We start from the raw sequence: 56,246 nt of genomic DNA, 5'->3' as shown, positions 1-56,246 counted from the left end.
TATGCGCTGGCCCGCTCGGCGGTGGGCAGCCCCTGCACCACCGCGCCCGCATCCAGCCCGACGAACCGGTAGAACGGGCCCAGCTCTTGCGCATCGCGTTCGGCCAGGTAGTCGTTCACCGTGATGACGTGCACCGGCCGTCCGGACAGTGCCGCCGTGGCCGCGGCCAGCGCAGCGGTCAGTGTCTTGCCTTCGCCGGTGGCCATTTCGACCAGGCGGCCGTGCAGCAGGCCCCAGGCCCCCATGAGCTGCGTGTCGAAATGGCGCCGACCCAGCACACGCCCGCTGGCCTCGCGCAGCAGCGCAAAGGCCTCACCGGTGCGCTCAGGGGTGAAGCCCTCGCGCCGCAAGCCCGGGCGCAAGCGGTCGATGCGTGCGCGCAGGGCCGCGTCGTCCAGGCTCGCCACCCCGGGGTTGTGATCGCGCACCACCTCCAGCAGCGGCTGGTAGCGCCGGCGTGCCCGCAAGGCGCGCTGCTGCCAGGGCCGCAGCGTGGCCGAGAACAGCATCCGGGCCAACCGGTCGGTCCAGCCGGTCTCCTCCTGGCTGCGCTCGGCAAAAGGGCGCAGCACCAGATCGGGGTGGTTCAGGGCGCGAGACATCGCCCTACACCTGGAACTGTGTGAGGAACACGCGGCGGATGCTGCGGTACCACTGCATGCCCAGCGGTTCGCGCTGGTGTTCGAAACGCACATGCACGCGTTGACCGAACAACGTGGCCGCCGACCCGCTGGGTATCTCCACGTCGAACTGGAACAGGCGCTCCAGCGTCTTCGTGCCCCGCGGGTCCTGCGGATCGGTGGCGATGCGCCCGCCGCCGCTGACGGCCAGTGCGCGGCTGGGCAACAACGATTCACCCGCCGGCACCTCGCGCACCACGCGCCCCTCGATGATCTGGGCGAGGTGGTCCGAGAGGCGGACCTGCACCCGGTCGGTGCTCAGGCGCACCACGTCGATCTCGGCCTGGGTGATCACCACGCGGGCCAGGGTGGTCTGTTGCACCCGGGCCGGGTCGATCACATAACCCAGCACCTCGCCCTGGCGCAGGTAGCGCCCCGGCAGATCACCGCTCTGGGGCAATTGAAAAACGCCGGGCGCACCGGCCAGCGCCACCAGGCGCCCGGCATGTTCGCGTGCCAGTCGAAGTCCGGTCTGTTCGGACTGCCGCTTCTGCCGCACGATGTCGGCTTCGGCCGGCTCGCTGAACATGAGAGAGGCCAGCTCGATGTCCAGTTCTTCGACCCGCGCCTGCAGCCGCTGCAGTTCGGCCTGAAGTGCCGGGTCCTCCAGCCGCACCAGCGCGTCACCGGGCTGCACGGTGCTGCCGGGCGCGGCGAGCACCGCCGTCACAAAACCGTTGCGACCGGCGCGCACCAGCGATTCGTCGGGCAGCCACACCACACCTTCGGCCTGTGTGCGAAAGGGCATGGGGACCACCAGCACCAGCACCAGCAGCGTGGCCAGCGCACCACCCACCAGGGCGATGCTGCGCGCCCGCTGGCGCGCCAGCCGCCCGCTGGTGAACAGGTGGCGCAGGCCCTTGAACACGGGCAACAGCGCCATCGTCGCCACCGCCCACAGCGCCAGCAGCACGCCGATGAAGAAGAACTGTGTGGCCACGAAGAGGGCAATGGCCACTGTGACGAAGAGGCGGTAGAGGGTGGACGCGAAGCCGTAAAACAGGAACCAGAGCCGCTCAGCCGTCGTGTGCGCGGGTGAGTCGCCATCTGTCACGCCCAAGAGGTGGCGTTCCAGCAGGTAGCTCCAGTACTTCAGCGAGCGCTGCGCCAGATTGGGCATCTCGATGAGGTCCACGAGGATGTAGTAGGCGTCGTAGCGCAGCAGCGGGTTGCCGTTGAAGATCACCGTGGACATGCCGGCCACCAGCATCACGTTGAACAGCAGCGCGCGCACCAGGCCGGGCTCGGCCATGAGCCAGAGGTAGAAGGCCAGCGCGGCCACGAACAGTTCCACCAACATGCCAGCCGCACCCACGACCGCGCGCTGGGTCTTGTCGCGGAAGACGGTGGCGGCCGAGGCCTCCACATAAGGCACGGGCATCAGCACCAGGAACATCAGGCCCATGTCGTGCACCTCGCCTCCGCCGGCCTTGGTGGCGTAGGCGTGGCCGAGTTCGTGCAAGGCCTTGAGTGCCGGGAACACCAGCCACAGCAGCAGCAGGTTGTCCACGGCCAGCACACGGTCGCTCAGGTTTTCGGTGAGTTCGCCCCAGTGGGCCGGCACCATCAGCAGCGCTGGCAACACCACCACCATCCACAGCAGTGCACCCCAGCGGCACCAGACACGGCGCGCCAGCCACTGGGTGCGGTTGAGAAAGGTCTCCGGATCCCACAGCGGCAGGCGCAATGCCATGGGATTGGTCCACGAGCGGCGGCGCCTGGTGCTCACCTCGCGTTCGCCACGCTCGAACAACTCGGCGGTGTCGGGGGTCACGTCGGTCTGCAGGAGGTCGGTGCCGTGCAGCTGCCCCAGCAGCTGGATGACCTCGTCCTGCGTGGGTGCGTCGTCGCCCAGGTGGCGGTTGGCGATCGCCCACAACTCGTCCACGGTGCGCTCGCCGTTCATGGCCGCGATCAGCAGCCGGGCGGCCGGCGTGAAGCGGTGCACGCGCCCGGTGGCCGGGTCCTGCAACAGGTACCAGACCTCGCCACGGTAGCGGTGGCGGTACAGCCTGGCCTGTGTGCGCAGGCGTGGCCGCAGCGCCGACACCCGGTGCCACGAACTGCTGGTGACCGGTCCGCCGCTCATGGCAGCCAGTTCCAGAACGCCAGGCGCAGCCAGTCCACGAAGCGGTGGGTCCAGATCCAGAGCAGGCGGCGCTCGCCCACCCGCACCTTGCCCACGCCCTCCATGCCCGGGCGCAGCCGCTCGGAGGCCTGATGAACCTGGGCCTCGACCCGGAAGTGGTTGCGGCCATCCTCGGCGGTGGTCACCGGCGTGATCTGCTTGACCGAGAAGGCCAACGTCTGGCCGGGCAGGCCCGAAAGCGCCAGCTCACCGGTTTGTCCGGGTTGCAGGTGCGAGATGTCTCGCTCGTCCACCTGCAGGATCACGCGGTAGGCGTCCAGTGGCGCGATCTCGAACAGGACCTTGCCCTGGTCGACCGGCGTGCCCAGCAGCTGGTGCAGATCGCCTGTCACCACCACGCCATCGAACGGGGCCTGCAGGCTGGCGCGCGCCAGGCGCGACTCCACCAGCGAAAGCTGGGCCTGGGCCTGTTCGATCTGGGCACCCGCCAGCATCATGCTGGTGCGATCCTGGGCGGCCATCGCCTGGCGCTGCTTGCCTTGCAGTTGCTGCAGCTCGGCGGCCCAGCGGGCCTGCTCCAGTTGCAGGTCGCGATCGTCCAGTCGGGCAAGCACCTGGCCTTGGCGCACCGTGTCGCCCGCGCGCACCAGGCTTTCGATCACGTAGCCGTTGAACGGGGCCACGGCAGCGCGTTGCACCGCGCCTTCGACCACGGTGCGGGCCGAGACGCGGTGGTCTGCGTTGAACAGACCCAAGACCAGCAGCAGGCCCACCACCACCAGACCGATCAGCTTGGCGCCCGGGTGGCCCGGGCCGAACATCACCACACCCGCGTGGCGCAGGTGGTCGGCGGTGCGCCGCCACTGGCTGCGCTCATTGGCCTGCTTGAGCGCCAGCACGGGTCCGAGCGCCAGCCCCAGTGCCTTGCAGGTTTCGAGCGTCGCGGGGGCGAAGGGCTGGGCACGTTCAAAGCTCAACACGCCGATGGCCAGGCCCTGGTCGACCAGCGGCACCGAGCAGATGGCGGTCGACCCCGTTTCGCGCGCGAGTTCGGCATGGGCCAGCGCACCGAGTTCATCGCCATCAGGGGGTGGGTGGACCAGTGCGGTGTCCAGGTCGAGCACTTCGTCCATCGCATCGGACAGCAGGCGCACCAGGTTGCTGCGGGCATCGAAGGTGGCCGTGTTGGAGAGCGCCTGCACCCGGATCTCGCCGTCGTTGTCCAGGCCCACGCTCACGCGCTCGCAGCCCAGACGCTGGGCCAGATCGTTGACCGTCGCCACGCAAGACACACCGAGTCCCGGATCCTGCACCGCGGTGGCCAGGGCCTCGGCCAGCAGGCCCAGGCGCTGCATGTGTTCCAGCTCAAGCGCATGGTGGCGCTGGCGGAACTGGTCCACCAGCCACGCCGTGCCCCAGTGCGCCAGGCGCAGGTCCCGTTGCAGCTCGGCCTCGGCACCCGGGGCAAGGTGCACCACCACGGCACCGTGCAGCTCACCGTCGATGTCGATCGGGTAGGCCATGTGCACCGGCTGATCGCGCCCGGGCGGCTCGGTGCCATCGGCGCCCACCAGCACGCCACGGCGCTCCTGCAGTGCGCGCGTGGCTGCCGGAGCAAGGTACTGCATCGGATGGCTGGCGTCCGGCCAGACCGCCGCCGCCACATAGCTGCCGCCCGCGCTGCTGTCGGCTTCGTCGCGCAGCAGCAGCAGGGCGCCGCGGGCCTGCGCCATCTGGGCACACAGGATGCTCAGCCAGCTGGCGTGGAACTCCGTGACGGTCGCGGGCGCCGTGAACTGGGCCCATGCCACCGATTCGGCCCGTGCCGGATCGCTCTGGACCAGCGAATGAATGGAGGCGGTGCTCGACATGGCTGGCCTGGATGGGCAGGGTCGGCGGTCACCGACCCCAACGCCCCGCGCTGGAGGCGGGGAAGGATGTCAGTCGGTCAGGCGGCGGCCTGCTGGGGTGCTTTTGCCGGTGGGGTCTCGTCTTCCTTGCCTCCGGCAATCACGGTCAGGCGCTCGCGCATGCCCGCGAAATTTCGGATGGACTCCAGGTGCAGGTAGATCAGCTCCAGCTCGTCGGTCTGCACCAGCTCGCTGAGCTTGTCGCCTGAGAGCGCTTTGAGCTTCTTGCGGTCCACCGCCATGAACCCCGTGAGCGCCAGTTTTTCCCCGCCAGGCAGATGGATGGACGCCTGCATGGCTTCAAACAGGTCCAAATCCTTGAGCTTCTGGCAGAAGGCCTGCGTGCGCTGAAACTGAGCCTGGTAGTTCTGCAGAAACTTCAGCACGTTGTCCACGTAAGGGGTGGCCTTGCCCGCTTCATCGAACAGTCGCTGTCCGCGGTCGTCCTGATTGCAGCCTTTGTAGCCCTCGTCGATGCACAGCGTGAGGGTTTTTCCCTGTTCGTCGCTGGAGAAGATGAACGGGTAGCGGCGGATGAAGGCCGGGATGTACTTTGCATCCCAGTTGCCGGCGGAATTCAGGTAGACGTTCTGGTTGCCGCGCATGCCCAGGATGACCACGGGCATGATGCCCTGGTCGTTGCCGGCAAAGACGATGGCGTATTCGCTGGCTGCCGGCGGAAACTCCACCGCCATGAGCGGAACGGAGTTCACCTTGGCGCTGAAAGCGTAGTCGCCTGAAGGCTCGACGGACCATTGGGCGTGACGCCGTGCCGACACAGGAAACGCGTTTTCATAGATCAGCATTTGTGTGCTCATGGGACCTCTTTCCTGGCATTTGGCGGTCGATCGATGCAGCCTCCATCGGGCTTGCCGTTCGGGTCATGCTATGACCGGGCAACATAGAAATGACCTAGAAATAACAAACGCTATTGCCCCCTGAATGGGCATGCAAACCCGGGGTGTCAAGGTTCTTCTCTGGGGAAGCCGCGTCGCAGGAGCCGTGTCCAGCGGACGCCCGTGGCGTGCGCTGTGAGTGAATTTCCAGCTTTCCCCTCCCATTTTTTGGCCACGACCGTGAAGGTCGCTGCTGTTGGTTCGCTCAGGCGGGTGGTGCCACCAGTGCAGGGGGCATGCATCCCTCATCCGTCAACGCGCGCACCAACCCGCGCAGCAACATGTTGTCGCTGAACCCGATGCTGTACTGCTGCGCATCCGGTTTCATGGGCTGTAGCCGACCGCCATCCACCAGCTTGCGGATCTGGTCGGTGCGCTGGTTGGCGTGGTGGTCGGGCATGGCGGCTTTCAGATCGCCTGAATGGTCTGTGCCTGCCTTCATGGTGGTGGTCAGCACCGCCTGTTCCTGCGGGGGGATCAGCTGGCGTTCGCGGTTCAGCGCCGGCAACAACCCCTTGGCTCCCCTAGCAAGGCATCGTCATCTCAAAACGAAGCTCAGAGGAGATTTCAAAGTACTCCGCCTTTCCGCCTGCGCGCAATACAGGTCGGGCCTCTGCCGTTTGATAGACGCCATCCACCAAGAAGGCCTTGCCAATATGAACGCCCACAACTTCGCCAAGCACCAGCCACCGGTTCACCAGAGCGCCCGTCGACGACCTCAGCTGAATCAGTTCACTGAGTCGACACTCAAAGGACACGGGACTGTCCGCGACCCGTTTGGCAGCGATCAATCGGCAATCGCTCTTTTGAATGCCTGCCAGCGAAAATTCATCGACCTCCGCCGGCACCGGCTGAGAAGTCAAATTCATGGCTTGCGCGAGATCACGCGACACCAGATTCCAGCTGAATTCGCCGGTATGCCGCACATTCTCGACGGTGTCCTTCCAGCCCTCACTTGAAAAACCAATGATCGGAGGATCGACGCTGTATGCGCTGAAAAAACTGTACGGCGCCAGATTGTCCACGCCGTCTCGCGATCGCGTCGCTATCCAGCCAATCATTCTTGGCCCCATGATGGCGTAGAACGGGTTGTGCGAAAGACCGTGTCCAAGACGCGGTTCGTAAAAATGCGAGTCGGAGTTCACAAATCACTTTCATCTAGGACCTGGAGGCGCCATCGGCCGTGCAAATGGTTCGTGTCAGCAGGTCACATGGGACAGGGGTAGGGGTTTGTCGGCTCAATGAGGCCGAATACCGTCCACGGAACGTTCAGACTCTTTCCAGCACCAGCGCGATGCCTTGCCCCACGCCGATGCACATGGTGCACAGCGCGTAACGCCCGCCCGTGGCGTGCAGGCGGTTGACCGCCGTGGTGGCCAGGCGGGCGCCGCTGGCGCCCAGCGGATGGCCCAGCGCAATGGCGCCACCCCAGGCGTTGACGCGCGGGTCGTCGTCCCGCAGGCCCAGCTGGCGCAGCACGGCCAGGCCTTGCGCTGCGAACGCTTCGTTGAGTTCGATCACGTCCAGCTGTTCGAGCGTGAGGCCGGTCAGGGCCAGCACCTTCTGCGTCGCCGGTGCCGGGCCCATGCCCATGATGCGCGGGGCCACGCCGGCCGTGGCCATGCCCACGATGCGGGCCTTGGGCGTCAGGCCGTTCTTCGCGGCGGTGGCTTCGTCGGCCAGCAGCAGCGCGCAGGCCCCATCGTTGACGCCGCTGGCGTTGCCGGCCGTCACCGTGCCGTCAGGCCTCACCACGCCCTTGAGCTTGGCCAGCGTTTCCAGGTTGGTCTCGCGCGGGTGTTCGTCGGTGTCGACGATCAGCGCGTCGCCCTTCTTCTGCGGAATGCTCACGGCGCAGATCTCGCGCGCCAGGTGACCCGCCTTGATCGCCGCCACGGCCTTCATCTGGCTGGCCAGGGCCATGCGGTCCTGCGCTTCGCGCTCGATCTTGAAATCGGTCGCCACGTTTTCTGCCGTCTCGGGCATGGAGTCCACGCCGTACTGCGCTTTCATCAGCTTGTTGACGAAGCGCCAGCCGATGGTGGTGTCGTAGACGGCGTTGTGGCGGCTGAAGGCGCTCTCGGCCTTGGGCATGACGAAGGGCGCGCGGCTCATGCTTTCCACACCACCGGCGATCATCAGACCCGCTTCACCGGCCTTGATGGCGCGCGCGGCCGTGCCCACCGCGTCCAGGCCCGAACCGCACAGGCGGTTGATGGTGGCACCCGGCACTTCCAGCGGCAAACCCGCGAGCAGGCTGCTCATGTGGGCCACGTTGCGGTTGTCTTCACCGGCCTGGTTCGCGCAGCCGAACAGCACGTCGGTCACCGCCGCCCAGTCCACCCCGGGGTTGCGCGCCATCAGGGCGCGCAGCGGGATGGCCCCCAGGTCGTCGGTGCGCACCGAACTGAGCGCGCCGCCGTAGCGGCCGAAAGGGGTGCGGATCGCGTCGCAAACAAAAGCTTGGTTCATGGTGTCGTCGGTTGTCAAAAGCTCCGTGCTGGATCGGAAGACCCATCAGCGATTGCAGTCAAGCCGGCACGAAGCTTCGCATCCAGTTGCGCCAGCGCCGAGGCGAGCAGCCGCACGCGCACCTGGCCCGGTTCGGGCAGCGGGGGCGGCCCGTACCGCAACACCGACGGTGGGCCGTGGCGGTCGTACCAGACGGCTGGCATTCGAATCCTTCAGGCGCTGGCAGGCAGCTGCAACGAGGTCCAGCGTTGCGCCAGGGCCTTCCCTTCGGCGTCGCTCAGGGCGGCGTCACGCAGCGAGGCCAGCGCGATGGCAGCGTCTTCCCGGCCCTGCAGCAGCCGTGCCGCCCGCATGAGGCGGTCAAAGCGGCTGCTGCCGCGTGCATGGGTGTCGCTGTAGCCCTTGACCAGGCGGCGGCAGCGCAAGACCTCGGCGGCGAGTGCCGCGTCCTGTGGCGCGAGGTCCAGCGCCAGGTCCAGCCACTGCTGCAGGTGTTGCATTTCCTCGGCGTGGCGCAGGCTGCCCCGGCGCCAGCGGCGCAGGCCGGCCACCAGGCGCAGCTGCATGTGGCCTCGCAGACTGAAGGCGCGGATGCGCCGGCCCTTGTCCAGGCGCGGCGCGAGCCAGGCGCTGAGCGCCGGACTGGCCTGCACCCAGCGGGCCAGGCCCAGTGGCAGAAGGCCCAATACCTCGGCCAGCCGGGGGTGGAAGAATTCCTCGGTGCCGACCACCTCGTCGGCGCCCGCACCAACCTCGCGGCGCACGCGCTCCCAGCGCTCGGGTCGGGTTTTGAGGTCTGCCACGCGGACCACGTCGTCGTAGCTCATGGCGACCGCGATCCAGTGCGCCGCTTCGGTCACCAGTGTGGTGTCGCCAAAGGCCACGAAGGTGGCCACACGGTCCAGGTACTCGGTGCCATAAGCCACGTCCTGATAGTCCAGCACGCGGGCCAGGCCTTCACCGAGGATGTTCCAGGCCGGTGCCGGGAAGCCGGAACGGATGCGTTCCAGCAGGGGTTGCACCGCCGGGGCTGCGGCCTTCTCGGGCAGGGGGCGGGCGGCGGTGGCCATGCCGGAGGCCACCGCTCGCGGCTGGGCCTGGGGCTGGCGTGCCAGCTCGGCGGCGGCGCGCAGCGCGGCCAGGCTGCCTTTGACGCCCACGCCGCTGCGCTCGACCACGGACTCGAAGTCCGCCTGCGCGAAAGGCAGGGCGCCGCTGCCGGCCAGGGCGCCGAACAGGCTGGCCGAGATCACGCTGCCATTGTTCACGGCCAGGGCTTGCATGTCGTCCAGCACCAGCTGGCGCGCGCTGTCACGCAGCAGCTGCGCCACCGGCTCGCTCTCGGCCAGGCCGTTGCCGGGGGTCGTCTTCTCCATCACGGAAAAGATCCGGTGGCTGCTGGCGATCAGCGTGGTGCGGTCGGGCGTGACCAGGCCGCGCTGAACGGCGCGCCCGGCTTCCATCAGCTCGGCGGCGATCAGCACGTCGACATCGCCAGGCACGGCCATCAGCGCCAGCACGGGCTGCGCATCGGGGCGGGGCCGGTCCTGCGGCGAGACCAGCTCGACGTAGTAAATGGTGGCGCCGGTGCGCTGAGCCACGCCCGCCACCGAGGTGGCCTGCGCGGTCCAGCCGGCGTGTTCGGCCATGCCGACGATCCAGTCGACCAGCACGCCGCCGCCCTGACCGCCCAGGGCCAGGATGGCGATGTTGATGGAACGGGCTTTGCTCAGGCTCATGACAGGGCTTCCAGGGAATACAGCGCGCGTGCGGCGCGCTCGGCGTGGGTGCGGCGGTGCCACCAGCCCAGCAGTCCACGACGCAGGCCGTGGAGCCAGCGGTCGCCACCGGCGGGGTTGTGAACCCGCTCGACCTTGTAGAACGAGGGGCAGAGCACGGCCGAATCGGCGACTTCGCCGCAGTGCCCGCAGGCCACGCAGGATTCGTCGACGTGAGCCACCGGGTCAGGCTTGAGCGCATCGCCACTGGGCGCCAGGGTCAGGCTGGGACAGCCCGAGACGCGCATGCAGGCGTGGTCGCCCGAGCAGACGGCTGCATCGACGCCGAAACGCTCCTTCACCACCCGCTCGCCGCCCTTGATGGCGGCGGCCACCAGCGGTTTTTCGCGGCGCTGGCGGTTGAGCATGCACTCGCTCTGCGCGATGATGACCTTCGGGCCTTGAACCGCGGTGGTCATCGCCTCGCTGAGGGCGGCGCGCATGGCCTTCACGTCGTATGTGCGGGGCAGCATACGCACCCATTCCACCCCCACGCCCCGCACCGCCTTCTCGATCGGGTGGTGGGTGCTCCGGTGGGCGTTGGTGGCACGCGAGGAGAGCAGGTCTTGCCCGCCCGTGGCGGCTGAGTAGTTGTTGTCAACGATCAGGAACACGTTGTCGTGCTTGTTGAACACCGCGTTGCCGATGCCTGTGGCCAGCCCGTTGTGCCAGAAGCCGCCGTCGCCCATCATGGCGATGGCCCGCTTCGACGCACCCAGCTGCGGGCCGGCGTTGAAGGCCGAGGCGCTGGATGCCCCCAAGCCGTAGCCCATGGTGGTGGCGCCCAGGTTGAACGGTGCCTGGCTTGAGAACAGGTGGCAGCCGATGTCGGACGAGATGTGATGCTGCCCATGTTCGCCCATGGCCAGGGTCAGCGCCGAGAAAATCGGCCGCTCGGGGCAGCCCACGCACAGGCCGGGTGGACGCGGCGGCAGCAGGATGTCCTGGCCGCTGGAGGCGATTGCCGGCGCGACAGGCGCCGGTGTGGTGGGCGCGGGGGCCGCCGCCACCATGGGCATGCCCAGCGATACCGGTTTGGCAAAGGCCGCCGGGTGGTGACGCTCCACGAAGCCCCGAATTCCCTTGCGCAGGGCCGCCACGGTGTAGTCGCCGCCCATGGGCAGCAGGTCCTTGCCGTGAATGGCGGTGTCCACGCTAGCGCGGCGCAGGATGGTGTTGAGGTGCTGCTCGTGGTAATCGGGTTGTCCTTCCTCCACCACCAGCACCGCCTTCTTGCCTTTGCAGAAGCGCAGCACCTCTTCCTCAACCAGCGGGTACGCCACGTTGAGCACGTACAGGGGCAGGCGCGTCTGGCCCCACAAGTCGCCAAGTTCAAGCAGCTGCAGCGCGCGCTGCACGTTGTTGGTGAGACCGCCCAGGGTGATGATGCCCAGGTGCTCAATGTCGCCATCGATGAACTCGTTGAGCTGGTGCTCCTGGATGAACTTCACGGCCGCCGGCCAGCGCTCCTCGATCTTTTCCTTTTCGTGCAGGAAGGAGGCGGGCGGCAACACGATACGGTTGACGTCGCGCACGGGTTGTTCCAGCGCGTCTTTCAGCGTGAACGTGGGGGGGCGGTTTTCGCGCGTGGTGAAGCTCCCGTGCAGGTGGCAGGAGCGGATGCGCAACTGCAGCATCACCGGCGTGCGACTCGCCTCCGACAGGGCAAAGCCGTCGTGCACCGCCTGGACGATGGACGGCAGGTGCGGCCGCGGGTCGAGCAGCCACATCTGCGATTTCATGGCGAAGCCGTGGGTCCGCTCCTGCATGATGCTGGAGCCCTCACCGTAGTCCTCGCCGACGATGATGAGCGAGCCCCCTGTGACGCCCCCCGAGGCCAGGTTGGCCAGCGCGTCCGAGGCCACGTTGGTGCCCACGGTGGACTTCCAGGTGACCGCCCCGCGCACGGGATAGTTGACCGAGGCCGAGAGTGCCGAGGCGGCTGCGGCCTCGCTGGCCGCGGGTTCGAAATAGACGCCCAGCTTTTCCAGGATGGGCTGGGCATCGGCCAGCACGTCCATCAGGTGTGAGATGGGCGAGCCTTGGTAGCCGGTGACGTAGCCCACGCCACATTCCAGCAGGGCCTTGGTCACCGCCAGGATGCCCTCACCGTGGAATTCGGTGCCGGCGGGCACCTCGAGCTGCTGCACCTCGGCGGCGAAGGAACGTTCTGCCATTGGGGGATCTCCTCAGTTCACCAGGGCGAGCACGCGCAGCGGGCTCCCGGAGCCGCTTTCGATCTTGAGCGGTGCGGCAATGATCACGGCGCCGGTGGGTGGCAATTGGTCCAGGTTCTTCAGACACTGCAGGCCATACCGGTTGGCGCCGTGCATCAGCGTGTGGCACGGATAGGCCACCGGCCAGGCATAGGACTGACCGGCATCGGTGTTGATGGTTTCCACGCCGAAGCCCAGCACCCCGCGTTCCCTGATCAGCCACTCCACCGCGGCCTGGGTGGGGCCGGGCGTGTGGGCGCCGTCTTCCCGCATGTTGACGAAGGCCGCCGGATCGTTGATGCGGTGGCTCCAGTCTGTGCGGAACAGCAGCCAGGCGCCAGCCGGGATGTTGCCGTGCCGTGCCTCCCAGGCCTGAAGGAACTCCACCGTCAGCAGCCAGTCCGGGTTGGACGCCACCTCGGCGCTGGCGTCCACGACCACGGCGGGGGCGATGAAACGGGCCGGGTCGATGGTGTCGACCGTGTTGTCGGCATGGTCCTTGCCGCTGATCCAGTGCACCGGTGCGTCGAAGTGGGTGCCGGTGTGCTCGCCGCAGGAGAAGTTGTTCCAGTACCAGCCCGGTCCGGCTTCGTCATAGTGGCTGATGCGCTCTTTCTTGAAGGCCCACACCTGGCCGAACTGGGGCGGCAGCTGCAGGGCAGGGAAGGACTCCGACAGGGTCTGGGTCAGATCAACCACGCGGAGCTTGCCGGTGGCGATGTCTTGTGCGAAGTCGGTCAATGAAGTGCTCATGCTCATCCTTTCATGGCGCGCGGGCCACATGACGCTTGATGGTGCCGGCGGTGCCCACCCGGCGCTATCCCGAAACGGCGCGCTGTTGTCCGTTTTCCGCCGGATTGGGCGCGCTCAGGTCGGCAGCCCGGCCAGAAAGCCGCCGATGGCGGCGGCGAATTCGCGCGGCAGCTGTTCGGGTAGCGGCACCATGCCGCCAGCGATGTCCATCCGCTGTGCGTGGGGGATGGCCTGGGCCAGCCGGGGCACGGCCGGGTAGGCGTGGGGATCGTCAGTGGCGCCGATCAGCAGGGTGGGGCAGCGCACCAGGCCGATGCGTGCCTCCATGTGGTAGCGGTTGACGGTGAGGTGGCCCTGCGCTGCACGGCCATCCGACAGCAGGGCATCGGCCACGAAACGCTGCAGCAGGCGCATGTCGCCCGCCGGGTAGAAGCCCTGGCGGCCTCGCCACAGCTCCAGCAGGTGCCCGCCATCGGCGTGCGGCTTCACGGCATCGACGACCGGGTGCTGGCCATGCCGTTCGCGGCGCTGCGCATCCACGTAAGGGCATGACGAGAGCACCAGTGCCCGCACCCGTTCGGGCGCCTGCGCTGCCATCTCCAGGGCGATCACGGCGCCCGTGTGGTGACCCACCACGGTGAAGCCGGGCAGGCCCAGCCCGTCCGCCAGCGCCAGGGCGGTTTCAGCCCAGCGTTCGATGCTGGGCTGGCCATCGGCAAACGGTGGGGAGTCGCCATAGCCGACGGTGTCCATGGCGATGCAGTCGGCCTGCGGGGCCAGCAGAGGAAGCACGTCCTCGAACTCGCGCCAGGAGCGCGGCGTCTGGTGCAAGAACAACACCGGCGTGCCCTGTCCGCAGCGGACCAGGTGCACCGGGCCATAGGGGGTGAGCAGGGTGTGGGAGCGTGGGATCGGCATGGCGGTTCTCCGGGAATTCTCCCGATGCTGCGGGTATCGACGGGGCGCATCTTCGCATCGAAACCCCGATTTGACGACCGCTGTTTCCATAGGGAAAACCATGAAAATGGAATTGTTTACTTTTAAAGTTGTTTGCGCCAGAATCCATCCGAAATCATGGACCAGGAGTTCGAAGCATGTCCGGTTTGCTCCATTTGCGCGTCGCCCACTGCGAATCTCTTCACCCGCTGATACGGCGTCTGGTGCTGCAGAGCCTCACGGGTGAGGCCTTGCCAGGTTTCACGGCTGGCGCACATGTGCGGGTGGGCGTGACACTGCCGGACGGCACACCGGACTGGCGCCACTACTCCCTGGTCAACACGCAGGCGCTGCCGGGTGCCACGCACGCGCCAACGCAATACGAAATCGCTATTCGCAGGGAAGACAAAGGCCGCGGCGGTTCGCGTTTCGTCCACACCTTGGCCTGCGGCGACGTGGTGCAGGTTGGCCTGCCGAAGAACGATTTCCCGCTGCTGCCGGGTGCCGCTCCGGTGCTGCTGGTGGCGGGTGGCATTGGCGTCACGCCGTTGTTGAGCATGGCGGCCGAACTGCGCGCGGCGGGTCGTCGCGTTCGCATGGTCTACGCCAGCCGCAGCCGTGAGCAGATGGCCTACCTCGAACCGCTGCAGGCCCTGTTGGGCGCTGATCTGCGGGTGCACAGTGACGAAGAGGCCGGTGGCCCGCTGGACACGGACGCACTGATCGATGGCTGCTTGAGCGACGAGGTGATCTACCTGTGCGGGCCCCAGCCCATGCTGGACGCGGTGCTGGCGGGTGCGAAAGCACGGGCCTGGCCCGCTGGTCGCGTCCAGTTCGAACTGTTTGCAGCCGCTGCACCGGTTGCAGGCGATCAGGCCTTTGAGGTGGTGCTCGCGCAAAGCGGCGTGACGTACCAGGTGGCCGCCGATCAGTCCATTCTCGGCTGCCTTCTGGCGCATGGCGTCGACCCGATACATGACTGCGACCGAGGCGAGTGCGGGGTATGCGCGGTGCCCGTCATCGACGGTGAAGTGGACCACCGCGACCACGTGCTCAGCGACGCCGAGAAAGCCACCCACAAGGTCATCCAGATCTGCGTCTCGCGGGCCCGCGGGCCGCGCCTGGTGCTGGATTTGTGAACCCTTTCGATGTCTGTTCTTTGACCACTGGAGGTTCCCACGATGATGTCCCGACTGCTTGCACGACTCCTGTGTGCCCTGGTGGCTCCAATGCCCCTGGCGGCCATGGCAACCGATCCCGGAAAACCGATCGAGTGGGTCGTGGGCTATGCCGCCGGGGGCGGCTCCGATGTCGTGGCCCGCATGCTGGCCGAGGCCATGAGCAAGTCGCTCAGCCACACCATCCTGGTGACCAACAAGCCCGGTGCGGGCTCCAACATTGCAGCCGATTACGTGGCCAAGGTCCGCGATGTCGACAACACCTTGTTCACGGCCGACTCCGCCGTACTCGGCGCCAACCCGTTTCTCTTCAGCAAGCTGAACTACACCGCCGAAAAAGACTTCACACCGGTCGGCATGGTTGCCCGCTTTCCGCTGGTGCTGGTGGTCAATCCCAAGGCGCCGCCCAAGAATTTCAAGGAGTTTCTGGCCTGGATCAAGAGCGACCCGCGGATGGCCACTTACGGCAGTCCGGGCACGGGCAGTCCCCACCACCTGGTGACCGAGTCCTTCGGCGCACGGATCGGCGTGCCGCTGACCCACGCCTCCTACCGTGGTGCCGCGCCGGCGATGAACGACGTGGCGGGCGGCCAGCTCCCCTTCATGTTTGTGGATACCTCCAGCGGTGGCGGCCTGATTGCGGCGGGCAAGGTGCGCCCCATCGGGGTGGCCAGCCTGCAGCGGCTCAAGACCATGCCCGACATTCCGACCCTGGCCGAGCAGGGCCTGGGCGGGTTTGAAGCCTATGCCTGGCAGGCCCTGGTCGTACCCTCGGGCGCCAGTGCCGCAACGGTGCAGACCTTGAACCGCCACCTCAACGATGCGCTGAACTCCACCGCGGTCAAGGCGCGGCTGCAGACACTGGGCATTGAGCCCATGGCCACCACCCCTGCCGAGGCTGTTCGCTACGCCCAAGTGGAACGCGAGCGATGGGGCCGCGTGATTCGCGAGGCCGGCATCAAGCTCGACTGAACGTCCACAGACAGGAGATCGCCATGAGCCGATACCACCACCACCCCGAAGCCGTGGCCGCCCTGGTGCGAGACACCGAGGTGCACAAAGACTGCTACATCGACCAGGAGGTTTTCGAACTGGAGATGTCCCACCTGTTCGCCAACACCTGGGTCTACGTCGGTCACGCCAGCCAGGTGCCCAAACCGGGCGACTTCTACACCACCACGGTGGGCGACCAGCCGGTGGTGATGGTGCGCCACACCGACCAGAGCATCCGGGTGCTCTACAACCGTTGCCCGCACAAGGGCGTGCAGGTCGCCCCCGAAGGCTGTGGCAACACCGGCAAGTTCTTCCGCTGCCCCTACCATGCCTGGAGCTTCCGTACGGACGGCAAGCTGTTGTCCATCCCGCTGAAAAAGGGTTACGACAACACCGGCCTGGAACACTGTGAAGCCGCGGCCGGCATGGTGGGTGTCGGGGCGGTGCACGTCTACCGCGAGTTCGTGTTCTGCCGCCTCAACCCCGAGGGCATCGATTTCGACATGTTCTTTGGTGACGCCCTGAGCACCTTGGACAACATGGTTGACCGCTCGCCCGAAGGCCGGCTGGAGGTGGCCGGCGGCGTCATGCGCTACCTGCACCAGTGCAACTGGAAGATGCTCGTGGACAACCAGACCGACACCTGCCACCCCATGGTGGCGCACGAGTCCTCGGCCGGCACCGCGGTTCGGGTGTGGGAAGAAGCCCCGCCTGACACGCCCAAACCCATGGCGGTGGAGCTGTTCGCGCCCTTCATGAGCTCCTACGAGTTTTTCGAGAACATGGGCATACGGGTGTGGGACAACGGTCACGGCCACACCGGCGTGAGCGATTCCATCCACGCCGACTACTCGGCCGTGCCCGGCTACCTTGAGCAGATGATCGGGGCCTACGGTGAGGAGCGCGCCCGCGCCATCCTCGGTGACGTGCGACACAACACCGTCTACTTCCCCAACATCATGGTCAAGGGGCCGATCCAGACCCTGCGGGTGTTCAAACCGATCTCGGCCAGTCAGACCCTGGTGGAGAGCTGGACCTTCCGACTGGTGGGCGCCCCCGACCTGCTTCTGGAGCGCACGCTCATGTACAACCGCCTGATCAATGCGCCCACCTCGGTGGTCGGGCACGATGACCTGGAGATGTACGAACGCGCCCAGGCCGGCCTGCATTCCCGCGGTTCGCAGTGGGTCAACCTGGCCCGTCTGTACGACCCGGCCGAGCATGGGCAGACCCATGCCGTCACCAACGGCACCAGCGAAGGGCAGATGCGCAGCCAGATGCGCGCATGGGTGCGCTTCATGACGGCCACCATGCAAGAGGAGGCCGCCTCATGAACACCCCCACCCAGCAGGATCTGATCGATTTCGTGGTCCAGGAGGCGGCGCTGCTTGACGAACTGCGGTTCGATGACTGGCTGCAGCTGTTCACCGACGACGGGTATTACTGGATGCCGCTGGCCCATGGCCAGACCGACCCTCGCCTGCACGCTTCGCTGATGTATGAGGACAAGCTGTTGTTGCAGGTACGCATCGCGCGGCTTCACGGCGCGCGCACCTTCTCGCAGCAGCCCTCCAGCCGTTGCCACCACTTGCTGCAGCAACCCATGGTCACCGCCCGCGACGACGCGGCCGGGGTCTGGACCTGCCGCACCGCCTTTCACTACATCGAGAGCCGGCGCGACGTCCAGACCCTCTACGCCGGCTGGACCACCCACACCCTGGTGGCGCAGGGCGGTGCGCTCCGCATGCGCCTCAAACGTGTGGACCTCGTGAATTGCGACGCCGCCTTTGGGAACATCCAGCTCTTCATGTGATCCGCTCGCCCAGGTTTGCGCTTTCCGGACACCGGCGGGCGGAAACCGGATTGCGAGCCGGCCGCCCCTTGCCAGACACTGCAAGCCTGCCCAATGCCACCCTTTTGCCCGCCATGGACCTGCTGACCGCCTTCACCCGAGACATCCCATCGCACGAGCGCACCGTGCCGCAGCTGTTGGTGCGCCAGGCCCGGCGTCACGGCCAGCGCACGCTGTTCGTCGCAGGCAACGCGCGCTGGAGTTTTGCAAAGGCGCTGGACCAGGCCCAGGCCTACGGCGCCCTGTTGCAGCGCACCGGCCTGCGCGCAGGCGACCGGGTGGCGCTGCTGTGCTCCAACCGCATCGAATTCCTCCAGGTCCTGTTGGGCTGTGCCTGGATCGGTGCCGTGGCCGTACCGATCAACACCGCCTCGCGCGGCGCCCAACTGCGCCACATCCTGAACAACTCTGGCGCCCGCCTGCTCGTCACCGAGGCCGAGGGCCTGCAGGTGGTGCAGGCGCTGGACCAGCAGGATGGCGAGCGGGTGCCGTTGCAAGACATCTGGGTGCTGGGGCAGGCAGAGGGCAGCACCACCGATCCGCGCTGCCAGGCCTACCCCGCCGACCCGGGGAGCGAACGCGTCGACGCTGCGCCCGTGCGCCCCGGTGACACCCTGGCCATTCTTTACACCTCAGGCACCACCGGCCTGTCCAAGGGCGTGTGCTGTCCGCACGGTCAGTTTTTCTGGTGGGGCGCCCACACCAGCACCCTGCTGGGACTGGTTGAGGGCGACGTGCTGTTGACCACGCTGCCCCTGTTCCACACCAATGCCATGAACGCGTTCTTCCAGGCCCTGATGATGGGCGCCACGCTGGTGGTGGAGAAGCGTTTTTCGGCCTCGGCCTTCTGGGCCTCGCTGGTGCACCACCAGGCCACCGTCACCTACGTGCTGGGCGCCATGGTGCCGATCCTGCTGTCCAAGGACCCCACGCCCGACGACAAGGCCCACCGGGTACGCATTGCACTGGCGCCGGGCGTGCCGCCCCAGTTTCATGCCGAGTTCACCCAGCGCTTTGGTCTGGCCTTGCTCGACGGCTACGGTTCAACCGAGAGCAACTTCGTCATCGGAGCCGACATCGCCGAACAGCGCCCCGGCACCATGGGCACTGTGCGCCCCGGCTTCGAGGCACGCGTGGTCGACGAAGACGACAACGAACTGCCTGCCGGCACGCCGGGCGAACTGCTGTTGCGCGCCAGCGAGCCCTATGCCTTTGCCACCGGCTATTTCGGCATGGCCGACAAGACGGTGGAGGCATGGCGCAATCTGTGGTTTCACACCGGCGACCGCGTGGTGTGCGATGCCGACGGGTACTTCACTTTCATGGACCGCCTGAAGGACGCCATCCGGCGCCGGGGCGAGAACATTTCGTCGTACGAGGTTGAGCAGGTGCTGCTGAGCCACCCGGCGGTGGAGGTGGCAGCGGTGTTCCCGGTGAAGAGCGAGATGGCCGAGGACGAGGTCATGACCGCGATCGTGTTGCGCGAGGGCGCCACGCTGGATGAGATCGAGCTGATGCGCTTCTGCGAGCCGCGTCTGTCCTACTTTGCGGTGCCGCGCTATGTTGAATTCCTGGCGCAGCTGCCCGCCACCGAAAACGGCAAGATCCAGAAGTTCAAGCTGCGCGAACGCGGCGTGACCCCGCAGACCTGGGACCGCGAGGCGGCCGGCTACAAACTCGCACGCTGATCCCACCCCCCCGGAGCCAAGACATGAACACCAAACGCGCGCTGCTGCTGATCCTGTGTGCCTGCCTGCCCCTGGCGAGCGTCGCCCAGGCCAGGTACCCGAGCAAACCCATCCGCATCATCGTGCCCTTTCCACCCGGCGGCGGTACCGACACCGTGGCACGTGCCGTGGCCGCACGCCTGACCGACAGCTGGAAGCAAGCTGTGGTGGTGGAGAACAAGCCCGGCGGCAACACCCTGATCGGTGCCGAGGCTGCCGCCAGAGCCGCGCCCGATGGTTACACCTTGTTCGTCGCCATCGACTCCACGCTGGCGATGAATCCCTCACTCTATGCCAAGCTGCCGTACGACCCGGTGGCCAGCTTTTCGCCCGTGACACTGGCCATTCACATGCCCATGGTCCTGGCGGTGAACCCCAGCGTGAAGGCACAGAACGTGAAAGAGCTGCTGGCCCTTGCCAAACAAGAAGGCGGCAAACTCGCTTACGCCCACGGTGCACTGCCGGCCCAGGTGGCCGGCGAAAGTTTCAAGGCCAGCAGCGGCGCTGACCTGCTGGCAGTGCCCTACAAAGGGGGCGCACCGGCCATGGTGGACACGATCGGCGGAACTGTGCCGGTCATCTTTGACGCCTTGGGCCCAGCCATGGCCCACATCAAGGGTAACAAGGTGCGCCCGCTGGCGGTGACCAGCGCGACGCGAAGCCCGCTGCTGCCAGATGTGCCGACGCTGGCCGAGGCCGGCGTGCCGGGTGTGGCTCTTGTCACCTGGATTGGGTTCCTTACGCCTGCGGGCGTGGACAAGGCCATCGTCACCAAGCTCAACCAGGAGATCGTTCGCATCCTGCAGCTGCGTGAGGTGCGTGATCAGCTCTCGGGGATGGGCATGACTGTGGTGGCTGGCACACCCGAGCAGTTCGCCCAGACCATCAAGGACGACACCGTCAAGTTCTCTCGAATCATCAAGAGCGCAGGCATCCGGATCGAGTGACTTCACGTATGGCGCATATCCACACACGCAAAGGCTACGAAGGGGTGGCGGTGGCGGTTCCCGTCACCGTGCCTTACGAGCGCTACTCCACCCGGGGCGCGCACTGGTTCCTGGGCCACGCACTGCACGCGCTGCTGCAGCAGTCGGGGCTGGAGAAGGCACAGATCGACGGTCTGACGGTCAGCAGTTTTTCGCTTGCACCCGACACGGCGGTGGGCGTGACCCAGCACCTGGGCCTGTCACCGCGCTGGCTCGACCACATTCCCACCGGCGGTGCTTCGGGTGTGATGGCGCTGCGCCGCGCCGCTCGTGCGGTGCAGTGTGGCGATGCCAGCATCGTGGCTTGCATTGCCGGCGACACCAATCACGTCGACTCTTTCCGCCAGACTTTGGGTGCCTTCAGTGATTTCGCCCGCGACGCCACCTATCCCTATGGTGCCGGCGGCCCGAACTCGATGTTCGCCTTCATCACGGCGCACTACATGCGCCAGTACGGCGCCACCCGTGCGGATTTCGGCCGCATCGCGGTGGACCAGCGCAGCAACGCCCTGAAGAACCCGAATGCGCTGTTCCAGAAACCGCTGTCGCTGGACGAGTACTTGAAAGCCAAGGCCATCTCCGACCCGATCCACCTGTTCGACTGCGTCATGCCGTGCGCAGGTGCCGAGGCTTTCCTGGTGATGAGCGAGGCCAGGGCGCGCGAACTCGGCCTGCCTCACGCGCTGCTGCGTGGCGCCATCGAACGCCATAACGCCTACGCCGATGACCCGGTCATGGTGCGTGGCGGCTGGCGCGTGGACCGCGAGGAGTTGTACGCCATGGCCGGCGCCGCGCCGGCCGACATCGACCTGGTCCAGACATACGACGACTATCCCGTGATCGTGATGATGCAGTTCGAGGACCTGGGTTTCTGCGGCAAAGGCGAAGGCCCGGCTTTTGTGCGCGAACACCGCCTGACCCATGACGGCGACTTTCCCAACAACACCGGCGGTGGCCAGCTGTCGGCGGGCCAGGCCGGCGCCGCCGGCGGCTTCCTGGGCCTGACCGAAACCCTGCGCCAGCTCACGGGCCAGGCCGGCGAACGGGCTGTGCCGGGGGCACGACTGGGCCTCGTCGGTGGCTTTGGCATGGTCACCTACGACCGCTGCCTGTGCACCGGTGCGGTCATTCTGGGAGCTTCTGCATGATCCGACACCTCGTGTTCTTCCTGCACACCCAGGCGGAGGCGCCATGAGCATCCCCATGCCGCGGCCCCCGCGCAAGAACCCCGTCCTGCGAACGCCGCAGATGAATCTGCCACCCAGCGCGCGGGGCCGCGTTGCCCTGGGCCTGGCGGCGGCCGCGGCCGAAGGCCGGCTGGAGCTGCAGGTGTGCGCCTGCTGCGGTGCGGTGCAGTACCCGCCGCGCGAGGCCTGCCACCGATGTGTATCGGACGATCTGCGCTGGACACCGCAGAGCGGTGCGGGTCAGCTGCTGGCCACCACCGTCCTGGACCACAGCAACGATCTGTACTTCCGTGAGCGCCTGCCCTGGCGTTTGGGTATGGTGCAGCTCGACGCCGGCCCCAGCGTGATGGTGCACCTGCACGGCGAGGTGGGCGACGCGCCCGCACGGGTGCGCGTGGGCGTCCGCCTTGACCGCGCCGGCCAGGCGGTGTTGATCGGATTCCCAGAGAAAGCGAGCGAGACCATGGAGCAGGACCCGATGTTGCGCGAGATGGGCAGCGATCCGCAGTACCGCAAGGTGCTGGTCACCGACGGCAAAAGTGCCGTGGGCCAGGCCGTGGTCAAGGCGCTGGTGAAGGCCGGTGCCGACCTCGTGTGGGTGGGGCACGCCGAGCCCTGGAAGAAGCTGCCCGGGCTGGCGGAGATCCAGGCGCTCCCACCCGTCACGCTGGTGCCGCTGGACGTGACCGATGAGCGCTCGGTCCGCGAACTGGCCGGCGAGATCGGCGGCAAGGTCGACATCGTGGTCAATACCGCCGAGTACCACCGCGCGTTCGGTCTCTCGGCGCGGCGCGGCACCGACGTGGCCAAGGCCGAGATGGAAGTCAACTACTTCGGCCTGCTGCGCCTGGCGCAGGCCTTCGGGCCGGCGCTCAAGGGCCGTTCGGCCGACGGTCCCGTCCACGCCACCGCATGGGTCAATCTGCTGTCGATCTTTGCGCTGAGCAACTTCCCGGCCCAGGGCACCTTCTCTGCGTCAAAGGCTGCGGCGCTGTCGCTGTCGCAGAACCTGCGCGCCGACATGCGTCCGGCCGGTATCCGGGTCATCAATGTCTTTCCCGGCCCGGTCGACGAGGAATGGAACCAAAACCTGCCGCCGCCGAAGGTGGCGCCAGCCGCGCTGGCCACCGCGATCGTGAAAGCGCTGCGTGACGGCGTGGAGGATGTGTACCCCGGCGACGTGTCACAGGAGTGGCTGCACCGCTGGCGCGACAACCCCAAGGTGCTGGAACGCGAACTGGCCGCAGGCGGCATGTGATGCCATGAGCCACCCCGTTGCAGGTGCCCTTTGCGGGGCCGCATCTTCCGTCCTCGCGGCGCGCACACCGTCCGGCCCTGTCCCCGCTGGAACCCTTTTCCCCCCTGGCGCCCAGTCGTGGGCGCAATGGAGTCGCTGACATGAACCCCTCGAATTCCGATGGCCTGCTCGGCAGCCTGGCCCTGGCCCTGCTGAGCGGTCGCATCCGCATCGTGGACCTGACACAGACGCTGAGTCCCGACTTTCCGGCCATTGCACTGCCCCCCGAAATGGGGCAGTGCCAGCCCTTCCGGATTGAGCAGATCTCGGCTTACGACGAGAGAGGGCCAGGGTGGTACTGGAACAATTTTTCCTGCGGTGAACACACCGGCACGCACTTCGATGCACCCATTCACTGGATTTCCGGGCGCGACCTGCCCAACAATTCGGTGGACACCATCCCGGCCCAGCGGTTCATGGCGCCGGCCTGTGTCATCGACTGCAGTGCCCAGAGCGCGGCCGACCCGGACTATCTGATGACCGTGGCAGACATTGAGGCCTTCGAAGCCGCCCACGGTCGCATCCCGGCGGGCGCCTGGGTGCTCATGCGCACCGACTGGTCGCGGCGATGGAGCGCACAGCGCGACGGTGAGGCTTATCAGAATTTCGACCAGACCGGCCAGCACACGCCCGGCCCGGGTACCGACGCGGTGCGCTTCCTGGTCGAGCAGCGCGACGTGCTGGGTTTCGGCTCCGAGGCGATTGGCACCGACGCCGGGCAGGGATATCACCTGCGACCGCCATACCCCTGCCACTCTCTCATGCATGGCGCCGGTAAGTACGGCCTGCAGTGCCTGACCAACCTGGATCAGCTGCCGCCTACGGGCGCGCTGGTGGTGGCCGCGCCGCTGAAGATCGAGAACGGCAGTGGCAGCCCTCTGCGGGTGTTGGCACTGGTGGACGAAGCGCGATGATGGCCGCCCGTCCCAACATGGTGGCCGCCGTCACCGGCGGCAGTGCCGGCATCGGCAAGGTGATCTGCGAACAGCTTCTGGAGCAGGGATACGAGGTGGTGTCGCTTTCGCGCCGCCGCGCCGAGATTCACCACCCCCGGTTGCACAGCATCGAGGTGGACCTGAGCGACCGCGCCGCCACCGCCGAGGCGGTACAAGCCATGGTCCGGCAGCACGAGGTAACCACCGTGGTGCACAACGCTGGTGTGATCCGCGCCGCGCTGTTGCCCGATGTGAAGCTCAGCGACCTCGACGCCCTGGTGGACTTGCACCTGGGCTGTGCCATCCAGCTGGTGCAGGCCACGTTGCCGGCCATGCGGGCGCGCCACTTCGGGCGCGTGGTCCTGCTGTCCTCGCGCGCCGCGCTGGGCCTGCAGACCCGCACCAGCTACTCGGCCACCAAAGCCGGCATGCTGGGCATGGCGCGCACCTGGGCGCTGGAGCTGGCGCCCGAGGGGATCACCGTCAACGTGGTGGCACCCGGGCCCATTCGCACCGACATGTTCTACGACGTGGTGGAGCAGGGCAGCGAACGCGAGAAGGCGCTGGCCGCCTCGGTGCCGGTGCGCCGCCTCGGCGAGTCGGCCGACGTGGCGCGTGCGGTGTCCTTCTTTGCCCAGCCAGCCAATGGCTTTGTCACCGGGCAGGTGCTCTACGTGTGCGGTGGCACCAGCGTGGGCAGCCTGGCCTTGTAGCGAAAGGTTTGCAGGTCAGCCCGGCCCGCGGTGCAGTTCGATGATGCGCCGCAAAGTCACCTTGAGGTTCTCGGCGCGTTTGAGGCCGAAGGGCTGCAGCACGCGGCGTTCATGGTCTTTGGCCTGGGCCATCAGGTCGGCCACGATCGTGCGACCCAGTGGTGTGATGCGCACCATGGTGATGCGCCTGTCGCTGTAGTGCGCGTACCTCTGCACGTAGTCCTTGCTCTCCATCCGGTCCAGCAGGCGGGTGACTGTGGGTTGCTTGCTCACCGTGATGTCGGCCAGACCCCCGATGCTCAGGCCCGGTTTGCTGGCCAATGTGGCCAGGATGCGCCACTCCGTCACCGAGAGCCCGGAGGCCTGCACCACTTCGTGGAATTCGCCGGAAATGAGCTCGCTGGCCTGTGCCAGCAGGGCGGGAAGGTAGTCGTCCACAAACGGCAGGGGCTCGTGCACGTCGAGCAGATGATCGGACATGTGGCGATCATAGCCCGCCCCGGGGTCGGTTTTGGGATGTGGAACGGGTCTTGCTGGGTGCTTGAGAATGGTCTTTGAGGACCTGGGAATACCCTCATGATAGTTTAACCCTAAACAAGTTAGCATCCGTCCAACTCCCCGGATCGGCTCCCCGCGCCGGGCATCTGTGCCACCGCCCACTGCCTTTGACGCCATGCCCATGAGCCGCGAAACCCACCTCCTGGATCGCTTTCCTCTGTTCCGCTCGCACTCCACCGACGAGGCCAGCGCGATGATGAGCAGCGTGTTCTCGCCGCACCGCCTGTTCAAGTGCGGTCCTTCCCACGAACTGTCGCTGAGGCACAACCGCGTCGGCCTGAGCCAGATCGGCCTGAACGTGCTCACCTACGGCGCGGAGGTTGATATCGACCCCGGCGAGCGCGGCGATTTTTATATGTTCCTGCTGCCGCTGCGGGGTCTGGCGGTCACCGAGTGCGCGGGCCGCAGCGCGGTGCTCGACCCGGGCACCATGGGGGTGCTGCACCCGCGCCAGCGCACCAGCATGCACTGGGCAAGCGATTGCGAAATGGTGCTGCTCGAAGTGCCGCGTCCCATGCTGGAGGATGTGGTGGGGGTGACGCCGACCACTCGCGACGGCGACCCCACCCTGGCCCTGGCGCGCGCCACCCCCTCGGTGGGCGCGTGGTGGCAGTCGGTGCTGGACATGACCAACAGCCTGCACCAGTTTGGCGACCAGTGGCTGGCTCAACCGCAGATGCAACAGGCCATGGAGGGTTTCCTGGTGGCCGGCCTGGGCATGCTGTTCAACGACCATGACGCGCAGATGCCGCTCGCGCAGCCCATGTCGGCCAACAGCCAGCGGGCCTTGCAGCGCGCCATGGATTTCATCCAGGCTCACGCCAGCGATCGCCTGACAGTGGCCGACATCGCCAGCGCAGCCTGTGTCAGTCCACGCACGCTGGAGGCCGCGTTCCGACGTCGCTTCGACCAGTCGCCGCTGACCTATGTGCGCGGTGTCCAGCTGGACCGTGTGCACGAAGGCCTGCGTCTGGCGCGGTCCGACCGTCGCGGTGTGCACGTGACCGACATCGCCATGGAAAGCGGCTTCACCCACATGGGCCGCTTCGCCGGCTATTACAAGAAGCGCTTCGGCTGCACCCCGACCCAGACGCTCAAGGGCGCCTGATCATTCGCCGGTCCGGTCAGGGAAACAGCTGGATCATGGGCAGACGGCTGTGGGCGTTGACCAGGTTGACCCGCTTGAGAACGATGCGCAGTCCCTCTGGGGTTTCGCGCAGCCGGTGCACGCAATGGCCATGCAGCACCACCAGCTCTTCGCCCCGGCTTTCGGCGTAGCTGAACGGGGTGTGCAGTGTGTGCAGTCCGCCCTCAGACGACAGCAGGCGGGGTGGCTGCAGCACATGCTGGCACTGGCTGAGCACTTGCTGTGAATGGGCGCGACCGCTGCGCAGCCGGGCGACTCGCAAGCGCAGCAGCAAGGGGCTTTCGTCTGCGATGGCGTTGTGGCGCTCATCCTCGGTCTGCGCGCGCCCCTTGAGCGGCACCCAGTAGCGCCCGTCATCTGCGAACAGCGTCAGCCAGCGTTCGAATTCGGCTTCGTCCAGCAGGCGGGCTTCGTCAAAGATGAAGTCTTGCAGATGGGCCAGCATGGTGCACCTCAGGCGATCCGGCGGGTCATGTGCTGCGCCCAGGCCCGGTATTGGTTGCGGATCAGGAGTTCGCTGCTGCCGTTGGTGTCCATGGGCAACTGGTCGAGCTCGGCGGGTTGGAAGTCGCGGTGCAGGCTGACCCAGTCGTTGGGTCCCGACCGCAGGCCTTGCTGCTGCTGCTCGAACAGGTGGATGTCGTCGTGCGCGACGATGGACATGGGCGAGAACACCAGTCGGCTGTAGTTCAGTGCCCGGTCCAGCAGCAGGTCGGGCCCGCCCACGGTGCGGAAGTTCCAGGCCTCGATGACCGTGCGGTCCACCGCCACCGGGCGAATCACGCGGATCGTCTGTGGCGAACCCTTGACCGCCAGGCTGGGGTAGAGCACCACGTTCTGTGGCGAGTGGTCGAGGATTTCGCGGGCGCGCGCCTCGCCGTGTGCGGCGGCCAGTGCCTGTACGTAGTCGCCGAGCTCGCCATAGCCCGAGTGCACGCTGGCGCGCGTGCCCGAGATGCTGTGGCCGTTGGGCAGCACCCGTCCGCCCATGCCCTCGAAAAAGGCGTAGGGCTGGCCGAAGGGCAAGATCTGTTCGATCGCCAGCGGCCGAGGCACCGCCGGGTCCGTCTCGGTCCACTGCGACTGCGCCGCCCGTACCGCCGACTCGTGGGTGCTCACCGGGTGCACCGTGTCGTTGATGTTTTCCAGGTAGAACTTCCAGTTGCAATGAATGGTGTTGCGCAAAACGCCGCCCTCAAGCACCAGCTCGCCCACAGGCGAGCGATCCACCATCTGGTCCAGCGCCGCCAGCACCTCACCGAAGTAGTCCTCAAAGTCCGGCCCCTCGGGGTTGACCCGCACGAAGATGAAGCCCCGGTACACCCGCAGCCCGCTGACCGGTGCCAGCCCCTGACCATTGGATGACTCGCACATGCCCGTGCTTTCGTAGCCACTGCGCAGCGGGTAGGCCGCCAGCGCACCGTCCAGGCGGTAGCTCCAGGCGTGGTAGGGGCAGCGCAGGAACCGCGCGCCCAACTGACCCGCCTCCGCGGTGTACAGCCGCACGCCCTTGTGGGCGCAGCGGTTGTGCAGCGCACGCACCTCGCCGTCGTTGTCCCGTAGCAGCAGCAGCGACTGGCCGGCGATGTCCACCGTGAAGTAGTCCAGAGGCTGCGGGATCTGGCTGGTGTGGCCGGCGTACTGCCACGTGTTGCCGAAGAATTCGCGCTGCTCCAACGCAAATAGCTCCGGGCTCAGGTAGAGGTCTTTGTGCACCTGGTTCGTGCGGACCAGGTCTCGGATGGACGAAACGGAAAAAGCGGTGTTCATGGCTGGACTCCAGTGGCCGTGGCAAGGCTCGTTGGCTTGAGACAGCGCAAAGCCGGGGGAGGGCCCCGGACCGGCTTTGCCGGACGGCTGCCGCCGCCCCCTGGGGCGAGACGCGCCGCTGGGCGCGGCGCGGGCGTGCCTTACTTCGGTGCCATCTTGTTGCGCAGGGACTGGCCGTGAGTGGGGCTGGTGCGCACGATGCCATCCCAAGCCGCTTCTGAGGCGGTCTTGAGCAAGAGGGCGGACTGCGTGGGGTCAAGCTTGATCACCTGAATGCCGGCGGCCTCTTGCTTCTTCAGCTCGGCGGGCACGTCTCGGGCGGCGTCCTCGGCGTTCAGGCTTTCCAGCCAGGTGCCCTGCTTCTCCAGGAAGGTGCGCTGCGCTGGCGTGAGCTTCTTCCAGCTGTTGGCGCTGAAGACCACGCCCAGCTCGATGGTGTAGAAGCCTGGGTCGACGCGGTACTTGGTCTTCTCTTGCCAGCCGAGGTCGAAGATGCCCAGCAGCGGCCAGCCGTAGCCGTCGACCACGCCGCGCTCCAGCGATGTGTAGACATCACCGGGCGGGATGGTGCTCACCGTGGCGCCCAGCTTCTGGAAGAAGTCGCGGTAGATCGGCGCGATGCGCAGCTTCAGACCGTTGAGGTCGGCCTTGTCGATTTTCTTGTTGGTGTAGATGTGATAGGGGATGTTCTCGCCGGTGCGCGCGAAGTAGTACAGGCCCTTGTCCATGTACGCCTTGTTGAGCAAATCCAAGCCGCCGTTTTTGCGCAATTCGGCCATGCTCATCTGGGTGTAGTTCAGGGCCAGACCTTCGGGCACCAGGCTTGCCGTGAACGAGGCGGAGGTGTTGGCCAGATCCACCACGCCGTTGCGCAGGGCGGCACCTTGGTCAAAAGTGGGGATGGCCTTGGGGCCGCCCACATACGTGATCTGCACCACGCCCTTGCCCTCATCGTTGACCTTCTTGATGAAGCGTTCGAAGTTCTTGGCGAAGTAGGTGCCCTCCTGGAAGGCGTTCACGGCCTTGAGCGTGACCTCCTGGGCTGAGGCGGGGGCCGTGATGGCCAGGCCCAGTGTCATGGCAACCGCTGTGTACAGGCTGCAACGGGTAAGACGAGCAATCATGGAAGGCACTCCTTGGGAGGGGTTGGGGTAAGGGTGTCGCCGCTTCAGCGGGACATGGCGGCGGGAAGCCAGGTGGCGATGGAGGGAAACAGGAACACCAGCAGCAGCACCAGCGTGCCAAAGCCGACGTAGGGCAGCACGGCGCGGTAAATGTCCAGCGTGGTGATCGAACTCGGTGCCACGCTGCGCATGGTGAACAGCAGGGTGCCAAAGGGCGGCGTGAGCAGACCCAGCTGCATGCAGATCATGTACAGAATGCCAAACCAGATCGGGTCGATGCCGTACTGCTGCACGATGGGCATGAAGAAGGGCAGGGTGATCAGCATGATGGCCACCTGGTCGAGGAAGCAGCCCAGCACCAGCAGGATGAGCATCATCACCACCACCACGGTGGCGGCGCTGTAGCCTTGGCCCTGGATGAGGTCGACCATGCCGTTGGTTGCGCCGGTGAAAACCAGGATCTGCGAGAAGGTCGTGGCGCCGAAGATGATGAACAGGATCATCCCGGAGACGGCGGCCGTGCCCATGAGGGCCTGCGTCAGGTTCTGCAGCGTGAGCGAGCGGTAGAACACGCACACCACCACGGTGGCCAGTGCGCCGATGGCCGCTGATTCGGTTGGTGTGGCCCAGCCTCGCGTCATGGCAATGACGACCACCAGGAAGATGCCCAGCAGCGGTGTGACGTACAACACCACCGGGCGCCAGCGCTGCCAGCCGCGCAGCTGCTTGGTTTCAAAGGACGGGGCCATCTCCGGATGGCGCCAGGCCTTGAAGATGATGTAGCCGACGAACAGAAACGACAGCATGATGCCGGGCACCACGCCGCCCAGCAGCAGCCCGCTCACCGAAATACTGGCCAGGCTGCCGAACAGCACGGTGATGGCGGAGGGCGGAATCAGGGCATCAACGCCGCCGATTGCCATGATCGGGCCGACACCCATGTGGGGGTGGTAGCCACGCGCCAGCATCTGGGGCAGCAGCACGCTGCCCAGCAGGGCGGTGGTGGCCACGGTGGAGCCAGAAATGGCCGAGAACACTGTGCCCGCGACCACCGCGATCACGGCCAGACGGCCAGGCACCCGCGAGATCAACCCGTCAAATGCATCGATGGCCTTCATCGCCACGCCGGTGTGCAGCAGCAACTCGCCCATCAGCAGAAAGAAAGGAATGGGCGTAAGTGAGAAATTGGTGATGGCGCTCAGGCCCGAGCGTGCGAGCTGCGGCAGGCCGTCCAGTCCGCCGAGGTAGAAGAAGCCTCCGACGATGTTGATCGAGATGAAGGCAAACGCCACCGGGATGCCGCTGAGCAGCAGCAGGCTCAGGGCGCCAAAGATCATCAGGGTGAGTTGCCACCAGGCCATGTGATGTGTTTCCGTGTCGCGGTCAGTCGGCGCCGGCCAGCGCGCTGCGCAGGCACTCCAGGGCGATCAGGAGGAACATGGGCGGCACCGCAGCCATCAGCCACCACTCGGGGAACACCAGGCTTTTCATCACCAGGGCACCCGATTGGTAGGTGTCGATGGCCATCAGGGTTGAGGCGTAGACGAGCACCCCGGTCATCACGGTGGCCAGCCACATGGTGATCCGGTAGAGCGTGTTGCGCTGGCCCGATGCAATGCGCTCGACCAGCAGATCCAGTTTGACGTGGCCCTTCTGCGCCACCAGCCAGGGTGCCACCAGCAGCGTGGCCAGCGGCAGCGAGTACTCGATCACGTCCGATGCCCAGCCCAGCCCCCGCCAGCCCAGGTTGCGGAACAGGACCTCGGCGGTGATCAGCAGGATGTCCGCCGCCAGCACCATGCCAGCAAACATGGCCAGGGCCTTCAGGAATGCAAACCAGTTTGTCTTGAACATGTGGTCACAAAAAACAGAAAGGTGTGTCGCTATCTACGGGACCTGATCATGGCGCTGCGCCGGGCGTGGGGCTATCCGCTTTCCGTGCGGCCTGTATCCTTTTTTCGACAATCGGGCCCATTCCGGGGCGCCCCCGGGCCGGGGCACCGCTCGGGACGGCTCAGTCGGGCACCAGAGCCGTGACTTCGATCTCGACCTTGGCGCGGTCTTCCATCAGGGCCATCACCTGAACCGCCGTCATGGCGGCATTGAAGCTGCCGATCAGTTCGCGGAAGGCCCGGCCGATCTCGGGATACGCCGCCACATATTCGCGTTTGTCGGTGACGTACCAGGTCATGCGCACGATGTGCTCGGGCCTGGCGCCACCGGCTTCCAGCACCGCTACCACGTTCTGCAGCGCCTGGTGGACCTGGCCAGCCAGGTCGTCGGTGTGAAACACGCACTGCGCATCCCAGCCCACCATGCCGGCCACGAAGACCATGCGGCCGCGTGCGGTGACGCCGTTGGCATAGCCCCGTGGGCGGGGCCAGCCGGCAGGAAGCAAGACTTGCATGGAGATCTCCTGTCATCGTCGGTTATTGAACGGAGGTGTCGAGTGCGGCGCGGACATCGGCCGGTATCTCGATGGCGGCGTGTGTGTCCAGGTTCGTGAACACCAGCACCTGTCGGGACGACACGCGCAGCTCCCGGTCGGCCCGGCAGTCCAGGTGCAGCGTGATCGACCGGGTGCCCACCCGCTCGACAGCAAGACCGAACTGGACGTCGTCCCCCATGCGGCTGACGGCGCAGAAATCACACTCCAGCCGCACGATGGGCAGGCCGATGCGCCGGCTGCTCAGCAGCCCGGCGTACGACACCCCGAGGTGCTCGGTGAACCAGTCCTCGACCAGGCCGTTGAACAGCACCAGGTACTGGGGGTAGAACACGATGCCCGCGGGATCGCAGTGGGAAAACCGGATGCGCCGCTCGCGCACGAACCGAGGACGCGGCACCGGTGTGGACGAGGAAGAGGAGGGCTCGACGGGATGACTCATGGGGGTGCTTCGTGTGTGACCGGCCTGCTCACATGACTTCGCCGCCGGCCACCGAGATCGACTGACCGGTGACCGCCGACGCGCCATCACCGCACAGCCAGGCAACCGCATCGGCCACCTGTTCGGGCTGCACCAGCTGGCATTGTGGGTTGGACTTCACGAACTCGGCGCGCGCTGCTTCGGCGCTGCGTCCGGTCTTGGCCATCACGCGGGCTATGCTTTCGTGCACGATGTCGGTCTCGGTGTAACCGGGACATACCGCGTTGACGGTGACGCCTTTTCGGGCCATCTCCAGCGCCAGCGACTTGGTAAGGCCGATCACGCCGTGCTTGGCCGCGCAATAGGCCGACACGTAGGCGTAACCGACCTGGCCTGCCGTGCTGGCCACGTTGACGACCCGGCCCCACCCACGCGCCACCATGCCCGGCAGCACCGCCTGGGTGCAGACCACCGTGCCGGTAAGGTTGACGCTCAGCATCTGGTTCCACAGCGCCAGGTCCATCTTGAGGAAAGGCGCGGTCTGCGCCTGGCCGGCGTTGTTGACCAGCACGTCGACCGGACCGAATCGGGCCTCGGCCCGGGCCACGGCTTCGGCCACCTGAGCGGGGTCGGCCACGTCGGCGCGCGCGGCAAACAGATGCTCGGGGTCGGTGTCGGCCAAGGCCTGCACCACCTCCAACCGGCGGCCCAGCACGGTGACGTTCAGGCCACGCGTCACCAGCTCACGGGCCACGGCAGCACCGATGCCCTGACCGCCGCCGGTCACCAGCGCATGGCGGGCGGTCGTGCTCATTTGGCCCCCACGGACGCCATGGCCTTCTCGCGGGCGAAGATCGACTCCATCTGCCCTTTGGCCGAGCGGTACTGCCTGGGCCAGGGTTGCATCGTGTAGCCGATCTTGGCGGCTTCTGTCAGGGTCCAGGCCGGATTGGCCAGGTGCGGGCGGGCCACCGCGCAGAGGTCGGCGCGGCCTGCGGCCAGGATGGAGTTGGCGTGATCGGCCTCGCTGATGGCCCCTACGGCGATGGTGGGGATGCCCGCTTCCTGGCGGATGCGGTCGGCAAACGGCGTCTGGAACATGCGACCGTAGACGGGCTTTTCCTTCTTGCTGACTTGGCCCGAGGAACAGTCGATCATGTCGGCGCCGGCCGCCTTGAATGCCTTGGCAACGTCCACGGCGTCGTCGGGCGTGATCCCGCCTTCGACCCAGTCGTGCGCCGAAATGCGCACCGATATGGGCTTGTCTGCCGGCCAAGCGGCGCGCACCGCCTTGAAGACTTCCAGCGGATAGCGCAGCCGGTTGTCGAGGCTGCCGCCGTATTCGTCGTCGCGGTGGTTGGTCAGCGGCGAGATGAAGCTCGACAGTAGGTAGCCGTGGGCGCAGTGCAGTTCCAGCCAGTCGGCGCCGGCTTGATGCGCGGCGCGGGTCGAGGCGACGAACTGGGCCAGCACGGTTTCCATGTCGGCGCGGGTCATGGCACGCGAGAGCTGGCCAACGCCTTCGAGGTATTGCTGGGGTGACGCCGACAGGATGGGCCAGTTGCCGTCAGGCAGCGGCTGGTCGATGCCATCCCAGGCCAGGCGGGTGGACGCCTTGGCGCCGGCGTGGCCGATCTGAATGGCGAACTTGGCGTCCGTGTGGGTGTGTATCCAGTCTGCAATGCGCTTGAAGACCTGCGTGTGCTCCGGTCGGTACAGGCCGGGGCAGCCAGGGGTGATGCGGCCTTCGGCACTGACGCAGCTCATCTCGGCAAACACCAGGCCGGCGCCCCCCATGGCGCGTGCGCCCAAGTGCACCAAGTGGTAGTCACCCGCCAGGCCGTCCTCTGCCGAGTATTGGGCCATGGGAGAGACCACGATCCGGTTCTTGAGCGTGACGCCGCGCACGGTGTAGGGTGTGAACATGGGCGGTACGGGAGCGGCGCTGTCGACGCCAGCCTGCTGGGCGAACCATTTTTCGTAACCGTCAAGCCAGGCCTTGTCGCGCAGGCGCAGGTTCTCGTGGCTGATGCGTTGGCTGCGCGTGAGCATGGAATACATGAACTGCTCGGGCGGCAGCTGGTCGCAGTAGCGTTCGCCGCACACCTCGAACCACTCCATGGCGTTCCAGGCGGCGTTCTGCAAGCGCAGCGTCTCCACGCGGCGCAGTTCCTGATAGGAGCCCAGCACCTCACCAATCTTGTCGGGACTGTCGCCCAGGCGCTTGAACTGCCTGGTGAGTTCGATCGCGTCCTCGATCGCCAGCTTGGTGCCCGAGCCGATGGCAAAGTGGGCGGTGTGCACCGCGTCGCCCATGAGCACAACATGGCTGCCGTGCGCATTCTTGAGCCACCACTGTTCGCACACCACGCGCTGAAAGTTCAGCCAGGCCGAGCCGCGCAGGTGGCGAGCGTTGGTCATCAGCGGGTGGCCCTGCAGCGTGTCTTTGAACAGGTTTTCGCAAAAGGCGATCGATTGCTCCTGATCTGCCTCGGCCAAGCCGTGGGCCTGCCAGACGTGTTCGGGGCATTCGACGATGAAGGTCGTGGTGTTCTCGTCGAACTTGTAGATGTGCGCCTGGAACCAGCCGTGTTCGGTACGCTGGAAATCGAAGGTGAAGGCGTCATACAGCCGGTTTGTGCCCAGCCAGATGTAGCGGTTGGGGCGGGTGACGATGTCGGGCTTGAAGGTGTCGGCGTAGCGCGTGCGGATCTGCGAATTGATGCCGTCGCTGGCAATGATCAGGTCGGCGTCGGCATAGGCCAGGTCGGAATCGGCGTTGGTTTCGAACACCAGCTTGACGCCCAGTTCCTCACAGCGCGCTTGCAGGATGTTCAGCAGCTTTTTGCGCCCGATGCCCACGAAACCGTGCCCACCTGAGCGGATCGATCGGCCCTTGAACAGCAGCTCGATGTCGTCCCAGTGGTTGAAGGCCTGCTCGATCTCGGTGGCCGTGGCCGGGTCCCACTCGCGCATGTTGTCCATGGTGGCATCAGAAAACACGACGCCCCAGCCGAAAGTGTCGTAAGCCTTGTTGCGCTCGACCACCGTGATGTCGTGGCGCTGGTCGAGCTGCTTCATCAGCAGGCCGAAATAAAGACCTGCGGGTCCACCACCGATACAGACGATTTTCACGATACATCTTCCTTTTGATTCATGTTTAAGTTATTTAAACTTAAACAAAATATGAAAACTGACGCCACAAAACATGCGACATGGAATGTTTCAGCCGGGTTGACAGCCCGGATGGGCGCCAGTCTGGCAGCGTGCCGTGTGCCACGCTATCCCAAAACAGCGAGAACCTGTCCGCTTTTCGCCAACCCGAGCGGTGGCCGGCAACAGAGGGGGGATCAGCTCAGGCACTTGACCACATGCGTGCCGAACGCACCGACCAACCGCGGTCCCGGGAGGGTGGACGAGCCGATGTGTCAGAGCTTCTGAACCGGTGTTTCGTGGTCGCGGGTTCCGGGCAAGGGCCGCCACAGGAGAAGCTGGTCCAGGCCGCACCCGCCTGCAAACCGATCGCCACCCGCCAGGTGGATGTTCAGCTGGGCAAGATCGGAGGGGGAGATCACCGTGCGCCCCCCCATGGAGCGACAGAGGTTGGGCATTTGCGCGAACATGTGGTCAACCATTTGGTCGGCATACGCATCACAGGCTGCCATCTGCATCGTCAATCGGATCAAGGTGCCTGGTGTGGCATCGCTTGCGTTGCTATTCGGACGATACGAAGTGGTCAAGCGCTTGCTGGGCGTGAACGCATCTGCTGGAGAAATGCCTGGCCTCGCACCGCTGTGGCGGTGGTCGCACTCTCGGCTCGCTGGCTTCACTTGCGGCGATTGACAAGTGACCGTCGGAAGCTTGAAGACTCCGCAATCTGGTGAACCGCAGCTACGCCGTTTGGTGGAGTCCACCCATCGTCGATGGGGTGGGGGATCACCTTTTGGTCGCTGGTGTGTTGTGTCCCGGACGCATGCATGAGTCCGGAAAAAATTCGGACACGTGTCGGACACAGTGGACCCAGAAAACAAAAAAGCCAGCAGGCGCTAACCTGCTGGCTTTTGATTGACTTGGCTCCCCGACCTGGACTCGAACCAGGGACCTGCGGATTAACAGTCAGTATAAACCAGATTTTCTGGGACGCTATGGGACGTCCTGGGACGAAATAAAAACCTTCTAAATCAATGGGTTACAAGAATTTGTTGTTTCATGAGGTCCCGCTCGGTAGCATCTGATCTCAGGATTTTTCGGACACCAGTCGGACACGGAACACGCAAATGCCGCTCCTCACTGTCAGAGCGATTGAAACCCACAAAGCCAAAGCGAAGCCCTACAAGCTCACGCTCGACCGGGGCTTGCAGCTGCGCATCGCGCCAGACGGTGTTCGCACCTTGCTGGTCCGCTACTCCGTCAAAGGGTCTGATGTAGAGCGCCAATATCGATTGCCACAGGAGTATGGGGAAGGTCCGGGCCAAATGAAGCTGGCCACGGCCTGTGCAGAGGCCGCTCGCATCCGGGCGCTTGCGCGGGACGGGGTGGACTGGCCAGCCCAAGAGGAGGCACGGTTGCGGGCCGAAGCAGCTGAGCGAGAACAAATGGACCGGCAGGAGGGCATGACAGTCGCCAAGGCACTCCGCGAGTACGTCGACAAGAAGCGGCGGGCAAAGGACGGTCTGCCATTGAAGGCCCGCACAAAGGCTGACTACCTGGCCATGGTCGAACCCGGGGAAACAACCAAGACGGGGAAGAAACTGGCAGACGGGTTGCTGTTTCAGCTCGCCGACAAGCTGTTGTTGAAGCTCACTTCCGATGACATTCGGGATCAGTATTCGTCGCTGCTCAAGCGTTCAAAACGGCAAGCCGACTATGCGATGCAGGTGCTGCGTGCGGTGATGCGATGGCACGGGGTTGTGGTGCCGGGCAATCCGCTAGGGCGTGATACAGCTGGGCGCGATCGGATCGTGCTCGCGCCTGCGAAAGGGAATCCAGCTCCCATCCCACCGGAACGACTGGGTGCCTGGTGGCGTGCAAGTGGCAAAGCCCCCTCACAAGTCGCGGCCGACTACTACCGTTTCCAGTTGCTGACCGGGTGTCGCGGAGGAGAGATTCATGGCGACAAGCGATACAACTACCCGCCAATCAGGGGCGGCGACGTGGACTGTGATGTCGGGAAAGTTGTTCTGCGGGACACAAAGAACCGTAGCGACCACAAGCTGCTCCTGGCCCGACAGGCGCTGGAAATCGCAGCCAAGCACTGCGCTGGCCGGAAACCTGACGAAGTGTTATTCCCGATTACCGATGCACGAAAAACGCTGAAGTGGATCAATGCGAAGGCAAAGACCCATGTGCAGGGTCATGGCTTGCGCGATACCTTTGCCAGCATTGCTGAAGAGCTGGTCTCAGGTGGTTTGCTGAAGCGAATGCTCAACCATTCGGTTGCAGGTGACGTGACTTTGGGACACTACGTGGGCAAGAGTGAAGCGCAGCTGCGCTCTGGATGGCAGACGGTGGCTGACTTTATAGAGGCTGCTGCTCAGCAGCCAACGCCGGAAGATACCCGCTCAGGAGAGGCGATGCCGAGGCCTGAGTGACGGAAGTGCAGCGGTTGCTGTCGGTCGCGGCCGTGACCTGAGTTCACGGTGCCTGGCACAAAGCTGTCATTGGCTCACCCAGCAGCGCGGCAGCATCGATGACCGGTATCGAGGGAGCTGCAGTCATGGTCTAGCACACGTCTCCCCATGAACGGGCACGACCCTACGCCTACCTGCGCGATGTCATGGCACGCCTGCCCATGCAGCCCGCCACCCAGATCGGCGAGCTGCTGCCATACCGCTGGCAGTCAGCCTGACAGCGCATATTCAGATACACGACCGCGCCCCGCAGTCAAGATGGGATCGCCGCGCGATTACGGGCGTCCTACAACCCTTAACTTAAGTCGGCCTACAGGCGAACAGTTGCCCCTCGGTCCCATGCCCCACGGCTGCATGGAATCCAAGTTCCATACCTAGGCAATTTTCTGACTTACGCTATGCGCCAAACCCAGGAAGGTCGAGATCAGAGGAGCTTGATGCCGCTCCTTTCTACAGATGAAGTGCACCTGTGTCGCCATGCTGGTGTCTGAAATAGTTAACTTAACAAGGCGAGGATCTGGCCTGTAGGCTGTTTCCGCCACGACGCCTAGGCCCAGCCCCTCCGCCACCGCCTCTCGAACGGACTCGCGGCTGCCCATCTCCAGAGCCACCTGCACCTCGACGCCTCGCTCCTTTAGTTCTTGTTCAAACACGCGTCTGGTCGTCGATCCTTCCTCTCGGATGACGAACCTCTGACCCTGCAGATCACGCAGTTTGAGAGTGGCCCGTTGCGCGAGTGAGTGTTGGGTGTTGCCGAATATCACCAATCGCTGGGTACGGTAAGCCGCGCCAAATAGATCTGGGTGAGCGACGTGATTGAGCACCATGCCCACGTCTCCCTGGTAGTCAAGAATCTTTTCGGTGATGGTTCGCGAGTCGCCTACGCCAACAGCCACGTTGACCTGGGGGAACTGTTTCATGAACAGCTTCAACACGGGCAGCACGTTGTGCGGCCCGATGGCATGGATGACCAGTCGCCCTACGTATTGATTTTTCGCAGCAGCGAGCAGTGCGTGCGCATCTTCCTCGCCACTGAAGGTACGCCGGGTGTAGTTCAACAGAGTGCGTCCAAAGGACGTGAGTTCAAGCCGCCGCCCGCGCCGATGAAAAAGCTCCACGCCGAAGTCGACCTCCAGGCGCTGTATGTGTGAAGAAACAGTCGGTTGTTGAATAGCGAGCACTCTCGCGGCAGCGGTCATGCTGCCGGCTCGGGCCGTTGCGTCAAAGGCCTTCAAGGCTGCGAGGAGGCTGAGTCCAGACATTGATGTGATCTATGGGTGCCCTCATTTTTAGGGATGAAAGTTTCATATTCATGACACCTTGGTCACCCAGACTTGAGCTGTGCTTCCACTGAAGCTGTTTCTTCCAGAACCTCCTCTTTCCCGAGAGATACCTCTGACCACTTGAGTCCTGGTGTGCGTCTAGCGCACCACAACAAATGAAACCGAGCTATGAAAACTGCAATTCGCGAGAGCCATCTGAGCTTGCGGGGTATCACGGTGACCTATGCCGATGGTCACACAGCGCTTGCGCCCACCTCGCTGGAGGTACAGCATGGCGGGTTCCTTGTGCTGCTGGGCGCGTCGGGCGCGGGAAAGTCAACGCTGCTGCGCAGCATCAATGGCTTGGTTAGCCCCACAGACGGAGAGGTGTCGGTGGCCGATCTGCCGGGCGGCACCGTCTCAAAACGCAACCTTCTTGAGCATCGGCGCCACTGCGGCATGGTGTTCCAGCAGCACCACCTGATCGGGCGGCAAAGCGTGCTGGCCAATGTGTTGATGGGCAAGCTCGCCACCCGCGGATCTCTGGCGTCGTTGTGGCCTTGGAGCAAGGCTGACAAGCTGGAGGCGCTGGCGGCCATTGACCGCGTAGGCCTGCTTGAGAAAGCCCTAGCACGGGCAGACACCTTGTCTGGTGGGCAACAACAACGCATTGGCATTGCGCGTGCCTTGGTGCAAAAGCCCCGCCTGCTGCTGGCCGATGAGCCGGTGGCCAGCCTCGACCCGGCGACCGCGCAGAGTGTGTTGACCCTGCTTCACGACATCTGCAAGAAAGACCGACTCACGGCCATCGTGAGTCTGCATCAAGTCAACCTCGCGCGCATGTTCGCCGACCGCATTGTGGGCCTTCGCCAGGGCCAGGTGGTGTTCGACGGGACAGCAGCGCAGTTGACGGAAGAAGCCCAGTCTGCCCTGTACGCGAAGTCGTCACCTGTCGAACCGTCCCGTTCTTCCTCACCTGCCAACATGGGCAGTCAATTTGATTCCCCCTCTCAATCCAAGGAGTTTTTACCGTGCTGAATCGTCGCCGTTTCCAATTTATCGCTGCCGTCACTTTGGCCGCCCTGTTGCCACTTGGCGCCCATGCCGAGGGCAAAAATCCTTCCAAGCTTCGCGTTGCACTGTTGCCGGACGAAAACGCCGCCACCATCATTCAGAACGCACAGCCTCTGAAGCGGTACCTGGAACAGACCCTGAAGAAGGAAATAGAGATTACGGTGACTACGGACTACTCGTCGATGATTGAAGCCATGCGCTTTGGCCGCATCGAGGTGGCCTACTTTGGACCGTTCTCTTACGTACTGGCCAAGTCCAAGGCGCCCAACATTGAGCCTTTTGCCGTTGGCGTGGAGCGCGGCTCTCCGACCTACCAGTCGGTTCTCATTGCCACGGCGGGCGGCCCGGTGAAGACGCTGGCTGACGTTCGAGGAAAGCCGTTTGGCTTTGGCGACCAGGCTTCAACGTCCAGCCACCTCGCACCGCGCGCGCACCTGCTCAAGAACTACAAGCTTGACGGTGAGACCGACTACCGCCCCGTTTACCTGGGCACGCATGACGCCGTGGCCCGAGCCGTTCAGGCAGGGCAAATTCCGGCTGGCGCGTTGGCAAAACCCATTCTGGACAACCTCATCGCCAAGGGCACGGTGGATGCCAACAAGATCGTGCAACTCGAACTGTCAGCTCCCATTCCAAACTACCCCATCGCGATGCAGGGCAACCTCACGCCCGAGTTGAAAGCAGCCATCCGTGCAGCCTTTCTTGAGATGAAGGACGCCGAGATTCTCAAGTCATTCCGTGTGCAGGCCTTTGCCGCGACCGATGACAAGGCCTACGACGTTCTGCGTGACACCGCACAAATTCTGAAGCTTGATCTGGGGCGCATGCAGTGACGTCTGTTGCTCTGGAATCCATAGTTGCCATCGACGGACAGCAGCGACTCAAACGGCTGGGCGCCGCCTGTGTCGTTCTGTTCGTCTGTGTGGTGGCTTTGTATGTCACCGGCTTCTTTGACGCGCAGCGTTTCATCGAAGGCGGCCCAGCGATTCAGCAGTTGGCCTCAGAGATGGTGCCGCCGAATTTCGAGCGCTGGGAGCACTGGGTCATTCCATTGCGTGACACCTTAGCCATGTCGATCGCAGGCACGGCGCTGTCCGTTCTGGCGTCGTTGCCGCTGGCCCTGGTGGCGGCGCCCAACACCGCGCCGAATGCGGTGGTTGGGCGAATCGTCAGAACCATCTTGGCTGCATTTCGGTCTGTGCCTGAAATCATCCTGGGCATTCTGTTCGTCGCGGCCGTGGGCTTTGGGGCATTGCCTGGTGTGCTGGCGTTGGCCCTGCATTCCACGGGCATGGTGGCCAAGTTCTACGCCGAAGCCATAGAGCACGTGGACCCGAAACCTCTGGAGGCCGCTAAGGCCGCGGGCGCAAGCCGGTTTCAGGTCATCACCCATGCTGTGTTACCGCAGGTTTTGCCCCAGTTGGCGGACATCACCATCTACCGATGGGAATATCACTTTCGCGCATCGGCAGTGATGGGCGTCGTGGGTGCGGGCGGCATTGGCTTCGAACTCATGGCAGCTCTGCGCCTGATCAAGTACGACGAGGTCTCCGCCATTTTGCTGTCCATCCTCATATGCGTGCTCGTGGTCGACGGCATTGGGTCGGCGCTTCGCAAACATCTGAAATAGAAAGAGAGAGGAAGGTAATGATGCCGAAAATTGTGGTGACGCAGCCCATCCATGAAGCAGTTCTGGCGCGTCTTCGATCCGCCGGTGATGTAGTGATGAATCAAGGGCCTGAGCCCTGGAGCGAGGAAGAGCTTTACCTCCACCTGAAGGACGCCGACGCCATGATGGCGTTCATGCCTGACCGGGTAAACAGGCGAACTTTGTTGAACGCTCCACGGCTCAAGACCATCGCTTGCGCATTGAAAGGGTATGACAATTTTGACCTGATGGCCTGTGCACAAGCGGGGGTCAGCGTGAGCTTTGTGCCAGACCTTCTGACAGAGCCCACGGCAGAGCTGGCCATCGGTCTGGCCATTGCCGCTGCGCGTCACGTGCTCGCTGGTGACACCCGTGTTCGCAGGGGCTACGCCGGCTGGCGTCCTCAGCTGTATGGAATAGGTCTGCACGGCTCGGTCGTGTCGGTCGTTGGCCTGGGCGCCGTGGGACGGGCCATCGTTGACCGCCTCTGCGGATTTGGGTGCGCTCAACTGCTGGGCGTGGACCCGCATGGTGATGACGAACGCCTGACCATGGTGAGCCTGGGTGAGGCCCTGTCGCAATCCGACTATGTCATTCTGGCCGTTCCGCTGCTGGACGTAACGCGTCACCTCGTCAATGACACCATGCTTGAAGGTGTTCGGCGGGGGCAGATCCTGGTCAACATTGGGCGAGGCTCGGTTGTGGACGAGGCTGCCGTGGCACGGGCGCTCAAGGACGAGCGCCTGGGTGCCTACGCCGCCGATGTGTACGAGATGGAAGACTGGCTGCTGGCAGACCGTCCACGCCAGATTCATCCGGAACTCTTGCAACACCCCTCCACGGTTTTCACACCCCACATTGGTTCGGCGGTGAAGAAGGTTCGCCGAGCCATCGAGTTGCAGGCTGCTGAAAATTTGCTCGTTGCGTTAAATGGTAATGAGCCGCTTGCACACTACGAGGCATCGCACCGAGCGGCTCATGTGGCAGCTTCGCACTGCTCGGTGCAGCCATGAGGTCACCACACCAGAGAATGCTTTTGGACGTTCTATGGTTCTGGCCGATCTAATTCTTTGAGAAGACCTTGGCTACGTGTTTCGGACCCGCGGGCCAACTGCGGATGCTCTTCGCAATGGTTCCGATAAGCCGTGCCGCCAAGTATCCGGGGTGGGATTCCCCCGGTTTCTCGGACGGTTTTCTGGGATCGTTGCCTACATCAACACCGACCGCAGCGGGTCGGGAGAACCAATTCATCCTTGGTGTGATCAGTTGCTCCTGCTACCTTGCCCGGCTCGCATCAATAGAGTGACCGGTCTGAGCAACAAAGCGGTCGCTTGAGACCCTGCTCGGCCAATGACCAGTTGCGCAACACGCGAACTTTCAGGCGTTAGGTTCGAGTGTCGGAGATCAGCCTTGAACGGTCAATGGTAGTGAAATGGCGAGTGTTCCCGCTCGGGTGGAAACGCTCACCTGCTTGGAAAGCTACTTGATGGGAAGCCAACCGTCCCTTGCTGAGCAGGCTACCGCACGGTACCCAGCGATCGTTGCATCCAGGCAACCATGGGTCCATCGGATGCGAGCACTTGTTCGATGGACGTTCGGGCTTGTTGAGTTTGCTGAGTCACCGCTGCGGCCTCGATGGCGAATCGGTGGGCCTCCAGCACGTCCAGGCCGGTCAGTTCGAAGCCGTGGCCCATCGACATCCAGTGCAAAGAGGCGAGCGCACATTGCATCGCGAAGTCTGGCTGGGTCTTCAGGTGGTCGCGTGCGGCGCGGTTCAGGGTCTTGGGATCGCACGGTGTCGCCCAAGCAAGGCGGGTTGCCTGCTCGAACAACTTCAGGGTCTTGGCGGTGGCAAACCACTTGCCGGGCTCACCGGGCGTGGATGCGATCAGGTGGTCCAACAGCTTGTCTTTGGCCAGCTCGGGGTACTTCTTGGCGAGGGCCCGGAAGGTGGCGATGTGGGTGTTGGCCTGATTGGCGAGCAGCGCGTACTGGTTGAACGCTTCGGCGCGGCGACCGGCTTTGAGCAGTTCTTCTTCAGCAAAGCGGGCGATGGAAGTTTCGCTGGTGGTACTCCCTGCGCGTTCACGCAGGTAGGCGATGGCTTCATCGATCTGGCCGCGGGTCGCCAACACTTTGGCGCCCCAGACCAGGTAGGGCCAGATCGGTCGGGGATCCATGGCCAGCAGTTCCAGGATCTGATCGTGGCGGTTGGCCTTGAACAGGGCGCTGTAGCAGAGGGTGGTGCTGGAGAAGAAGGCGTAGGTGCCGCGCTTGCGCTCTCGCAAGACGTTCTTCAGGGTCGGCAGGAGCTGGTCGGCCCAGGCGGAGGCGAGTTCTTTTGTAGCGCACAGATCGCCCCAGTAATCACCGAGGGACTCGATATAGGGAGGGTCATCTTCCTGAATGGCATCAAACAGGCGGTCGAGCCATTTCTGGCGCACCTTGGTGCTCACGGGTGCTTGGCTGATCAGGGGCGCCAGTTCCTGGATCGCAGCGTAAGTTGCATTGCCCAGGGCGCCCGATGAGCTGTCGATCTGGCACAGGGCAGGCGAAAGCTTCTCAAGCAGCAGCACGGCACCTTCGGCGGCACAGGCGGTGTCGTGGCGGGCAACGGCACGGATCTCGGTCAGAGCTTCGTTGATGCGGCCTGTGGCCAGTTGAGTGCCTTTCCAGCCAAACGCGCCTCGGCGGAACCGGGTGCGAAAGGCCCAGGCGGTGATTTCGGCTCTGGCGGCGGTGGTCATGGGGCACGCAAATGGATCTGGGTGACTTGTCTTCGGTGCTGTTGGTGCAGCAGATGAAGAGTGCCGATTGTGATATAGCGTCCCGGCGTGCCGCCGTCGGGCTCTGCGGGCTGCGCCCCGCGCGCCGTGCCGGGTCGCGGCCATTCGGCTCCGATACCTGACGCCTCCGGCCGTCCCGGCCTGCGCGCTTCGCTTGCCTGTTTCACGCCTGCAGGTGTGGTGGGGCTGGCTTGCTGATCCCTTCATCCTTGCACACCGTTCTCGCCGTCAAGGTCTGCGCGCCCTGTGGGCGCTGGCGGCCGTTCGGCCGTCTTCGAACCTGTGACCGCTGCGCTGCGGCGTGCCGGTTCCGGTCTCGGGCAATCCCGCCCGATCACCGGAGTTGGTCATGGACGACAAATCACACGTTTCGCTGGAGCAGCAGCTTTGTCTGGTGTGCGGCACTGCTTTTGATACCGGAAACATCTTGCTCGACCGGCGCCTGCGCGCGAGCATGAAGCACCACACGACGACGGGCTGGGGGCTGTGTCCCGAGCACCAGCGCCTGTTTTCGGAGGGCTTCGTGGCCTTGGTCGAATGCGATCCGCAGCGCAGCGGAACGCCGTCGGGTTCAGGCCTGATGAAGCCTGATCAGGTGTACCGCACTGGGCGGTTGGCGCATCTGAAGCGGGGTGCCTTCGCCCGGGTGTTCAACGTACCGGTCGCGGCTGAGCAGCCGTGTGTCTTTGTCGAGCCTGGCGTGATCGAACAACTGCAGGCGATGGTGCCTGCGACAGATTGACGCTGTGTTGGGGCCTTGTGGCGCCGCCCCGTACATCGCGGGAGCGTGCTTTTGTGTTGCTGTGCTGTGCTGCGCTGTTGGGGTTGACCCTCAACCGAATGGGCCGACCCCTTTCTCTCCGGCAGTGCTGCGCGATTCGCACCCCCTGCGCGCCGGTTTCACCGGCTTGCCTGGCCTTTGCGGGCGCTCCCCCCGTCAAGGGCCGCTGCGGCGCCCGTGTCCTCGGCTGCGCCTGCGGGCCGCGCCAGCGCCTTCGCTTCCTCCCTTGACGGCGCACCCGCGCCGGCCCCAGCTGCTGCCCATGGCCGCGAAGGGCTTCGCGGCCCCTGCGGAGCCCAGCACCCAAGGAGAGCGCCCATGCACAGCACCGACTGACTTCCCAACCTTTTCTCGATGTCTTCCATTGTTTGAACAAGGTCCCCGTGTGGGACAGGAGATTTCACATGAACACCGCTACCCAAACCGAAACCCTGGCCTTGAGCGCCGTGGCTGCTGCGGCAGTCCTCAGCACTGCCGCCATTGCCGGTGAATCCGTCACCGTGCCGGAAGTTGCACCCTACGAGCTGCACCTGATCCCCTTGTCGCGGCTGCGGCCTTCCAGCCGCAACGTGCGACAGAGCGGCGGCACGGCCATTCCCGAACTTGCCGCGTCCATCGCCCGCGTGGGTTTGCTGCAGAACCTGACCGTCATCACCTCGCCCGATGGACAGTGGTTCGAGGTGGTGGCCGGGCGTCGACGTCTGGCCGCCTTGAAGCTGCTGGTCAAGCGCCACAAACTGGCGAAGGACCACCCGGTGCCTTGTCTGCTGGTGCCCGACACCTCGGCCCGCACCGTGAGCCTGAGCGAGAACGTGCAGCGGGAGGCCATGACCCCGGTGGATGAACTGTTCGCCTGGAAGGCGCTGGTGGCCGAAGGCCGGTCGCTGGAAGACATCGCCGCCGACTTCGGCGTCACGCCGCTGGTGGTCAAGCGGCGGCTGCGGCTGGCGAACGTCTCGCCCCGCTTGCTGGCCGACTACCAGCAAGGCGCGGTGTCGCTGGAGCAGTTGATGGCCCTGGCGATAACCGACGATCATGCGGCGCAGGAAGCCGCGTTCTACGAAGTGCCACAGTGGCAGCGAAGCCCGGAGTCCCTGCGGGACCACCTGACCCGCGACGAGGTGGACGCCAGCCGCGATGCGCTGGCGCGCTTCGTGGGCGTGGAGGCCTATGAGGCGGCAGGGGGTGGCATCCGGCGCGACCTCTTCGCGGACGAGAAGAAAGGCGTGTTCCTCACCGATGCCGGTTTGCTGGAGAAGCTGGCACGCGACCGGCTGGCCGATGCAGCCGAATCGGTGCGGGCCGAGGGCTGGAGCTGGGTGGAAGTCACACCGCGCGTGTCGTCGGCCGAACTGCACACCTTCCAGCGGGCGCGGCGCTCGCGTCGGGAGCCCACCAAAGCCGAGGCCAAACGCATCGAGAAGCTGGAGGCGGAGCAGGCGCGGCTCCAGGACAAGCTCGACGACGAGGACGACGATCTGAGCGATGACGGTGCGCAAGCCCTGCACGAAGAACTGGACCGGCTGGGCGATCAACTGGACGCCATTGAACAGGCCCTGGTGGTCTACGACCCCGGCATCGTCGCCATGGCTGGGGCGGTGGTATCGGTGGACCCCATGGGGGCTGTGGTGGTGCATCGTGGGCTGCTGCGCGCGGAACAAGTCAAGGCGCTGCTGGCGCAGGCGCAGCCGATACCGGACGCAAATTCAGGAGGCGAGGGGAAGCCAGCGGACGTGCCCTCCAGCCGAGGCGGGCTGTCCGAGAAGCTGGTGAGGCGCCTGAGCGCGCACCGCACCGTAGCCTTGCAGGCCGAGGTGGCCCGTCATCCACGCATCGCTCTGGTGGCATTGGTGCACCAGTTGGCGCAGCGGGTGATCCTGAGTGGCTACGGTGCAGCGTCGGTCAACATCAGCGCCACATCGCTGGACCGGCTGGACCGGCTGGAGCAGCATGCGCCAGACGTTGCGGAGGCGCCGGCTGCGCAGGGCCTGCGAGCCGTGCGCGAGGCATGGGCGTCGCGATTGCCGGAAGACCCGAACGCTCTGTTTAACGAACTGCTGGCGATGGAGCACGAAGAACTGCTGTCGCTGCTGGCCCTGTGTGTGGGGCTGACGGTTTCGGCCATCGCACAGCGCGAGAACGAAACCCCCGCTGCGCTGCTGGCGAAGGCGGTGGGGCTGGACATGCACAGCTGGTGGAAGCCCACGGCGGCAGGCTACTTCGACCACGTATCGAAAGCGAAGGCACTGGAGGCCGTCCAGGTCTTTGCTCCGGGTGAGGTGCAACGGTTGGCGAAACTCAAGAAGGCGCAGATCGCCAGCGAAGCCGAACGGCTGGCCGCTGGTTCGGGTTGGTTGCCGCAGATGCTGACCGAGCCTGTGCAGACCGATGAAGCGCTGGACGAGCACGAGCCAGAAGTTCATCAGGCCGCTTGAAACAGCGACAAGCGTCCGAACCGCTCCATTTCATCCCGGCTTCGGCCGGGATTTTTGTGCGTCTCCGGCACAGCCGGACCGCGCTCTGGTGCTGCGCATCGAGCCACCAGGCCACAGGTGACCTGGCGTCTCGACCCTGTCGGGCGCCGATCGCTGACGCCTCCGGCCGTCCCGGCCTGCGCGCTGCGCTTGCCTGTTTCACGCCTGCTTATTGTGGTGGGGCTGGCTTGCTGTTCCCTTCATCCTTGCACACCGTTCTCGCCGTCAAGGTCTGCGCGCCCTGTGGGCGCTGGCGGCCGTTCGGCCGTCTTCGAACCTGTGACCGCTGCGCTGCGGCGTGCCGGTTCCGGTCTCGGGCAATCCCGCCCGATCACCGGAGTTGGTCATGCAGCACGATCTGTTTTCTTCCCTCGATTCTTTCCTGTCGGTGCCCGCTGGTTCGGGCGGTTTGCTCATTCGCGATGTGACCGGGCAGTACCGTCCCGCCGAGGCCGACGAGGTTCTGCTGGCCGCTCAGCGCTTGCTGGCCGCCCAGGTTCGCGGCAGCGACCTGATGGACTCGCCTGCCGTGGTCAAGGAATTCCTGCGCTCTCGCCTGGGCCATCTGCCGCACGAAGTGTTTGCCGTGATGCACCTGAACTCGCAAAACCGCGTGCTGGACTACGTCGAGATGTTCCGGGGCACGGTGAGTCAGACCTCGGTCTACCCGCGCGAGGTGGTGCGCGATGCTCTTCTGCGCAACAGCAGCGCCTTGGTCCTGGTGCACAACCACCCCAGTGGGGAGGCCCGTCCGTCGCGTGCCGACGAACATCTGACGCAGACGATCAAGCAGGCCACGGCCCTGGTCGACGTGCGGGTGCTCGACCACTTCATCGTGGCGGGTGAGGTGGTCTGCTCCATGGCAGAAATCGGCCTCGTTTGAGCCAGGGGGCTTCGCCCCCTTTTGTTCTTCGTTGAAGTGCGCGCTGCTCGCGTGGATCGAAGAGCGGCTGACCAGGCCGGCACAGCCGGCAGCATGGTGCTGCGGCCCTTTCCCGTGCCCGGGGATCGCGGTCTGGTTTCCTTCCCGCTGCGCGGGAACGAGCCCGCTGGACGAACTGACGTTCGGGCCACTCCCGCCGCTGCGCTCTGGTCCCGTCCCACCCGCCAGATCGTCCCCCCGGTCACCCGCCAAACCCGAAGCCGGGCCGCTGGGAATACCGGAGTCCTGAACCCCTGAAGTGATCGCAGCGGCTCGAACGCCGCGCCAGTCGCTGCGCTTGGTGTCACGCCGTCCGCAGAGCCGCCGCTGCTCAGTTCACCCGGTCGACTGCGCTGTGCTGGGCGCCCGAAGAGGCTGGGGCAGCGCGTGCGCCATTGGGCCCACCGTCATCCCCCCACGGCGCCCCCATCCACAGGTGAGGGGGACTTGTGGGGGGATCTTTCAGCGGTGGGCCGGGTGACGGGCTCACTGTTTCGTGCTGCAAGGTTTCCCCATCCCCCACCCCTTCCCAAGGGAAGGGGCCTTGCCCACCCCCCGCCCGCCCGTGGGCGGGAGCGAGAGAGTCCGAGCGAGAGGATCGGTTTTTAGGAGCCCGAATCGGGGTCCGGCTGGTCGCTCTTGCAAGGAGTTCCACCATGGCCAACGTTCAAGTCATCCAGCGCCACGCGCACCTGGCATCCGCCGTCAAGCTCGAATTCGTCAACGGGCGAGAGGGCAAGGTCGCCAAGGCGGTGCTGACCGCCATCAGCAACAGCCGCCGGGGCAGCGGCGAAGAGCGCTCCGAAGAAGCCACCGCAATCCAATGGACGCTGTGGGCCAAGCAGGCCGAACACGCGGCCGAGTACCTGGGCAAAGGCTCGCACGTGAACATCGTCGGGCGGGTGCGCAACAACAACTACCAGGACAACGACGGGGTGGAGGTCTATGGGCTGGCGTTCACCGTGGACGAAATCGACTACCTCGACAGCAAGGCCGAAGGCGAGGCCCGCCGCGCGCGCGAAGGTGCCGGTGATCCACCCGCAGCCGCCCCCAGCGCACCCAACAGCAGCCGCAAGGCCCGCAGCGAACGCCAACCGGCACACGCCTGAATTCACACACCGGGCGGTTCGTCCGCCCGGTATCCCTCACTCCGCATTTTCCGAACCAGGAGCATCACCATGATCTCTACCGCCCATTCCCCCCGACTGGCCGCCCGCTTTGGTCAGAACACCTTTGTCATCCGTAGCGAAACCCCGCTGGCCGAAGACCAGATGCGTCAGTCTGCGCCGTCCATCTTTGCCGAAGGCAAACACGGTAGTCGTTCCGAGCGCTACACCTACATTCCCACCATCGACGTGCTGCGCGGTCTGCGCCAGGAAGGCTTCGAGCCCTTCATGGTGGCCCAGAGCAAAAGCCGCATCGAAGGCAAGACCGAGTTCACCAAACACATGATCCGCATGCGTCACGCGGGTCAGGTGAACACCCGGCCCGAGGCCAACGAGATCATCCTGATCAACAGCCATGACGGCGCCAGCAGTTACCAGATGCTTTCGGGTCTGTTCAGGTTCGTCTGTTGCAACGGACTGGTGGTCGGCGATGTCACCAACGACATCCGCATCCCTCACAAAGGCAACATCCAGGACGAGGTGATCGAAGGCGCCTTCCGGGTGCTGGAGGACTTCGAGCTGGTGGACGCGTCCACCGACCGCATGAAGTCCCTGCCGCTGCAGCGCGAGGAACAGCAGGCCTTTGCCACCGCCGCCCTGGCGCTGCGCTACGGTGAACGAGGGGAGGGCGAACCACCTGCGCCGGTGACCGCCGAACAGTTGATCGAAGCCCGTCGGCCGGAGGACTTCGGCAACAGCCTGTGGACCACGTTCCAGCGGGTTCAGGAAAACGCCCTGCGTGGTGGCCAGCCCGGTCGCGGTGCCAAGGGCAGGCGCCTGCACACCCGCCCGGTGGGCAGCATCGACCGCAGCGTGAGCCTGAACCGGGCGCTGTGGGTGCTGGCCGAAGAGATGCGCAAGCTCAAGGCGTGATGCACAAGGATTGAACGAACTCGGCGCTGGATTCAACCCCGAATCCAGCGCCGCCCATACGCCGCAGCGCACCCATCATCGGACGGTGCGTGCGCGTGAAGTTTTGAAACGCGCTCGCCGGCCGGCGCCGGCTCGCGCGATCCCGGCCGCTGGCGCATCGAGCGCGGCGCCCGGGAAACGTCCTCCGCCTCGACCTCCCTTGTCGGTCGCGCTGGAGGACTCCCCATGAAGACGCTTGTGCTCGCCAACCAGAAGGGTGGCGTCGGCAAATCCGCCGTCGCCACCTTGCTGGCCCACTACTTCCGCAAACTCGGCTGCCGCGTGCTGGCCATCGACCTGGACCACCAGGGCAATTTCTCCGACCCGCTGCGCAAGTCCCAGCGCGCGGCCGTGGCCGATGTCCCGGCCAGCGCCTTGCTCACGCAGGTGAACCCGGTCATACCGGCGGCGGACTTCGTCCTTGTCGCGGCCGACCGGGACCTGTCCGGGCTGGAGCGCCAGCCCAGCCTGCACAACGACTTCGCGAACCACCTGCGGGCCTTCCTGAAGGCCATGGACGACCGGTTCGATGTCTGCCTCATCGACACCAATCCCAACCCGGACATCCGCATGATCGCGGCGCTGGCCTCGGCCGATTTCGTACTCTCGCCGGTCCAGCTCAACCAGGAAGCCCTGGACGGCGTGCACGCACTGCTCAACCACCCTCGGGTGGGGGTGCGAAAGATCACGTCGATGCTCAACCCGAAGCTGCACCTGATCGGCTTGCTCCCGGTGATGGTGGAGGCCAATCCGTTTCAGCGGGAGAACTTCCTGCAGCTGGTCCAGAAGTTCCACCCCATCCTGATCCCCTACGGGCCCAGGCCAGGGCAGTACGCGTCCATGCCACGCCGCTCGGCCGTGGCCGAAGCGCAGGCCGAAGGCCTGGCGCTGTGGGAGATGAAGAAGACCGCCGCGCGAGACGCCTGGCGCGAGATCGAGATGGCAATGGTCGTGATCGCCAAAGCTGTGCTGGATGGAGTGCCGACACAGACAACCCCCATCACCCCCATCAACGGAGCGGACCATGGCCCTGTCGCTGGATAGTCTGGACCTGCTGCCGCCGACCGGGGGAGAAGGCGGGACCCCCTTGCGGATTCCGCTGGACACCATCGACGAAGACCCGGACCAGCCCCGGCAGGAGTTCGACGATCAGAGCCTGGACGAACTGGCCGAAACCATTCGAGAACGGGGCGTGCGCCAGCCCGTCTCGGTGCGCACACACCCCACCCAGCCTGGGCGATGGATGCTCAACTTCGGCGCCCGTCGCTTGCGAGCCTGCAAGCGGGTCGGACTGTTCGAGATACCCGCCTTCGTGGACCAGACCGCCAACAGCGTGGACCAGTTCATCGAGAACGAACAGCGCAAGGGCCTGAGCCCGCTGGAGATTGCGCTGTTCGTGCAACGGGCGTTGAACCAGGGGCAGACGCAGGCCGACATCGCACGGGCCATCGGCAAAAGCCGGCAGTACGTGACCTTGGCGACGGCGCTGATCGACCCGCCGGACTGGTTGCTGGCTGCGTACCGGGAACGGCGCTGTCGGGGACTGGCCGAGCTGTACGACTTGCGCAAACTGGCGGGTCAGCATCCCCAGTACGTCGAGGCCTGGGCATCAGACCGGGACGCCATCACCCGTGAGAGTGTCGCTGCTCTGCGAAACGATCTCACGGAAGGTTCGGGCAGTGTCCGCCGTGGAACGTCGGCGCTGATCGAATCCATGGAAGCCAGTCTGGGGCAGGGCGCAGACCAGGGCCAATCTGTGAAGGGGCACAAATCACCTCCTGTTGCCCCAGAACCTGTGACCCGTGCCCCTCGGCCAGCACCACTGAGGCTGATAGCCAGTCTGGGCGATGCGCAGGTTGTGGTGAACACTCTGCAGGCGCCACCACAAGTAGGGCAGGTCTACGTGACTCCCGAAAGTGGAGGCTCGGTGCAAGCGGTGCAGGCCAGTCAGCTGACCCTCATGGGCTGGTCGGCGAAGTGAGTTGTCAAACGGTTTGACAACTCACTCGGTCACAACAACAGAAGTTCGACGTTCTCCCAGCAGCAGGAGCCCTGGCTTTGACGCCATCGACCTGCGGCAAATCTCCCTCTGATCGCGGTCCCTTGCCTCACCGGTTGTCAAACGGTTTGACAACCTGGTGGGCGGGAGCTTGCCTGCGTTCTGCTGGATTTTGGGGTGAATCCAGCACCTCGGATCGGTCGATCCTCGGAGAGCATAGGTGCATGGTGGATTGCAGGATAGGCGGCACGCCGCCGGTTTCACAAACGACTCGCTTCGCTCACGTTTGCACCTTTCGGTAGACCCATGAACACCCACAACCCTGACTTCGTCACGGTCGATATGCGCGGTCTGAAGGCCGCGCTGGTGGCCCATGCACAAGCTCGGCGTGAGAGCGTGTCGGTGCTGGTTCGTCGGGCTGTGGCCCGCGAACTCGGGCAGGCTGAATCGCTTCCACCGCCGGACACAGGTTTCGAGAGCATCGCCCCTTTGCGCCAGTTCCAGATCAAGTTGTCAATCAGATTGACAACCTCTGAGGCCGAAAAACTAGCAGCCGGTGCGCGCGCAGCAGGACTGTCGCGCGGCGCCTACCTGGCAGGGCTCGTCGCCGGTATCCCCGCGTTGACCACGGGCGCAAACCGCACCGAGTTGCTCTCTGCGCTCACCACGTCCAACGCGCAGCTCTCCGGTCTCAGCCGCAGTATTCACGCCCTCACGCGCCTGCTGACCCAGAGCAACGTGCAAAAGGCGCTGGTCTATCGCGACATGCTCGACACGCTGGACGGAGACATCCATCGCCACCTCACACAGGCGGCGGCCCTGATGGCCGATCTGCGCCCGCGTGGGTCATCCGCTGAAACCACCCATCGGCCCGGCCGGTGACTTCCAAGAGAACGCCATGAGCCAAGCGCCGAACATCGATGGGGTGCTCATCCAGTGGGGTGATCGCCTGTTCTACCCGGGCAACCGGGTGGTCAAGGTCAAGCCGCAGCCCAGGCTGGGTGATGGCGGAATGCGTCAGCGCGCTGAAGCCATCCGCAAGCGCATTGAATCCACCGTGGTGAAGAGAGCACCCCAGGTCATGGTCAAGGTCACCGGAGGAGGGCGGGGCATGCTGGCCATTGCGGCCCACTTCCGCTACATCAGCAAGAACGGCCGACTCGACATCGAGACCGAACAAGGCGACACGGTGCGCGGCAAATCGGCCGTGCACGAACTGGGCGAAGACTGGCGCTATGGCGGCAGTCTGATCGGGGAAGAAGGCTACCGGCGCGAGGCGTTCAACATCATGCTGTCCATGCCCCGGGGTACCGACCCGCTGATCGTCCAGCGGGCAGCACGCGAGTTCGCGCAGACCGAGCTGGCAGACCACAAGTACGTGATGGTGTTGCACGACCACCAGGCCAATCCGCATGTGCACATCAGCGTGCGGGCAGAGTCCATGAGCGGCAGACGACTCAACCCGCGCAAGGCCGACTTGCAGCGATGGCGCGAGACCTTTGCTGAGAAGTTGCGCGGCTATGGGGTGGAAGCAGAAGCCACCCGGCAGGCCACCCGTGGTCGGAACGTGAGCCACCCGGAACTATGGCAACTGAAAGCCGACGAGGCAGGCCGTTTGAGAAAGGTGCGCCCGAGCACCGCTTCGGGAGACAAAGTGCGTACCAGCAGGGCCGAAGCATTGAAGGGCTGGCTGCACATAGGGCGTGCCCTGGCGGGATCACCTGATGCGCGGGACGTGAAGCTGGCTGGATCGATTGCGGTCTTCATTCAGGAGACTGTTGCCAAGTGGGGGCCAACGAAGTCCATGCAAGACCCTGGAAAAACGCCTGCACGAGTCCACCCTGTTGATCATCTGCACTTGAATCGCTGAGGTTGTCTTCGGCAAACGCTCCCTAAAGAGGCACGTCCTTTTTGTGACAAGATGTGCTGGAAAGTGGTTTCTGTATCTGTGTGACTGCCAGGGAGCTGAATCAATGACATTCAAGGTGTTCAAGGTATTTTTCGCGCGGACCTCTGTTGGAGCGGAAGGTTTGCCGCTGTCCGGTTTTTTGGCTGAGTCCGTCAGACAACATGGTCAAAATCTGCCGATGCTCGACGTAAGTGGAGAGCGATTTCAGATGCGGGATATGCATCTGGTTGGTACGGTTTGGAAGGGGACTTTTGTCAAACTGCGCGACGACGCGCCTCACGTGGTTGCTGCAAATGATCAAGAACACGAGCTTGATCTTGAAGAGGGCGAACACCTGATCGAGAAGTGCCACTTTTTGCTCAGGACTCGTGGCAACGTGTTGGTTTGGCAAGCCAACCGTTCAGCAGGGGGAATGAGTCGAGCGGAAAACTACCTGAGCAGCCTTTTCGACACTGCTGTGTTGTTGCCTCATGTGATGAATGACGCTGAGCTGGATGGAGTTCTGAACGGTCAGCTGTATGAACTCGACTTTGCGTACGATCGGCCTCCTGCTGTTCCAGGGCGAGCCCCAAGATGGAATCAAGATGCGTTCGACATGATGGCTGGCATAGATGCAGCACATGCGAAATTCACGTTGCGAGCGCCACGAAATGGTGGATTGGCAGACCAAGCCAAGCAAATGGTCAGACAGATTCTGGGTACACCCGGAACAGGAAAAGTCCGGATTAAGCTTGCGGAAGACAAGGAGCTCATCGAGCTTTTTATGGCGCCCCTGAAGGACTCTTTGAAAGTGGAGATGATTGGGCGCTATCCACTTGCTGTGCACGTATTTGAAGGTTTGGAAGAAGCCTTCAACCGCCAGAGGGGGTCAATCCCCCGACTAGATGATGATCGCTAGCAGCAAGGAGTAGCCGTGAACCCCTTTATCGCTCCAACTATCACGGGTGTGGGAGCTGCATTGGCGTCTTGGCACTGGAAGACATACCCATCGTTCGCCGACGCATCCTCCGTTGCGTCATTCGGTGGAACTGTTGCTTCCATCAGTACAACGATGCTGGGATTCTTGCTCGCCGCCTTAGCCGTTTTGGCGAGTATCAGTCACACGCATCTGCTGAAAGTCATGCGAGAGCAGGGCTACTACCGCGACTTGCTCGACACAATGCTTGTTGACTTCTTGCTGTTCCTCTTGTGCGCCGTGTTGGGAATCTCGCTGCTGTTTGGATTTCCACTCACGCCGTACGCGGCTTGTGTTGCCGTCGGATTTCACGCTGCTGCATTTGTATCGTTGATGGATGTGGGGCGAAAGTTGTGGTTTGTGCTCCGAAACCTCAAGTGACCGTCCAGCGATAGAACTGGTCTCACAAGGAACAGCCGAACTGACGCTCAATACCCCCACTCATGATGCCGAACCGGCAGCGCATTCAGCAGTTCCCGCCGCTGCTGCCAGTGCGGCAGAAAGTGGTCCATCAGTTGCACAAATCGCGGGCCGTGGGTAGGTTCAAGCAGGTGAGTCAGTTCGTGCACCACGATGTACTCAAGGCACTCCGCTGGCTTCTTGGCCAGCTCGGTGTTCAGGCGGATCGTGGCAGCCGTCGGGTTGCAGCTGCCCCAGCGGGTCT

The 56,246-nt window shown here is 64.8% G+C and carries 52 protein-coding genes and 1 pseudogene (1 of these 53 running past the window's edge); 28 read left to right on the top strand and 25 right to left on the bottom strand.

Annotation, left to right across the window (positions count from 1 at the left end):
- The 11 genes from RMP09_RS02150 to RMP09_RS02100 all read right to left on the bottom strand — a co-directional run.
- Positions 1–602: the beginning of a preprotein translocase subunit SecA gene (locus RMP09_RS02150; protein ID WP_310564362.1), read on the bottom strand. Its footprint begins 1,399 nt before the window's first position; only the first 602 of its 2,001 coding nucleotides appear in the window; its start codon is at positions 600–602; its stop codon lies beyond the left edge, outside the window.
- 4 nt (positions 603–606) lie between these two features.
- Entirely contained in the window at positions 607–2,769 is a 2,163-nt protein-coding gene (locus tag RMP09_RS02145; protein WP_310564361.1) for a biotin/lipoyl-binding protein, read from the bottom strand.
- Complete coding sequence (locus RMP09_RS02140; RefSeq protein WP_310564360.1) at positions 2,766–4,640, bottom strand: efflux RND transporter periplasmic adaptor subunit; 1,875 nt, start codon at positions 4,638–4,640, stop codon at positions 2,766–2,768. The genes RMP09_RS02145 and RMP09_RS02140 overlap by 4 nt, the downstream gene beginning before the upstream one ends.
- A gap of 77 nt (positions 4,641–4,717) precedes the next feature.
- Positions 4,718–5,497: a SapC family protein gene (locus RMP09_RS02135; RefSeq protein WP_310564359.1), complete on the bottom strand. Its 780-nt coding sequence runs from the start codon at positions 5,495–5,497 to the stop codon at positions 4,718–4,720.
- A 283-nt stretch (positions 5,498–5,780) separates the two neighbouring features.
- Positions 5,781–6,032, bottom strand: a complete 252-nt coding sequence (locus RMP09_RS02130; protein WP_310564358.1) for a hypothetical protein — start codon at positions 6,030–6,032, stop codon at positions 5,781–5,783.
- A gap of 67 nt (positions 6,033–6,099) precedes the next feature.
- Positions 6,100–6,720, bottom strand: coding sequence for a flavin reductase family protein (locus tag RMP09_RS02125; protein WP_310564357.1), 621 nt, complete (start codon positions 6,718–6,720; stop codon positions 6,100–6,102).
- Between the two features lie 124 nt (positions 6,721–6,844).
- The gene (pcaF, locus tag RMP09_RS02120) at positions 6,845–8,047 is read right to left on the bottom strand and encodes a 3-oxoadipyl-CoA thiolase (RefSeq protein ID WP_310564356.1); all 1,203 of its coding nucleotides are present in this window, start codon (positions 8,045–8,047) and stop codon (positions 6,845–6,847) included.
- A 212-nt stretch (positions 8,048–8,259) separates the two neighbouring features.
- On the bottom strand, positions 8,260–9,786 hold the full coding sequence (locus tag RMP09_RS02115; RefSeq protein ID WP_310564355.1) for an indolepyruvate oxidoreductase subunit beta family protein: 1,527 nt from the start codon (positions 9,784–9,786) through the stop codon (positions 8,260–8,262).
- On the bottom strand, positions 9,783–12,002 hold the full coding sequence (locus RMP09_RS02110; protein WP_310564354.1) for an indolepyruvate ferredoxin oxidoreductase subunit alpha: 2,220 nt from the start codon (positions 12,000–12,002) through the stop codon (positions 9,783–9,785). Before RMP09_RS02110 ends, RMP09_RS02115 begins: the two co-directional genes overlap by 4 nt.
- Positions 12,003–12,014: 12 nt before the next feature.
- Complete coding sequence (locus tag RMP09_RS02105; RefSeq protein WP_310564353.1) at positions 12,015–12,794, bottom strand: cyclase family protein; 780 nt, start codon at positions 12,792–12,794, stop codon at positions 12,015–12,017.
- Between the two features lie 114 nt (positions 12,795–12,908).
- Positions 12,909–13,712, bottom strand: coding sequence for an alpha/beta hydrolase (locus RMP09_RS02100; protein WP_310564352.1), 804 nt, complete (start codon positions 13,710–13,712; stop codon positions 12,909–12,911).
- 176 nt (positions 13,713–13,888) lie between these two features.
- Between RMP09_RS02100 and RMP09_RS02095 the strand changes: the two genes are divergently transcribed.
- The 10 genes from RMP09_RS02095 to RMP09_RS02050 all read left to right on the top strand — a co-directional run bounded on the left by RMP09_RS02095 (position 13,889) and on the right by RMP09_RS02050 (position 24,598).
- Positions 13,889–14,869, top strand: a complete 981-nt coding sequence (locus tag RMP09_RS02095; protein WP_310564351.1) for a PDR/VanB family oxidoreductase — start codon at positions 13,889–13,891, stop codon at positions 14,867–14,869.
- A 42-nt stretch (positions 14,870–14,911) separates the two neighbouring features.
- Entirely contained in the window at positions 14,912–15,880 is a 969-nt protein-coding gene (locus RMP09_RS02090) for a Bug family tripartite tricarboxylate transporter substrate binding protein (RefSeq protein WP_409559671.1), read from the top strand.
- A 23-nt stretch (positions 15,881–15,903) separates the two neighbouring features.
- Positions 15,904–17,235: an aromatic ring-hydroxylating dioxygenase subunit alpha gene (locus tag RMP09_RS02085; protein WP_310564349.1), complete on the top strand. Its 1,332-nt coding sequence runs from the start codon at positions 15,904–15,906 to the stop codon at positions 17,233–17,235.
- Positions 17,232–17,714 carry an aromatic-ring-hydroxylating dioxygenase subunit beta gene (locus RMP09_RS02080; protein WP_310564348.1) on the top strand — a complete coding sequence of 161 codons (483 nt, stop codon included), beginning with the start codon at positions 17,232–17,234 and terminating at the stop codon, positions 17,712–17,714. The genes RMP09_RS02085 and RMP09_RS02080 overlap by 4 nt, the downstream gene beginning before the upstream one ends.
- 113 nt (positions 17,715–17,827) lie before the next feature.
- Positions 17,828–19,441 carry an ATP-dependent acyl-CoA ligase gene (locus tag RMP09_RS02075; protein WP_310564347.1) on the top strand — a complete coding sequence of 538 codons (1,614 nt, stop codon included), beginning with the start codon at positions 17,828–17,830 and terminating at the stop codon, positions 19,439–19,441.
- A 23-nt stretch (positions 19,442–19,464) separates the two neighbouring features.
- Positions 19,465–20,427 (top strand): tripartite tricarboxylate transporter substrate binding protein, encoded by a 963-nt coding sequence (locus RMP09_RS02070; protein WP_310564346.1) that lies wholly within the window; start codon positions 19,465–19,467, stop codon positions 20,425–20,427.
- 8 nt (positions 20,428–20,435) lie between these two features.
- The gene (locus RMP09_RS02065; RefSeq protein ID WP_310564345.1) at positions 20,436–21,614 is read left to right on the top strand and encodes a thiolase family protein; all 1,179 of its coding nucleotides are present in this window, start codon (positions 20,436–20,438) and stop codon (positions 21,612–21,614) included.
- Positions 21,615–21,657: 43 nt separating this feature from the next.
- Positions 21,658–22,911 (top strand): SDR family NAD(P)-dependent oxidoreductase, encoded by a 1,254-nt coding sequence (locus RMP09_RS02060; RefSeq protein WP_310564344.1) that lies wholly within the window; start codon positions 21,658–21,660, stop codon positions 22,909–22,911.
- A 140-nt stretch (positions 22,912–23,051) separates the two neighbouring features.
- Entirely contained in the window at positions 23,052–23,864 is an 813-nt protein-coding gene (locus RMP09_RS02055) for a cyclase family protein (RefSeq protein ID WP_310564343.1), read from the top strand.
- A complete protein-coding gene (locus RMP09_RS02050) occupies positions 23,864–24,598 on the top strand; it encodes an SDR family oxidoreductase (protein ID WP_409559670.1) in 735 nt (244 codons plus the stop codon). Before RMP09_RS02055 ends, RMP09_RS02050 begins: the two co-directional genes overlap by 1 nt.
- A 15-nt stretch (positions 24,599–24,613) precedes the next feature.
- Here RMP09_RS02050 and RMP09_RS02045 read toward each other — a convergent pair whose 3' ends face one another.
- Positions 24,614–25,078 carry a MarR family transcriptional regulator gene (locus RMP09_RS02045; protein WP_310564341.1) on the bottom strand — a complete coding sequence of 155 codons (465 nt, stop codon included), beginning with the start codon at positions 25,076–25,078 and terminating at the stop codon, positions 24,614–24,616.
- A gap of 199 nt (positions 25,079–25,277) precedes the next feature.
- Here RMP09_RS02045 and RMP09_RS02040 point away from each other — a divergent pair, with 199 nt between their 5' ends.
- Complete coding sequence (locus tag RMP09_RS02040; protein WP_310564340.1) at positions 25,278–26,264, top strand: AraC family transcriptional regulator; 987 nt, start codon at positions 25,278–25,280, stop codon at positions 26,262–26,264.
- 16 nt (positions 26,265–26,280) lie between these two features.
- On the opposite strand, the gene RMP09_RS02035 is transcribed toward RMP09_RS02040, so the two are convergent.
- The 10 genes from RMP09_RS02035 to RMP09_RS01990 all read right to left on the bottom strand — a co-directional run bounded on the left by RMP09_RS02035 (position 26,281) and on the right by RMP09_RS01990 (position 35,750).
- Positions 26,281–26,748, bottom strand: coding sequence for an aromatic-ring-hydroxylating dioxygenase subunit beta (locus tag RMP09_RS02035; protein ID WP_310564339.1), 468 nt, complete (start codon positions 26,746–26,748; stop codon positions 26,281–26,283).
- Between the two features lie 8 nt (positions 26,749–26,756).
- A complete protein-coding gene (locus RMP09_RS02030; protein ID WP_310564338.1) occupies positions 26,757–28,073 on the bottom strand; it encodes an aromatic ring-hydroxylating dioxygenase subunit alpha in 1,317 nt (438 codons plus the stop codon).
- A gap of 140 nt (positions 28,074–28,213) precedes the next feature.
- Positions 28,214–29,152: a TRAP transporter substrate-binding protein DctP gene (gene dctP, locus RMP09_RS02025; protein WP_310564337.1), complete on the bottom strand. Its 939-nt coding sequence runs from the start codon at positions 29,150–29,152 to the stop codon at positions 28,214–28,216.
- 89 nt (positions 29,153–29,241) lie between these two features.
- Complete coding sequence (locus tag RMP09_RS02020; RefSeq protein WP_310564336.1) at positions 29,242–30,558, bottom strand: TRAP transporter large permease; 1,317 nt, start codon at positions 30,556–30,558, stop codon at positions 29,242–29,244.
- Between the two features lie 22 nt (positions 30,559–30,580).
- Positions 30,581–31,051: a TRAP transporter small permease gene (locus tag RMP09_RS02015; protein WP_310564335.1), complete on the bottom strand. Its 471-nt coding sequence runs from the start codon at positions 31,049–31,051 to the stop codon at positions 30,581–30,583.
- A gap of 160 nt (positions 31,052–31,211) precedes the next feature.
- Positions 31,212–31,604 (bottom strand): RidA family protein, encoded by a 393-nt coding sequence (locus tag RMP09_RS02010; RefSeq protein WP_310564334.1) that lies wholly within the window; start codon positions 31,602–31,604, stop codon positions 31,212–31,214.
- A 22-nt stretch (positions 31,605–31,626) separates the two neighbouring features.
- Complete coding sequence (locus RMP09_RS02005) at positions 31,627–32,085, bottom strand: thioesterase family protein (protein ID WP_310564333.1); 459 nt, start codon at positions 32,083–32,085, stop codon at positions 31,627–31,629.
- A gap of 28 nt (positions 32,086–32,113) precedes the next feature.
- Positions 32,114–32,878, bottom strand: coding sequence for an SDR family NAD(P)-dependent oxidoreductase (locus RMP09_RS02000; RefSeq protein ID WP_310564332.1), 765 nt, complete (start codon positions 32,876–32,878; stop codon positions 32,114–32,116).
- Positions 32,875–35,199, bottom strand: coding sequence for a bifunctional salicylyl-CoA 5-hydroxylase/oxidoreductase (locus RMP09_RS01995; protein ID WP_310564331.1), 2,325 nt, complete (start codon positions 35,197–35,199; stop codon positions 32,875–32,877). Before RMP09_RS01995 ends, RMP09_RS02000 begins: the two co-directional genes overlap by 4 nt.
- 293 nt (positions 35,200–35,492) lie before the next feature.
- Entirely contained in the window at positions 35,493–35,750 is a 258-nt protein-coding gene (locus RMP09_RS01990) for a hypothetical protein (RefSeq protein WP_310564330.1), read from the bottom strand.
- A gap of 591 nt (positions 35,751–36,341) precedes the next feature.
- On the opposite strand from RMP09_RS01990, the gene RMP09_RS01985 reads away from it, so the two are divergent.
- Both RMP09_RS01985 and RMP09_RS01980 read left to right on the top strand, forming a co-directional pair.
- Positions 36,342–37,655: an integrase family protein gene (locus tag RMP09_RS01985; protein ID WP_310564329.1), complete on the top strand. Its 1,314-nt coding sequence runs from the start codon at positions 36,342–36,344 to the stop codon at positions 37,653–37,655.
- A gap of 147 nt (positions 37,656–37,802) precedes the next feature.
- Positions 37,803–37,912, top strand: a pseudogene (locus RMP09_RS01980) (transposase domain-containing protein); the annotation flags it as partial.
- 156 nt (positions 37,913–38,068) lie between these two features.
- On the opposite strand, the gene RMP09_RS01975 reads toward RMP09_RS01980, so the two are convergent.
- Positions 38,069–38,956: a LysR substrate-binding domain-containing protein gene (locus RMP09_RS01975; protein ID WP_086926349.1), complete on the bottom strand. Its 888-nt coding sequence runs from the start codon at positions 38,954–38,956 to the stop codon at positions 38,069–38,071.
- Positions 38,957–39,145: 189 nt separating this feature from the next.
- Here RMP09_RS01975 and phnC point away from each other — a divergent pair, with 189 nt between their 5' ends.
- The 4 genes from phnC to RMP09_RS01955 are packed head-to-tail and all read left to right on the top strand — an operon-like array spanning position 39,146 to position 42,691.
- The gene (phnC, locus tag RMP09_RS01970; protein ID WP_008903163.1) at positions 39,146–39,994 is read left to right on the top strand and encodes a phosphonate ABC transporter ATP-binding protein; all 849 of its coding nucleotides are present in this window, start codon (positions 39,146–39,148) and stop codon (positions 39,992–39,994) included.
- The gene (gene phnD, locus RMP09_RS01965; RefSeq protein WP_204734958.1) at positions 39,988–40,863 is read left to right on the top strand and encodes a phosphate/phosphite/phosphonate ABC transporter substrate-binding protein; all 876 of its coding nucleotides are present in this window, start codon (positions 39,988–39,990) and stop codon (positions 40,861–40,863) included. The genes phnC and phnD overlap by 7 nt, the downstream gene beginning before the upstream one ends.
- On the top strand, positions 40,860–41,660 hold the full coding sequence (phnE, locus tag RMP09_RS01960; protein ID WP_310564328.1) for a phosphonate ABC transporter, permease protein PhnE: 801 nt from the start codon (positions 40,860–40,862) through the stop codon (positions 41,658–41,660). The genes phnD and phnE overlap by 4 nt, the downstream gene beginning before the upstream one ends.
- Positions 41,661–41,677: 17 nt before the next feature.
- Positions 41,678–42,691 (top strand): phosphonate dehydrogenase, encoded by a 1,014-nt coding sequence (locus RMP09_RS01955; protein ID WP_204734956.1) that lies wholly within the window; start codon positions 41,678–41,680, stop codon positions 42,689–42,691.
- Between the two features lie 504 nt (positions 42,692–43,195).
- On the opposite strand, the gene RMP09_RS01950 is transcribed toward RMP09_RS01955, so the two are convergent.
- A complete protein-coding gene (locus RMP09_RS01950) occupies positions 43,196–44,425 on the bottom strand; it encodes a hypothetical protein (protein WP_310564327.1) in 1,230 nt (409 codons plus the stop codon).
- 388 nt (positions 44,426–44,813) lie between these two features.
- On the opposite strand from RMP09_RS01950, the gene RMP09_RS01945 reads away from it, so the two are divergent.
- From RMP09_RS01945 to RMP09_RS01895, 11 genes are all read left to right on the top strand, one after another.
- Positions 44,814–45,206 carry an ATPase gene (locus tag RMP09_RS01945; RefSeq protein WP_210827139.1) on the top strand — a complete coding sequence of 131 codons (393 nt, stop codon included), beginning with the start codon at positions 44,814–44,816 and terminating at the stop codon, positions 45,204–45,206.
- A gap of 443 nt (positions 45,207–45,649) precedes the next feature.
- Positions 45,650–47,680, top strand: coding sequence for a ParB/RepB/Spo0J family partition protein (locus tag RMP09_RS01940; protein ID WP_310564326.1), 2,031 nt, complete (start codon positions 45,650–45,652; stop codon positions 47,678–47,680).
- Positions 47,681–48,065: 385 nt separating this feature from the next.
- On the top strand, positions 48,066–48,602 hold the full coding sequence (gene radC / locus RMP09_RS01935; protein WP_310564325.1) for a RadC family protein: 537 nt from the start codon (positions 48,066–48,068) through the stop codon (positions 48,600–48,602).
- 695 nt (positions 48,603–49,297) lie between these two features.
- Positions 49,298–49,750 (top strand): single-stranded DNA-binding protein, encoded by a 453-nt coding sequence (locus RMP09_RS01930; RefSeq protein ID WP_291469685.1) that lies wholly within the window; start codon positions 49,298–49,300, stop codon positions 49,748–49,750.
- Positions 49,751–49,819: 69 nt separating this feature from the next.
- On the top strand, positions 49,820–50,680 hold the full coding sequence (locus RMP09_RS01925) for a DUF932 domain-containing protein (protein WP_310564324.1): 861 nt from the start codon (positions 49,820–49,822) through the stop codon (positions 50,678–50,680).
- Positions 50,681–50,905: 225 nt separating this feature from the next.
- On the top strand, positions 50,906–51,763 hold the full coding sequence (locus tag RMP09_RS01920; RefSeq protein ID WP_310564323.1) for a ParA family protein: 858 nt from the start codon (positions 50,906–50,908) through the stop codon (positions 51,761–51,763).
- On the top strand, positions 51,744–52,700 hold the full coding sequence (locus RMP09_RS01915) for a ParB/RepB/Spo0J family partition protein (RefSeq protein ID WP_310564321.1): 957 nt from the start codon (positions 51,744–51,746) through the stop codon (positions 52,698–52,700). The genes RMP09_RS01920 and RMP09_RS01915 overlap by 20 nt, the downstream gene beginning before the upstream one ends.
- A gap of 324 nt (positions 52,701–53,024) precedes the next feature.
- Entirely contained in the window at positions 53,025–53,600 is a 576-nt protein-coding gene (locus RMP09_RS01910) for a hypothetical protein (protein ID WP_310564320.1), read from the top strand.
- Between the two features lie 16 nt (positions 53,601–53,616).
- Entirely contained in the window at positions 53,617–54,588 is a 972-nt protein-coding gene (locus tag RMP09_RS01905) for a relaxase/mobilization nuclease domain-containing protein (RefSeq protein WP_310564319.1), read from the top strand.
- Positions 54,589–54,691: 103 nt separating this feature from the next.
- Positions 54,692–55,525 carry a DUF6731 family protein gene (locus RMP09_RS01900; protein WP_310564318.1) on the top strand — a complete coding sequence of 278 codons (834 nt, stop codon included), beginning with the start codon at positions 54,692–54,694 and terminating at the stop codon, positions 55,523–55,525.
- A 15-nt stretch (positions 55,526–55,540) separates the two neighbouring features.
- A complete protein-coding gene (locus tag RMP09_RS01895) occupies positions 55,541–55,963 on the top strand; it encodes a hypothetical protein (protein ID WP_305716511.1) in 423 nt (140 codons plus the stop codon).
- Between the two features lie 47 nt (positions 55,964–56,010).
- Here RMP09_RS01895 and RMP09_RS01890 read toward each other — a convergent pair.
- On the bottom strand, positions 56,011–56,246 hold a 236-nt coding region (locus tag RMP09_RS01890), incomplete at its 5' end, for a M48 family metallopeptidase (RefSeq protein WP_310564317.1).

Source organism: Hydrogenophaga sp. (assembly GCF_031426985.1).
In the GTDB taxonomy this organism is placed as follows: Bacteria; Pseudomonadota; Gammaproteobacteria; order Burkholderiales; family Burkholderiaceae_C; genus Hydrogenophaga.
The sequence above is the reverse complement of the archived record's forward strand: the minus strand, read 5'-3'. Positions and strand labels throughout refer to the sequence as shown.

What these genes read in the sequence shown, in the direction of transcription:
- RMP09_RS01900 (WP_310564318.1), top strand. Translation starts at nt 54,692, where the DNA reads ATGACATTCAAGGTGTTCAAGGTATTTTTCGCGCGGACCTCTGTTGGA.
- RMP09_RS01920 (WP_310564323.1), top strand. Translation starts at nt 50,906, where the DNA reads ATGAAGACGCTTGTGCTCGCCAACCAGAAGGGTGGCGTCGGCAAATCC.
- RMP09_RS02055 (WP_310564343.1), top strand. Translation starts at nt 23,052, where the DNA reads ATGAACCCCTCGAATTCCGATGGCCTGCTCGGCAGCCTGGCCCTGGCC.
- RMP09_RS02110 (WP_310564354.1), bottom strand. Translation starts at nt 12,002, where the DNA reads ATGGCAGAACGTTCCTTCGCCGCCGAGGTGCAGCAGCTCGAGGTGCCC.
- RMP09_RS01950 (WP_310564327.1), bottom strand. Translation starts at nt 44,425, where the DNA reads ATGACCACCGCCGCCAGAGCCGAAATCACCGCCTGGGCCTTTCGCACC.
- dctP (WP_310564337.1), bottom strand. Translation starts at nt 29,152, where the DNA reads ATGACACTGGGCCTGGCCATCACGGCCCCCGCCTCAGCCCAGGAGGTC.
- RMP09_RS02085 (WP_310564349.1), top strand. Translation starts at nt 15,904, where the DNA reads ATGAGCCGATACCACCACCACCCCGAAGCCGTGGCCGCCCTGGTGCGA.
- RMP09_RS02105 (WP_310564353.1), bottom strand. Translation starts at nt 12,794, where the DNA reads ATGAGCACTTCATTGACCGACTTCGCACAAGACATCGCCACCGGCAAG.
- RMP09_RS01945 (WP_210827139.1), top strand. Translation starts at nt 44,814, where the DNA reads ATGGACGACAAATCACACGTTTCGCTGGAGCAGCAGCTTTGTCTGGTG.
- RMP09_RS02090 (WP_409559671.1), top strand. Translation starts at nt 14,912, where the DNA reads ATGATGTCCCGACTGCTTGCACGACTCCTGTGTGCCCTGGTGGCTCCA.
- RMP09_RS02005 (WP_310564333.1), bottom strand. Translation starts at nt 32,085, where the DNA reads ATGAGTCATCCCGTCGAGCCCTCCTCTTCCTCGTCCACACCGGTGCCG.
- RMP09_RS02145 (WP_310564361.1), bottom strand. Translation starts at nt 2,769, where the DNA reads ATGAGCGGCGGACCGGTCACCAGCAGTTCGTGGCACCGGGTGTCGGCG.
- RMP09_RS02020 (WP_310564336.1), bottom strand. Translation starts at nt 30,558, where the DNA reads ATGGCCTGGTGGCAACTCACCCTGATGATCTTTGGCGCCCTGAGCCTG.
- RMP09_RS01925 (WP_310564324.1), top strand. Translation starts at nt 49,820, where the DNA reads ATGATCTCTACCGCCCATTCCCCCCGACTGGCCGCCCGCTTTGGTCAG.
- RMP09_RS02095 (WP_310564351.1), top strand. Translation starts at nt 13,889, where the DNA reads ATGTCCGGTTTGCTCCATTTGCGCGTCGCCCACTGCGAATCTCTTCAC.
- RMP09_RS02135 (WP_310564359.1), bottom strand. Translation starts at nt 5,497, where the DNA reads ATGAGCACACAAATGCTGATCTATGAAAACGCGTTTCCTGTGTCGGCA.
- RMP09_RS01915 (WP_310564321.1), top strand. Translation starts at nt 51,744, where the DNA reads ATGGCCCTGTCGCTGGATAGTCTGGACCTGCTGCCGCCGACCGGGGGA.
- RMP09_RS01985 (WP_310564329.1), top strand. Translation starts at nt 36,342, where the DNA reads ATGCCGCTCCTCACTGTCAGAGCGATTGAAACCCACAAAGCCAAAGCG.
- RMP09_RS02070 (WP_310564346.1), top strand. Translation starts at nt 19,465, where the DNA reads ATGAACACCAAACGCGCGCTGCTGCTGATCCTGTGTGCCTGCCTGCCC.
- radC (WP_310564325.1), top strand. Translation starts at nt 48,066, where the DNA reads ATGCAGCACGATCTGTTTTCTTCCCTCGATTCTTTCCTGTCGGTGCCC.
- RMP09_RS02050 (WP_409559670.1), top strand. Translation starts at nt 23,864, where the DNA reads ATGGCCGCCCGTCCCAACATGGTGGCCGCCGTCACCGGCGGCAGTGCC.
- phnC (WP_008903163.1), top strand. Translation starts at nt 39,146, where the DNA reads ATGAAAACTGCAATTCGCGAGAGCCATCTGAGCTTGCGGGGTATCACG.
- RMP09_RS02140 (WP_310564360.1), bottom strand. Translation starts at nt 4,640, where the DNA reads ATGTCGAGCACCGCCTCCATTCATTCGCTGGTCCAGAGCGATCCGGCA.
- RMP09_RS02080 (WP_310564348.1), top strand. Translation starts at nt 17,232, where the DNA reads ATGAACACCCCCACCCAGCAGGATCTGATCGATTTCGTGGTCCAGGAG.
- RMP09_RS02065 (WP_310564345.1), top strand. Translation starts at nt 20,436, where the DNA reads ATGGCGCATATCCACACACGCAAAGGCTACGAAGGGGTGGCGGTGGCG.
- RMP09_RS02010 (WP_310564334.1), bottom strand. Translation starts at nt 31,604, where the DNA reads ATGCAAGTCTTGCTTCCTGCCGGCTGGCCCCGCCCACGGGGCTATGCC.
- RMP09_RS01910 (WP_310564320.1), top strand. Translation starts at nt 53,025, where the DNA reads ATGAACACCCACAACCCTGACTTCGTCACGGTCGATATGCGCGGTCTG.
- RMP09_RS02075 (WP_310564347.1), top strand. Translation starts at nt 17,828, where the DNA reads ATGGACCTGCTGACCGCCTTCACCCGAGACATCCCATCGCACGAGCGC.
- RMP09_RS02015 (WP_310564335.1), bottom strand. Translation starts at nt 31,051, where the DNA reads ATGTTCAAGACAAACTGGTTTGCATTCCTGAAGGCCCTGGCCATGTTT.
- RMP09_RS01905 (WP_310564319.1), top strand. Translation starts at nt 53,617, where the DNA reads ATGAGCCAAGCGCCGAACATCGATGGGGTGCTCATCCAGTGGGGTGAT.
- RMP09_RS02115 (WP_310564355.1), bottom strand. Translation starts at nt 9,786, where the DNA reads ATGAGCCTGAGCAAAGCCCGTTCCATCAACATCGCCATCCTGGCCCTG.
- pcaF (WP_310564356.1), bottom strand. Translation starts at nt 8,047, where the DNA reads ATGAACCAAGCTTTTGTTTGCGACGCGATCCGCACCCCTTTCGGCCGC.
- RMP09_RS02040 (WP_310564340.1), top strand. Translation starts at nt 25,278, where the DNA reads ATGAGCCGCGAAACCCACCTCCTGGATCGCTTTCCTCTGTTCCGCTCG.
- RMP09_RS02100 (WP_310564352.1), bottom strand. Translation starts at nt 13,712, where the DNA reads ATGCCGATCCCACGCTCCCACACCCTGCTCACCCCCTATGGCCCGGTG.
- RMP09_RS02030 (WP_310564338.1), bottom strand. Translation starts at nt 28,073, where the DNA reads ATGAACACCGCTTTTTCCGTTTCGTCCATCCGAGACCTGGTCCGCACG.
- RMP09_RS02045 (WP_310564341.1), bottom strand. Translation starts at nt 25,078, where the DNA reads ATGTCCGATCATCTGCTCGACGTGCACGAGCCCCTGCCGTTTGTGGAC.
- RMP09_RS02060 (WP_310564344.1), top strand. Translation starts at nt 21,658, where the DNA reads ATGAGCATCCCCATGCCGCGGCCCCCGCGCAAGAACCCCGTCCTGCGA.
- RMP09_RS01940 (WP_310564326.1), top strand. Translation starts at nt 45,650, where the DNA reads ATGAACACCGCTACCCAAACCGAAACCCTGGCCTTGAGCGCCGTGGCT.
- RMP09_RS02000 (WP_310564332.1), bottom strand. Translation starts at nt 32,878, where the DNA reads ATGAGCACGACCGCCCGCCATGCGCTGGTGACCGGCGGCGGTCAGGGC.
- RMP09_RS01975 (WP_086926349.1), bottom strand. Translation starts at nt 38,956, where the DNA reads ATGTCTGGACTCAGCCTCCTCGCAGCCTTGAAGGCCTTTGACGCAACG.
- RMP09_RS02035 (WP_310564339.1), bottom strand. Translation starts at nt 26,748, where the DNA reads ATGCTGGCCCATCTGCAAGACTTCATCTTTGACGAAGCCCGCCTGCTG.
- RMP09_RS01930 (WP_291469685.1), top strand. Translation starts at nt 49,298, where the DNA reads ATGGCCAACGTTCAAGTCATCCAGCGCCACGCGCACCTGGCATCCGCC.
- RMP09_RS01955 (WP_204734956.1), top strand. Translation starts at nt 41,678, where the DNA reads ATGATGCCGAAAATTGTGGTGACGCAGCCCATCCATGAAGCAGTTCTG.